The following is a 55,753-nucleotide window of genomic DNA, read 5'->3' on the forward strand; positions in this document are numbered from 1 at the left end:
CTCCAGGCCATCAGGCCGACGGCGGCCGCCCAGACCGGTTCGGCACCCAGGGCATAGGGCACGATCACGAGGGGGAAGGCGTAGGCCGCGTTGCTGATCGAATCGAGGCAGGGACGCGCCTTGAAGCGCAGGGGTGGCGCCGAGTAGAAGACGAACACCAGGGCGTAGGCCGCGATCCAGGCGAGCGCCGCAGGAGGCAGCGTGACGGCGAACCACGCGAGGAACGGCAGGTTGGTCGCGAGGACCGCGATCCAGATGGCGCGGACCTCCGACGCCCTGATGAGCGCCCCCTCGAGGGAGCCCTTGCGCGGGTTGAGCGCGTCGGTGTCCTGGTCGAAGATGTCGTTGACGCCGTAGATGAGGAGATTGAACGGCAGCGTGAGCCAGACCAGGAGCGCCAGGGCCTCCCACTGCCAGAACGACCCGGTGAGCCACAGCCCCACGACTCCGGTGCCCAGCGTGTTGACCCAGAGGACCGGCCGGGAGATGTGGACCATGCGCAGCGCCGCTGGCGCAAAACCTGCCTGGGGCACTGCTGGTGTCCTCCTCGGACCTGCGGGTGAACGCTCGGCGGGACTCGGTCCGCCGTGCGCCGGTCCGTCCCAGCCTACGTGCTCCCCGGCAGACCCGACGCCGGACCGGCAGGGGGTCCGGGCCTGGTGTGACGCGTTCGGGTGGCCGAGCCGGGGTGTGTCTAGAATCATAGGCGGGCCCGACGGCGTGCTCCTGACGGACCACCCACCCCCTCTCCGAAGGAAACCCACCCCCCATGAAGATCGGAATCCTCACCAGCGGCGGCGACTGCCCCGGGCTCAACGCCGTCATCCGTGGCGCCGTGCTCAAGGGCATCAAGACGTACGACCAAGAGTTCGTAGGATTCCGGGACGGGTGGCGCGGCGTCGTCGAGGGCGACGTCGTCGACCTTCCCCGCCACGCCGTGCGGGGCATCTCCAAGCAGGGCGGCACCATCCTCGGCACCTCGCGCACCAACCCCTTCGAGGGCAAGGGCGGCGCGGAGGCCATCAAGGCCAATCTCGACCGGTTGGGCATCGACGCGGTGATCGCGATCGGCGGCGAGGGCACGCTGGCCGCCGCGAAGCGGCTGACGGACCTCGGCCTCAAGATCGTGGGCGTTCCCAAGACGGTCGACAACGACCTCGACGCCACCGACTACACCTTCGGCTTCGACACGGCCGTGCAGATCGCCACCGAGGCGATCGACCGCCTGCGCACCACCGGCGAATCCCACAGCCGCTGCATGATCGCCGAGGTCATGGGGCGCCATGTCGGGTGGATCGCCCTGCACGCCGGCATGGCCTCCGGCGCCCACGCCATCCTCATCCCCGAACAGCAGACGAGTATCGAGCAGATCGCCGAATGGGTCTCCGACGCCAACGCCCGAGGCCGCGCGCCCCTCGTGGTCGTCGCGGAGGGCTTCGTGCCCTCGCACATGGAGCAGGCCCACTCCGAACGCGGACTGGACACCTTCGGCCGCCCCCGCCTCGGCGGAATCGCCGACCAGCTCGCACCCGAGCTGGAGTCGCGCACGGGCATCGAGACCCGCGCCACCATCCTCGGACACATCCAGCGCGGCGGTGTGCCGACGTCCTTCGACCGCGTCCTCGCCACGCGCCTCGGTATGGCGGCAGTGGATTCCGTCAAGGATGAGCTGTGGGGCACGATGGTCTCGCTCAACGGCACGGAGATCGCCCACGTGGGCTTCGAGGCCGCACTCGGCAATCTGAAGCGGGTTCCGCAGCACCGCTACGACGAAGCCGCCATCCTCTTCGGGTGATCGTGGAACTCGATCCCGGCACCGTCTCGATCATCCGGCTCGCCTGGTCACGGCTTCTCGGACTGGAGGACGGCGCCCTCGAGGACGACGGCGGCGATCGCCTCTACAGCGTGGACGACGACACCGGCGTCCTGACCTTCGTGACCCTGTTCGGCCGCGAGATCCTGAAGGGCCCGCGGTGGGCGGTCGACGCGGGCAGGACGCTGACGGGTCCCGACCTCCGGAGCCACTCGACCCTGCTCTCCCTGAGCCGCGACCACGGCGGCCGGGGACTCGGCGAGGCACGGCTGTACTTCTGCGACGCGCTGCCCCGCTTCGACGGCCCTCCGGCGGTGGTGTCGGGCGAGCGGGATCTCGTCCTCGATCTCGAACGCCGGTGCCCGCCCGACGATGTCGCGGAAGCCGGCCTCAGCGAGTCGGAGCACCCTTTCGTGCTGGTGGAGGGCGACGACGAGCCGGCAGCGGGCCGGCCGGTGCCGTTGGCCGGGGCGGGTTACGACATCTGGGAGGGGATCCTCGCGCACCTCGCCGTCATCACCCCGCCCGACGAACGGCGGAAGGGCTACGCCCAGCGCATCGCAGCCGTGGCGGTGGAGGAGTCCATGGCTGCCGGCCTGGTGCCCCAGTGGCGCGCCCGGACGGACAACACGGCATCGCAGCGCACCGCGCTGCGGGCGGGATTCGCCTACGCCGGGACCCAGACGTCGGTCATCCTCGACGCGAAGTGATCCTCCCGGCAGGCCGGAACGGCGGGCACCCTGCTGCCGGGTGCCCGCAGGCGGTCACCCGGCGAACAGGGCCATGAGCTCGGTCCGGCCGAACAGCTCCGCTGCGGCCCGGGCGGACGGGGCACCGGCGTCGGGGTCCGCTCCCGCGTCGAGGAGCAGCCGCGCGACCTCCGTGTGACCCTTGAAGACGGCGCCTGCCAGCGGGGTCTGCCCGCGGTCGTTCGCCTGGCCGGCGTCGGCCCCGCGCGCCAGCAGGTCACGGACGATCGCGGGATGCCCGCTGTAGGCGGCCAGCATGAGCAGGCTGTCGCCCGCCGTGTTGGTCAGCGTATAGGGCACCCCGGCGTCGAGGTAGCGGGTGAGCGTCGGGCCGTCGCCCTGCCGCGCGGCGTCGAACAGGGCATGCGCCAGGGCGATGGCCGCCGCCGCTCCGTCGTCGCCCGCCGCCCCCTGCCGCCCGGCGTCGCCCGGCCCGCCCTGGACACCGGTCACCGCGGTGCCCTCAGGAAGCCCGTGGCGCGTCCGACCACCTGGCCGGCGTCAGGCGCGACGATGACCTCCTGCGCCGCGGCGTAGAGCTCGTCCCCGTCCTGCACCAGGAGGTCCGCGGAGGCGTCGACGGACCGCTTGAGGACGGCGAGGGCGATGGGGCCCATCTCGTAGTGGTGACCGACGGAGGTGACCCGGCCCACGGTCCTGCCCTCGCTGAGCACCGGGCTGCCCGCCACGGGAAGCGTGTGCTGGCTGCCGTCGAGGTGCAGGAAGGTCAGGCGCCGCGGAGGATGCCCGAGGTTGTGCACGCGCGCGACGGTCTCCTGACCCTTGTAGCAGCCCTTGGCGAGATGCACGGCGGTACGCATGAGGTCGAGTTCGTGCGGGATGGTCTTCTCGTCGGTCTCGAACCCGGGCCGGGGCCGCCAGGCGGCGATCCGCAGGGCTTCCGCGGCCGACGAACCGGCCAGGGCGAGGCCCGTCCGGGCCACGGTCGTGTCCAGTGCTCCGCGGGGTACGAGGTACTCGAACCAGGGGCGCTCGCGGCCGGGGTGCGCGCCGGCCTCGACCGTGGAGTACGCGTACCCACCTGCGCCGACGGCGGGCCAGGGATCCTCCCAGACGAGGACGTCATGTCCCAGCTCGGGCAGCGCCCGGGTGGCTCCGAGCACGGCCCACTCCCCCGTGGCGTCCGCCACCTCCACCCGCAGCATGAACTTCATGCGCTCGAGCCAGGCGGCGAGCGGTGCGGCCTCACCACCCTCGGTGACCAGCCAGGCCGTGGTGCCGTCGTCGACGATGTGGATCGAGTACTCGATGCGCCCCTGGACGGTGAGCAGCAGGGTCTCCGAGCTCTGCCCGGGCCGCAGCCCGAGCAGCAGCTGGGAGGACAGGGTGTTGAGCCAGCTCAACCGGTCCGGTCCGGCGACCGTGACGACACCGCGGTGCGAGAGGTCGACGACGGCCTTCCCCTCGGCGAGGACACGCTGCTCACGGAAGGGATCCCCGTAGTGGGACGCGACGAGGGAGTCCGCTCCCCCGCCTTCGACGGCGCCGGGACGGGCAAGGAGTGGGCTGGGTTCGATCATGACCATGTAACGCCTCCCGGGCGTGACTATTCCTGCGGTGGTGCGGGCGGCAGCCGGACGGGCGGCAGGGTCACGACGACTTCTTGAGGATCGCCGACGCGTGCGCCTCCAGCGCGTTGCCGTCCGCCGCGACGTCCCAGCGCCAGTAGAGATCACCCTCCACCAGACCGAACAAGCGCGTGGCCGCGGTGTACTCCTTCGAGTGCTGTCCGCGCATCACGAGGTCCGTGCTCAACTGGATCTGCGGACCCTTGATGCTTCCGTAGTACAGCTCGGCGATGCCGCCGGGGTGCACGATGGTCGCCGTGATGTCGAACCCGCCGGCGTCGTTGCGGAACTGCTCCACCTCATCGGCGCTCTTCAGGGCGGGGACGATGTCTGCGGGGTTCAGGCCCGGGCCGACGTCGGAGTCGTCGAGCTTGCGCTCCAGCGACCAGAAACCCGTCTCCACCGAGAGCGGGCGCAACTGCGCACCCTGCTCGTCGATGAGCCAGGACTCGGCGCTGTACTGCAGGAAGGGAAGGCCGTGCTGGGAGAAGACGACACGCTGCGAGAAGCGCTCCGATTCAGCGGTTCCCTCACCGAGCATCCCGGTGCCCTCCCAGGTTCCGAGAAGCCACGACAGCGGGACGAGCTCGGGCGTGAGGTCGGTAGGCAGATCGATCGACATGGGGCTCCGGGCCGATCGGCTACTTCTGGCCCTTGTAGAGGCGCGTGATCACGAGGGCTGCGAAACCGGCCATGCCGAGACCGGCGAGGACCAGCAGCGAGATGAAGAAGATTTCAAGAGCGAGGATGGACATGCCACCATCCTAGCGCGGGGCGCCGACGTGCCGGGACGTGCTCGCCGCAGCGGGGACGGCTTCCCGGGAGGACCGCCGGCACGCCCTGTCGGACGACGATCAGGCCAGGAGCAGCTTCTCGAGGAAGTACACGACGGCGCCGAGGGCCAGTACCGGGGCCACGCCCGCGGCGATCGCCGCGGTGGTGTCGAGGGGGGACTCGCGGGCCACCAGGAGACGGCGGGTGCCGGCGAGGACCGCGCCGCACGCCACCCCGACCACGGCGGCGGGAAGAGCCGGGACGTCGGTGAACAGGAGTGCACCCAGCGGACCGGCGAGACCTGCGAGCACGACGGCGGCGGGAGCCACGAGGCGGTCGGGCAGGGGCAGGAGGCACACGGCGATCGCGATGACGACGCTCACCCCCGTGACGAGGAGGACACCCGAATCGGCGGCGTTCACCCCCAGCCGGTCGGCAGCCACCCAGCCCGATCCCATGGCCACGGCGATCACCCCCGAACTCGCCCCGAGCGTCGATTCCAGGCGGTAACTCTGTCCCGTACCGCGGATCAGCTGGATCATGAAGACGGCCCCGACACCGAGGGCCACCGAGGCGGGGAACCAGGTCAGGAAGGACGGCCCGGGATTGACGGACGTGAGGACGACGGCCAGCAGGGCGCTCGACCCGATCGCCGCGGCCTGGCTCTTCCGGGCGGGTACCCGGAGGATCGCGGGCCAGCCGATCGCCGCGACGATGCACAGCAGCCCGGTGACGATCGCCACCGACGGCAACGAGACATAGGAGGCTCCGACGATCGCCGCCGTCGCCCCCGACGCGGCCCCTGCCGCTACGGCCACACTCGTCCTCTTCATCCCAGCAATACTGCCCTACGTCCTCGGGCGGCGGGAAAAACGGCGGCGGGACGCCCGGCCTTGGGGGAGCGTCGCGTGCGCCGCATCACAGGCCGGGGAGGCCTGCGGCTATACTTGCCCACATCTCTACCCGCCTCGCCCACCCGTCCAGGGGGCGGTGGCGCCGCTGCCCGATGATGCGCATTCCCGACCCGTGGAGGACACATGCCGCACATCCTGATGCTCACGAACACCACCGGTTCGTCCGTCGACATCCTGCCGGCCCTCGAACTGCTGAACCACAAGGTGCACATCCTCGCGGCCGAGCCCACGGCCCTCCTCGAGACGGAACCGTGCGACGTCGTCCTCGTGGACGCGCGGAAGGACCTCGTGGGCGCCCGGTCGCTGACCCAGCTGCTGAAGGCGACGGGCCTGAGTGCGCCCCTGGTCCTCGTCCTGACGGAAGGCGGCATGGCCGCCGTCGCGGCCAACTGGCTCGCCGACGACGTCGTCCTCGACTCCGCGGGGCCAGCGGAGGTTGAGGCCCGGCTGCGCCTGGTCATCGCGAGGTCCGCCGCTGCCGGCGAGGAGACCAGCACCGAGATCCACGCCTCCGGGGTGGTCATCGACGAGGCCAGCTACACGGCACGGGTCGGCGGCGAGCCGCTCAACCTGACCTACAAGGAGTTCGAGCTCCTGAAGTACCTGGCGCAGCACCCCGGCCGCGTCTTCACCCGCGACCAGCTCCTGCACGAGGTCTGGGGCTACGACTACTACGGAGGCACGCGCACCGTTGACGTGCACGTGCGGCGCCTCCGGGCGAAGCTGGGCTCGGACCACGAGCAGCTCATCGGCACCGTGCGCAACGTCGGGTACCGGTTCACACTCACCCGTCTCCCCGAGGACCGCAGCTCGGTCAACCAGGACGCCTGACCGGGTCCGTCCGGACACCTTTCCCGGCGGGAACGACGAAACCCCCTTTTACCACGGGTGGAAGGGGGTTTCGCTGTCCCGGTGACGGGACCATGGTGGAGGACATACGGGTCGAACGTATCGCGGGCACCCCACTGGTGCATCCCCCTCGAGCAGGTCACGACATTACCCCACGCCCGGGCGACCGGCAAACCGGCACCGACCGGGGCAGGGCTAGGCTGGGCGCATGACCGCCGTCGAGCACACACCCACCTGGTCCGTCGACAGGATCGCCGGCGCGCCGGCGGCCGCGACCCTCGAGGAGATCCGCCGCCTGGCCGCGGCAGCCTCCGAGGCCGACGGCAACCCTCCCCTCTCGGAGCAGACCCTCGTCACGCTGCGGGCCGAGGACGCCGGCGAGCGACTGCTCGTCATCACCGCGCGCTCCGCGGGCCAGCCGGACAGCGATCTGGCCGGTGTCGCGGTGATCACCCGCGGGTCGGGTGACGGCTCCGTCCTGGAACTCGTCGTCGGGCCGGACTGCCGGGGGGAGGGCGCCGGGACGGCGTTGATCGAGGCCGTCCTCGCCGAAGGGATCACCGATCTCCGGGGCTGGTCCCACGGCAACCATTCGGCGGCCGCCGATCTCGCCGCGCGCTTCGGGTACGCACCCGTGCGGGAACTCTGGCGCATGCGGCTCACGCGCGCCGCCGTCGAGCAGTCGGTCCCCGCCCTGCGCCTGCCCGACGGCGTCGTGCTGCGTCCCTTCGTCCGCGGTCGGGACGAGGAGGCCTGGCTCGCCGTCAACGCCGCCGCCTTCGCGCACCACCCGGAACAGGGCGCGACGACGCGCGCGGACCTCGAGGCACGCCTGGACGAGGACTGGTTCGACGCCGAGGGCTTCCTGCTCGCCGTGCGGTCCGCGGACGACACCCTGCTCGGCTTCCACTGGACGAAGGTTCACCCGGGCACCGGCGGGCATCCGGCCATGGGCGAGGTCTACGTCGTCGGAGTGGCGCCCGAGGCGCAGGGCACGGGCCTCGGCAAGGCGCTGACCATCGCGGGGATCGACCACCTGCACGGCAAGGGCCTGCAGGCGATCATGCTCTACGTCGACGCGGACAACACCGCCGCCGTCGCGCTGTACCGCACCCTCGGTTTCACCCGGTGGGACGTGGACGTCATGTACGCGCCAACCGCGGCGCAGGCCACCTTGTAAGGTTATTTTCGAGGCGTACCCCTGCCCGATCAGGGCGGGGTACGCGATGATGCCCGCCCACCTGCAGGAGACGCCATGGATTCGAAGACCACACCCCGGGGTGCCTCGCTCTACGGCTCGTCCGAGACGGCTCCGGCCCGGGCGACGCAGGACCGCATCGACATCCCCGAGTTCGCTCCGAGCCTCCTGCCCTCCGGCGACATCCGGCCGGACCGCTTCCTCGACCGTGAGATCAGCTGGCTCGACTTCAACGCCCGCGTGCTCGAACTCGCGGAGGACCCCGAGCTCTTCCTGCTGGAGCGGGTCAACTTCCTCTCCATCTTCGCGTCCAACCTCGACGAGTTCTTCATGGTCCGTGTCGCCGGGCTGAAGCGCCGCATCGCGACCGGTCTCGCCGTCCCCTCGGCCGCGGGACTCAGCCCCATCGAGCAGCTCGAGAAGATCATGCAGGACGGCTACCAGCTGCAGCAGCGCCACGCGGCCGTGTTCGCCGAGCACATCCGGCCGGCCCTCGCCGAGGAGCAGATCCACCTCACCACCTGGCAGGAACTCGACGAAACCGCGCGGGCGGAACTGCACAAGATCTTCGCGGAGAAGGTCTTCCCGATCCTCACGCCCCTCGCCGTCGATCCCGCGCACCCGTTCCCCTACATCTCCGGACTCTCCCTCAACCTCGCCGTCGTGGTCCGCAACCCGGTCAGCGAGAAGGAGCTCTTCGCCCGCGTCAAGGTGCCGGACCAGCTGCCGCGCCTCATGTCCGTGGACGGTCCGCGTGCCGGGAACGTCGCCGGGCGGATCGCGCGCTTCATCCCGCTCGAGGAGGTCATCGCCGTCCACCTCGACCAGCTGTTCCCCGGCATGGAGGTGCTCGAGCACCACCTGTTCCGCGTGACCCGCAACGAGGACCTCGAGGTCGAGGAGGACGACGCCGAGAACCTGCTGCAGGCCCTCGAGAAGGAGCTGCTCCGCCGCCGCTTCGGTCCGCCGGTGCGCCTCGAGGTGACCACGGACATCAATCCGAGCATCCGCGCCCTGCTGTCGCGCGAGCTCGGCGTCGAGGAGGACGAGGTGTACAACCTCCCCGCCCCCCTGGACCTCCGGGGACTCAGCGTCATCGCCGGGATCGACCGCGGCGACCTGCACTACCCGAAGCACGTCCCGCACACGAGCCGCCACCTCAACGAGAGCGAGACCTCCAAGGCCGCGAACGTCTTCGCCGCCATGCGCCGCCGGGACATCCTCCTGCACCACCCCTACGACTCCTTCTCGACGTCGGTGCAGGCGTTCCTGGAGCAGGCCGCGGCCGACCCCAAGGTGCAGGCCATCAAGCAGACGCTGTACCGCACCTCGGGTGACTCCCCGATCGTCGACGCCCTGATCGACGCGGCGGAGGCCGGCAAGCAGGTCCTCGCGCTCGTCGAGATCAAGGCGCGCTTCGACGAGCAGGCGAACATCTCCTGGGCCCGGAAGCTCGAGCAGGCGGGCGTGCACGTGGTGTACGGGATCGTGGGCCTGAAGACGCACTGCAAGCTCTCCCTCGTGGTGCGGCAGGAGATCGACGGGCTGCGCCGGTACTGCCACATCGGCACGGGCAACTACCACCCCCGCACGGCGCGGTACTACGAGGACCTCGGGCTCCTCACGGCGAACGAGCAGGTGGGCCAGGACCTCTCGAGGCTGTTCAACCAGCTCTCCGGGTACGCCCCGAAGTCCACGTTCAAGCGCCTGCTCGTCGCTCCGCGCTCGGTCCGCTCGGGCCTGATCGACCGCATCGAGCGGGAGATCGCCAACAAGCAGGCCGGTCTCGCCGCGCGGGTGGTCATCAAGGTCAACTCGATGGTGGACGAAGCCATCATCGACTCGCTCTACCGGGCCTCGCAGGCCGGTGTGCAGGTCGACGTGATCGTCCGCGGCATCTGCTCCGTCCGCCCCGGCGTCCCGGGACTCAGCGAGAACGTGACGGTGCGCTCCGTGCTCGGCCGGTTCCTCGAGCACTCCCGCGTCTTCGCGTTCGCCAACGGCGGGGAGCCCGCCGTCTTCATCGGCTCGGCGGACATGATGCACCGCAACCTCGACCGTCGCGTCGAGGCGCTCGTCCAGTTGAGCGCACCGGAGGACATCTCCTACCTGATGACCCTCATGGACCGCTACATGAACCCGGCCGTCTCCAGCTGGCACCTCGACGAGACGGGTTGCTGGACCCGCCACCACAAGGACGACGGCGGCACACCGCTCGAGGACATCCAGTCGTGGCTGCTCGCCTCCCGGGCGCGCCAGCGAGCGGTGTCGCGCCGCTGATGGCGACGTCGACGAAGGACGCGACCGCCCAGACCGCACCGGGCAGTGGCGCCACGGTCATCGCTGCGGGCACGCTGTGCTGGCGCGTGGAGAAGGGATCCCTGGAGGTCCTGATCATCCACAGGCCGCGCTACGGCGACTGGTCGTGGCCCAAGGGGAAGCTCGATCCGGGTGAGACGACGCCCGAGTGCGCCGTGCGCGAGACATTCGAGGAGGTGGGGGTGAGCGTCAAGCTCGGCATCCCGCTCGCGACCATCACCTATCCGGTCACATCGGGCGGGAAGACGGTGCACTACTGGGCAGCGAGGACCGAGCGGCTCACGCCCGTGCCCGACGGCAAGGAGGTGGACGGCTTCGAGTGGGTCGCCCCGGAGCGGGCCCGGACGATGCTCAGCAACCCGTCCGACGTCGAGCCGCTCGACGCGCTGGTCGCCGCGCACCGCGCGAAGGACCTGCAGACCTGGCCGCTGATCGTCGTGCGTCACGCGAAGGCGAAACCACGCTCGTCGTGGAGCCGTGCCGAGGGCGAGCGTCCCCTCGCCGCCACCGGCCGGCGCCAGGCGATCGCGGTCGGCAGGCTGCTGCAGGCCTGGAATCCCGAGCGCGTGGTCAGCAGCCCCTGGGTCCGGTGCGTCCAGACCGTCTCCCCCTACGTCACCCAGCGCAGCGCGAAGCTGAAGCTCGTGGATGCCCTGACCGAGCACGACGCCGCCCGCAGGCCCGGGCGCGCGCGGTCCGCCGTCGAGCGGGTGTTCGACAAGCGCCGCTCCGTGGCGATCTGCACCCATCGGCCCGTACTGCCCCTGGTCTTCTCGGTGCTCGGCACCCACATGACCGGTACCCTCCGGGCCCTCCTACCGGTCGAGGACCCCTACCTGGCGCCCGGCGAGGCCGTGATCTGCCAGGTCAGCAGCGCCAATCTGGGGCGGATCGTCTCGGTGGAGCAGTTCAGGGCGTACGACGACTGAACCTCGACACTCGTGCCGGGCGCACCCGTGCGGATCAGCCACGACGATGATCGGTTCACGGAGGATCATCCGCCGGTCCCGCGCCGTTCATGCCTGGTTCATCAGCCTTCCCTAGGGTCGGAAGCTCATGCACAGCACGCTCCGACGGACGGGAACCGCAGGGATGGCCGATGTGAGAGGCGTTGTGCGGGGACTCGCACCGCACGAGATCGAGGAACTCCGGAGCATCGGGCCGGCAGGGCCGCTGACACCACGGCTCGTGCACGCGATCGACCGCGCAGCCGGCGGCCCCGGGGAGGGACGCGGCTACTACGTGTACGGCCGGCGCGCCGACGCCGACCGACCGCGCCCGTTCATCCTGCGCGACGACGTCTGCAGCGAACTCCTCGACGTCCGTCTCTAGGGGTCCGTCTCTAGGGGTCCCCTCATCAGGCGTCCCTCACCAGGCATCTGCCACTCGGGGTCCACCGGCACGGACCGGGCGTCGCACCCCTGCGCAGGGCCCCTCCGCCCAGCACCCGTCCGCAGGACCACCTCGGCGGAGCATCCATCGACGATCATGGGGTGATGACGTCCCCCTCGCTGCCCGGCACCGCCTCCCCGGCGCAGCCGTCCGGCGTCGTCGTGCGGCTCCTCCGGACCGGCCCCACCCCCGGCCTGCACCCGGCGCCCCATGCGTCGGGCGAACCGGGCCGGCGGGCCCCTGCCCGGCTCGACGGCTTCGACGAGGTCCACGGTCTCGATGCCCTCGAACGTGAGCGCGCCGGTCGTTTCGTCGATCCGGTTCGGGCAGCGCAGTTCGTGGCCGGACGTGCGGCCCTCCGGGAGCTCGCCGCGGAGCTGCTCGATGTCGGCCCCGGACGCCTCCGCTCGGACTTCTCCTGCCCGCGATGCTCGCCCGCCGGCGGGTCCGACCACGGGAGGCCCGGCTACACCGTGGACGGCGTACGGACGCCCCTGTCCCTCAGCCTCTCCCGCGCCGCGGGGTTCGTCCTGGTCGGCGGCCTCACCGCGACCGGCGACCGGGCGGACGAGCCGCAGAGCCTCGGCGTGGACCTCACCGCCGTGACCGAGGTGGACTTCGACGGCTTCGACGACGTGGCCCTGACGGTCCGCGAGCGCAGGGCCGTGCACGGGACGCCGCCGGACGGACGCGCGGCGACGCGGGCACGGCTCTGGGCGCGCAAGGAGGCCGTGGCCAAGGCTCTCGGGACCGGCTTCGGCGGCGGTACGGACCCGGGTGCCGGCGCCGGTCCCCCGACGGGTGCGCGTGCAGGCGCGGAGGCGCACAGCGGCCCGGGGCGCGGTACACGACCCCTCGAGCCGCACGAGCTCGACGTCCTCGACGATGCCCGGGTCAGGGACCTGCACCGCATCGACGGAGTGCTGCTGACCGGGCACGGCCTCGCGGCCGCCGTCGCCGTCGGGCCCTAGTCCCGGGCCGTGGCCCTCGGCCGACGCGCTGCAGGCCGCGCGCGTCGACCAGGGCGGTGGGCCCGGGCTGCCGTGGACCGTTGAAGGACGAGCCGCGCTACAGGGCGGGAAGCGCCGCGGCGTGCAGCCACGGACCGAGGAGCACCTCGGCATCGGTCCCGGGCAGGGTGCGGGTCACGAAGGCGAGGAAGTCCGGCGTGGTGACCGAACCGAAGCGGTACCCGGCCGTCCACGAACGGAGGAGGCCGAAGAAGGCGTCGTCGCCCACGGCGGTCCGGAGCGCATGCAGCGCGAGTGCACCGCGCTTGTACACGCGGTCGTCGAACATGTCCGCGGCGCCGGGGTCGCCGATCACGAGGTCCTGGGGTTCACGGGCGAGATGCTGGTGCGTCGAGCGCGCGTGCGCCTCCGCCGTCGTCGCCCCGCTCGCCTCGGACCAGAGCCATTCCGCGTAGCAGGCGAAACCCTCGTGCAGCCAGATGTCCTGCCAGCGGGCGGTGGTGACCGCGTTGCCGAACCACTGGTGCGCGAGCTCGTGCGCGATCAGCCGTTGCGCCTCCCAGCCCTCGTCGAGGTGGTTGCGCCCGATGATGGACAGCGTCTGCGCCTCGAGGGGGATCTCCAGGTCGTCGTCCGCCACCACCAGGAGGTACTGGGGGAACGGGTAGGGCCCGAAGCGCTCCTCGAAGGCGGTCATCATCTCGTGGTGCCGGCCGAGGGCGGCCTTCGCCGCGTGCGCGAGGGCCGCCGGCACGGCCGCGTACTGGGGAACGGGACGCCCCGTCCCGCGTCCGCCGCCTGCATGGCGGGGAAGGCCGACGGCGGGCTGCGCCGGGTCGTTCAGCGCCACGAGGTCGTACCGGCCGATCTGCACCGTCGCGAGGTAGGTGGGCATCGGTTCCGACTGCTCGTACACCCACGTGGTGCGGCTGGACTTCGCGATGCGCGCGACGAGGACGCCGTTGCACACCGCGCGGTAGCCGGCGTCGGTGGTCACGGTGAACCGGTAGGCCGCCTTGCCGGAGGGGTGGTCGTTGCAGGGGAACCACGACGGCGCACCGGTCGGCTGCCCGGCCACCAGGACGCCGTCCGTGAGCTCCTCCCAGCCGACGTCCCCCCAGGTACCGCTGATGGGTGCCGGGTTCCCCTCGTACCGGATGTCGAGCCGTAGCTCGGCGTCGTCGGGCACGGGGTCGCGGAAGGCGACGACCAGTTTGCCCGCCCGCTCCTTGAACGAGCGCACGCGCACCGTGTCGGAGGTGACCTTCGTGGTCCGCAGCCCGCTCAGGTCGAGCTCGAGCTGGTGCAGTTCGCGGTGGGCGGCCATGGTGAGGACCGCACGGCCGGAGAGGCGGTTGCTGGCGAGCTTGTAGTCCAGGGTGAGGTCGTAGTGCTTCACGCGGTAGGCGGTGCTGCCGTTGCCCGGCGTGTAGGGATCGGGCGCGGAGCCCTCGGAGCTACTGCCCACGCACGGGTCCGGGCCCGGTCCACGAGCTGACCGGGTTCCCCATCCAGGAGCTGCCGGCGGGAACGGTCTCTCCCCGCATGACGAGCGAGGCGGGCCCTACGGTGGCGCCGGAGCCGATGTCCGCCGCGGGCAGGATCACGCTGTGCGGGCCGAGGGTCGCGCCTGCAGCGAGCTCCACGGTGTCCATGCTCATGATCCTGTCATGGAAGAGGTGCGTCTGCACCACGCAGCCACGGTTGACGGTGGACCCGGCGCCCAGCGTCACGAGGTCCGCCTCGGGGAGCCAGTAGCTCTCGCACCAGACGCCCTGCCCGATCTTCGACCCCAGCGCACGCAGCCACCACACCAGGGCGGGTGTCCCGCTGGCGGCGCGGGCGAACCACGGGGCGCTCACGCTCTCGATGAAGGTGTCCACCACCTCGTTGCGCCAGATGAACGAGCTCCAGAGCGGGTGCTCCCCCGCCCGGATGCGTCCTACGAGCAGCCACTTCGCGAGGACGGCGCTTCCCGCGGCGACGGCTCCGAGGGCCATGAACACCAGGCCGCTGAGCAGCGCTGCGACCGCGTGCCCGGCCCACAGGGCGAGCGCGTCGATGATGACCAGGGAGGCGGCGGCGATCATGACCGTCAGGATGATCGGCACGATCCGGCAGAGCTCCCAGAACGCCCGGGCGGCCTTGAGCCGGGGAGGCGGCCGGAAGGTGCGGCTGCTGTCTCCCGTGACCGCGAGGCGGCGCAGGCGCGACGGCGGACTGCCCAGCCAGGAGCTCCCGGCCTTCGCCTTCGCGGGGGTTGCCGAGAGCACGGCGACGAGCGAGTTCTTCGGGACGCGCCGGCCGGCCGACGTCATGCCGGAGTTGCCGAGGAACGCGCGCCGGCCGATCTTCGCCGGAGCGATGCGCAGGTGGCCGCCACCGAGCTCGTAGGACGCCACCCTGGTGTCGTCCGCGAGGAACGCCCCTTCACCGATGGTCGTCATCGCCGGGATCAGGAGCACTGTGGATGCCTCGACGTTCCGTCCGACCCGCGCGCCGAGCAGTCGGAGCCACACCGGCGTGACGAGGCTCGCGTAGAGGGGGAAGAGGAGGTCGCGCGCCATGTCGAGCGTGCGTTCGGTGGCCCAGATCCGCCACCCGGTGCGGCTGCGTGCCGGGTAGTGGCCCTCCTGCAGTCCGAGGCCGAGCAGCCGCACGGTGACGACGACGAGGAGCGCGTTGACCAGCAGCCACAGGACGGCGGCGAGGACCACCGGACCGACGAGCGTGGGCCAGGCGGCGGCGAGCGACGGCGCACCCCGGAGGGCCGCCACCACGGGCAGGGACGCCACGACGGCCGCGACGAACGGGATCAGCGCCAGCGCACCGGATGCTGCGGCGAAGGCCAGGAACGCCATGCGCGCACGGAACGGCGAGCGGGGCGGCGGGGCGTCGGGCCGGTCCTGCCGGGCGCGGCCCTCCCGCACCGCCGGCGACCCGGAGAAGAGCTGTCCGGCCTTCACCGCGCCCTGCACCGCGGATCCGGGTGCCACCTCCGCCCGGGCGCCGACCCGTGCGCCCGGCATCAGGGTGCTGCGGGCACCGACGACGGCACCGGCGCCCACGTCGATGGCGCCGACGTGGACGCGGTCGCCGTCGATCCACCAGCCGGAGAGGTCCACCTCCGGCTCCACGGAGGCGCCTGCACCGAGCGTCAGGAACCCCGTGACGGGCGGGACGGAGTGGAGGTCGACGTCGGGCCCGATCCTCGCCCCGAGGGCCCTGGCGTACACGGGGACCCACGGGGCACTCGCCAGACCCACGGCGCCGACACTGTCCGAGATCTGCTCGGCGAGCCAGAGCCGCAGGTGCACCCTGCCGGACCGCGGATACACACCGGGCCGGACGCCCCGCAGCAGGACACGGGCGGCGGCGACGGAGAGGGCCATGCGGCCGAAGGGGCTCACGAAGACCAGCCAGGACGCGGCGACCCAGGGCCACGACACCGTGGGCGCCGCGGTGAGGACGCCGAGGCCGGCCAGGACGTTCGTCGCGATCATGGCGTACGTCAGCCAGCGCATGCCCGCGAGGAACTGCAGCGGGATCCCCAGGAGGGTCTGGAAGACCTGCGACCTCCGGCTGGTGCGCCGCACGGTCCGGACGGGGGCGGCCTGCTGCTCGGCCCCGTCGCCCGTGCTCGCCGCGAGCGCGGCGAGCGCGCCCAGGCGCGGGTGCGCGTAGACGTCCGCGACGGTGACGACCGGGTAGCGGGCGCGGATCATGGAGACGAGCCGGGCCGCGGCGAGGGAGCCGCCACCGTGGAGGAAGAAGTCGGCGTCCCCGTCGACCGGGACTGTGCCGAGCACGGCGGCCCACTGGTCAGCGATCCACTGGACCTGCGGGTCGAGGGCCTCGAGCGCCGCCGCGCCCCCGGCCTCCTCCCTGCCGGGAAGCGGCCAGGGCAGCGCGTCCCGGTCCACCTTGCCGCTGGTCTTGGTGGGCAGCGCGTCGGTCACGGTCAGGAGCGGCACGAGGGCCGCGGGGAGCTGCTCGGCCAGCAGGGCGCGGAGCGCCGCGAGGTCGGGGGCGGCGGAGGCAGCGACGAGGTACCCGACGAGCAGCTGGTTGCCGGACGGCGTCGTCCGCACGGCGGCGGCCGCCCCGGCGATGTCCGGGAGGGCCTGCAGCGCGGCGTCGACCTCCCCGAGCTCGACGCGCCGCCCGCCGAGCTTCACCTGGTCGTCCGCGCGGCCGACGAACACCAGCCCCGCCGCCTCCAGCTTCACGAGATCCCCGGAGCGGTAGGCGCGGTCCCAGCCGAGGGTCGGCAGCGGCGCGTACTTCTCGGCGTCCTTCGCGGGATCGAGGTAGCGGGCCAGGCCCACTCCCCCGATGATCAGTTCGCCGACGGCGCCCTCGGGCACGGGCACGCCCGATCCGTCGACGACGGCGAGGTCCCAGCCGTCCAGCGGCAGGCCGATGCGGACGGGTCCACCACCGCCGAGGCGCGCCGCGCAGGCGACGACGGTCGCCTCGGTGGGCCCGTACGTGTTCCACACCTCGCGGTCGTGCACGGCGAGGCGCTGCGCGAGGTCCGGCGGGCAGGCCTCGCCGCCGAAGATGAGCAGCCGGACGTTCTCGAGCGCATCCGCGGGCCACAGGGCTGCGAGGGTCGGCACCGTGGACACGACCGTGATGCCGCGGGCGATCAGCCACGGACCGAGGTCGACGCCGGTCCGCACGAGGGCGCGCGGCGCCGGGACGAGGCACGCACCGTGGCGCCAGGCCAGCCACATCTCCTCGCACGAGGCGTCGAACGCGACGGACAGGCCCGCCAGCACGCGGTCGGCGGGGCCGATCGGCTCGCGCTGCAGGAACAGGCGGGCCTCGGCGTCGACGAAGGCCGCGGCCGAGCGGTGCGTGACGGCGACCCCCTTGGGCGTGCCGGTGGAGCCGGAGGTGAAGATGATCCAGGCGTCGTCGTCGGGCGTCGGTCCTCCGTCGATCCCCCGGGGGCGTCCCGCGGGGGTGAGCGCCAGGCCCGGCCCGACGACGACGGCGGCCCGCGACTCGGCGAAGACGACGAGCGCGCGCTCGTCGGGATCGTCGGCGTCCACGGGGACGTAGGCCGCGCCCGCCGCGAGGACGCCGAGGATCGCGATGTACAGCTCGCTGGTACCCGAGGGCAGGCGGACGCCGACGGAGTCCCCACGGCCGACCCCCGCCCGCCGGAGGGTGCCGGCGAACGCCTGCGCGGCAGCAACCAGCTCCGCGTAGCTGAGGGCCGAGGTGCCGTCGTCGAGCGCGGAGGCGCTGGGGTGTGCCGCGGCGGTCGCGTGGAGGATGTCCAGCAGCGTCCGGGGCTCCGGCGCGCGTCCGGCGGCGGCGAACTGCGCCTGCCGGACAGCGGGGTCGACGGCGGGGTCGACTGCGGGATCGACGGCGGGGTCGACTGCGGGAGCGTCGGTGGGGGCTGCGTCGGGCGGGGGGATGGTCACGGCTGGAGTCTTCCGGTGCAAGGTGAACGGCAGATGACCGGCGCTCTCCCCCGGCCCCGGAAGTCTACCGGCGCCTCATCCGCTCTAGACTTGCCGGGTGAGCTCCCCCATCCCCACCCCGTACGAGGACCTGCTGCGCGACGTCATGGCGAACGGCGCGGCGAAGAGCGACCGGACGGGCACCGGGACCCGCAGTGTCTTCGGCCGCCAGCTGCGTTTCGACCTCGCCGAGTCCTTCCCGCTGATCACCACCAAGCGCGTGCACTTCAAGTCGGTGGCGCTCGAACTGCTGTGGTTCCTCCGCGGCGACTCGAACGTGCGCTGGCTCCAGGAACGCGGCGTCTCCATCTGGAACGAGTGGGCGGACGACGACGGCGAGCTCGGCCCGGTGTACGGCGTCCAGTGGCGCTCGTGGCCCACGCCCGACGGCGGGCACATCGACCAGATCGCGCAGGTCGTCGAGGCCCTGCGGACCAACCCCGATTCCCGCCGCCACCTCGTCTCGGCCTGGAACGTCTCCGAGATCAAGGACATGGCCCTGCCGCCCTGCCACGTGTTCTTCCAGTTCTACGTGACACCCGGCCAGGACGGCGCTCCCGGGAAGCTCTCCTGCCAGCTGTACCAGCGCTCCGCGGACACCTTCCTCGGCGTGCCCTTCAACATCGCGTCCTACGCCCTGCTGACCCTGATGGTCGCCCAGCAGACGGGCCTCGAGCCCGGCGAGTTCATCTGGACGGGCGGGGACGTGCACGTCTACGACAACCACGTGGAGCAGGTCGCGGAGCAGCTGTCCCGCGACCCGTACCCGTACCCGCGCGTCGAGCTCACCCGGAAGCCGGCCGGCATCTTCGACTACCAGCTGGAGGACTTCGCCGTGCTCGGCTACCGGCACCACCCCACCATCAAGGCGCCGGTCGCGGTATGAGCCAGGACAGCCCGCCCCGGGCCCTGACGGTCTCCGACGCGGTCCGGGCCAGGCCCGTGATCGGTATGATCTGGGCCCAGACGGAGAACGGGGTGATCGGGAAGGACGGCGGCATCCCCTGGCACGTCCCCGAGGACCTCGCGCACTTCCGTGCGACCACCACGGGGCACCCTGTGATCATGGGCCGCCGCACCTGGGAATCGTTCCCCGAGCGCTTCCGGCCCCTGCCGGACCGCACCAACTTCGTCATCTCGACCTCCGTCACCGATCTGCCCGGCGCCGTCGTCGTCCCGTCGCTGGACGCCGCGCTGGCAGCGGCTGCGGACGCTCCGGGGGCGGACGAGGTCTGGATCATCGGCGGCGGGCGCGTGTACGCCGACGGGATGGCCCACGCCCACGCCGCCCTGGTCACGGTGGTCGAGGATGCCGCGGAGGGTGACACCCTGGCGCCGGCCCTCGGTCCGGACTGGTCGCTCACCGCGTTGACGCCCGAGACGGGCTGGCTGGAGTCCTCCAAGGGTCCGCGGTACCGGATCAGTCTCTGGACGAGGCAGGACCGAGCCGGGCCGGTCACAAAGCGGGCCGGACTCCCCCTCCCGCCTAAACTGGGCGTATGACTTCAGCACCCGAGAGCGCCGCCCTGCCGTCCGTCGGATTCGTCGGCTGGCGCGGCATGGTCGGCTCGGTCCTCATGCAGCGGCTCCAGGACGAGGGCGACTTCGCCCGCATCAACCCCGTGTTCTTCTCGACGTCGGCCGCGGGCGGCGCGGCGCCGTCCTTCGCCGACGGCGCGGACCCCCTGCAGGACGCCTACGACGTCGAGACCCTCGCCACGCTCCCCATCATCGTGACGGCGCAGGGTGGCGACTACACCTCCGAGGTGTACCCGAAGCTGCGCGACGCGGGCTGGTCCGGGCTGTGGCTGGACGCCGCCTCCACCCTGCGCATGGATCAGGACAGCGTGATCGTCCTCGACCCGGTCAACCGGTCCGCGATCGACGCGGGCCTCGCGGGCGGCGTCCGCGACTTCATCGGCGGCAACTGCACCGTGTCCTGCATGCTGATGGGCCTCGGCGGGCTCTTCCGCAACGGTCTCGTGGAGTGGGGCACGTCCATGACCTACCAGGCGGCCTCGGGCGGCGGCGCCCGGCACATGCGCGAACTCCTCACGCAGTTCGGCGACCTCCACGGCGCCGTGGCGATGAACCTCGACGATCCCGCATCGGCCATCCTGGACATCGACCGGGCCATCCTCGCGAAGCAGCGCCACCCGAGCCTGGAGGCCTCCCAGTTCGGTGTGCCGCTGGCCGGCTCAGTCATCCCGTGGATCGACAGCGACCTCGGCAACGGCGTGTCCCGCGAGGAATGGAAAGCGGGCGCGGAGACCAACAAGATCCTCGGCACCGACGCGCGCATCCCCTTCGACGGACTGTGCGTCAGGGTCGGCGCCATGCGCTCGCACTCGCAGGCCCTGACCCTGAAGCTGACCGAGGACCTGCCCGTCGGTGAGATCGAGGCGATCATCGCGGCGGACAACGACTGGGTCCGCGTCATCCCGAACACGAAGACGGATACGCTGGCGTCCCTGACGCCGGTCGCCGCCACCGGGTCCCTGACCGTCCCGGTGGGGCGTATCCGCAAGCTCGAGATGGGCCCGGACTACATCAGTGCGTTCACCGTCGGTGACCAGCTGCTGTGGGGTGCGGCCGAGCCCTTGCGCCGCATGCTGATGATCGCGACCGGCAACCTCTAGCCCGCACGGCCCGTCGCAGGGTCCGACGACGGCGAGGACACCGCCCGTCCCCCGGCGGGCGGGACCGGCGGCCTGGTGTACCGGCGGGGGGCAGTCGTGGCGGGTGTCTGAAAAAGTCGGTGGGCGGCGGCACCATGGGCGCATGGACCCGATGAACGCAGACACCATCCTCCGGCGCTTCTTCGCCGTGAGCGGCCACACCCGGCATCCTGAGAGCCTGCTGCGCTACGAGCGGGTTCAGTCCCACCTCCGTGGATACCTCGAGGAGGTGGCCGCCGCGGGGCTCGAGGGACCCGCGCGCGAGCTGCTCGAGCTGGAACGCCAGTTCGACGCCGAGGCTCCCTACGCACGGCTCCTCGGAGCGCGGGAGCTGCTCCACGCGCTCCCGGACTTCCTCGCCGTCCCGCAGCTGCTCCCCGACTTCCACGACCGGCTGGCCCAGATCAGCGTCGCCTCCCGGCTGGCCCAGTGGCTGTGCTCGCGCCGGCTCGTGCAGCGGGAGGACAGCTGGGACGACGTCGTCCTCACCCGGGCCGCCGCTGAGCAGGCCCGGCGCTCTCCCGCCCTGTGACCCATCTTCGCCTCAGAGCGAGCAGTTGATGAGCAGCGGCTCGGGCTCGAGGCGGATGCCGAATCGCGCCTCGACGCCGTCCCGTACGAGCCGCGCCACGGACAACAGGTCCGAGGTGGTGGCCCCGCCCCGGTTCGTGACCGCCAGCGTGTGCTTCGTCGAGAGGGAGGCCCGGCCCTCAGCGGCGGCGTATCCGTCGTCGTCCCCGAGGCCGAAGCCCTTCGAGAAGCCCGCCCGCTCGATCAGCCACGCCGCGCTGAGCTTCACCTGGCCCTCGAGACCGGCGGGATAGCGCGGCGCATCGGGCGGAAGCGCTGCGGCGACGTCCTCGGACACGATCGGGTTGGTGAAGAAGGAACCGGTGCTCCAGGTGTCGGGATCGGGTGCGTCGAGCACCATCCCCTTGCCGGCACGAAGGCGCAGGACCGCCCGGCGGACATCGTTCGCGTAGGTCCGTTCCCCCACCCCGATACCCAGGGCGGCCGCCAGTTCCGCGTACCGCACGGGCTTGCTCATCCGGCCGAGACCGAGCTGGAACTCCACCGAGAGGACCACGTAGCGGGGAGACCCGCCGACGGTGCTGCGCTTCAGGAGCGAGTCCCGGTAGCCGAACCCGAGCTCGAAGTTCGTGAAGCTCTTGATGCTGTCCGTCTCGCGGTCGAAGGTGCGGACCGTCGCGATGGTCTGCGCCACGTCCGAGCCGTATGCGCCCACGTTCTGCACCGGCGTCGCCCCGGTGGACCCCGGGATCCCGGACAGGGCTTCCAGCCCGGAGAACGCGTGGAGCACGGTGTACCGGACGAGGTCGTCCCAGTCGTGGCCGGCCTGCACCTTGACCATGACCCCGCCGCAGGTGGCGTCGTCGTCGTCCACGGTGAACCCCGAGGACGTGATGCGCACGACGGTCCCGTCGAAGCCGTCGTCGCCGATCAGCAGGTTCGATCCCCCGCTCACGATCAGCAGCGGCTCGCCCGCTGCGTCCGCCGCCCGGACGGCCGCCACGATCTCCTGCCCGGTAGCCGCCTCCACGAGGGTCCGCGCGGCACCGCCCACGCGCGCGGTGGTGAGGTCGGCCAGGCGCGGGCCGGTCACGGGGGCGCTCATGGCAGCCTCACCACGGCCTGCGCCTTCACGAGGACCTTCTGACCGCCGTAGGTGACGGTCAGGTCGATGCGCGCGGTCGACCGCTCGGCGTCGAGCGCGCCGACCGTGCCGGTCACCTCGACGACGGCGCCCGGCTCGCCGGGACGGGCCGTGGTGTCCTCGACGACCACGGGCTTGGTGAAGCGCGTCTGGTAGTCCACGACGGCGGCGGGGTCCCCGCACCAGTCGGTCACCAGCTGGACGGAGGCCCCCATGGTGAACATGCCGTGGGCGATGACGCCGGGGAGGCCCACTCCCTCCGCGAAGGACTGGTTCCAGTGGATCGGGTTGAGGTCCCCGGACGCACCGGCATAGCGGACGAGGTCCTGCCGCGTCACGTCGATGGTGCGGGTGCCGATCTGCTGACCGACCTCGAGGGTGGCGAATCGTGCGCTCATGGCTACTGGTCCTCTCCGCGGACGAGGAGCGACGACGTCGTCGTCGCCGTGTGGATGCCGTCGACCGTCGAGATCTCGGCGCGCGTGGTGATCATCGCGCCCCCGCCCATCGCGCGGACCTGGTCCACGTGCAGTTCGGCGACCAGTTCGTCACCGGCGACGATGGGACGGTGGTGGACGAAGCGCTGGTCCGCGTGCACCACGCGCGTGAAGTCGATGCCCGCGCTCGGGTCCGCGATCAGCTGCGCATCCGCCCGTTGCGCGACGACGATCGCGAAGGTCGGCGGCGCGACGAGGTCGGCGTGTCCGAGTGCCACCGCTGCGTCGACGTCGAAATGCGCGACGTGCGTCGCCTTGACGGCCCGGGCGAAGTCGCGGATGGCCTCGCGTCCCACGGAGTAGATCTCACCCGCAGGGTAGCTGCGTCCCTGCAGGTCTGGGTCGATGGTCAATGGATCCTCCGATGGAAGGGGACAGGATGGACGGCCGCGCAGGGTGGAACCGGCGGACGGAGCCGGGGTTGGTCAGCTGCGGTCCCGCAGGCGGCGGCGTACGTCCCGGGACCGCACCACCATGCCGGCGAGGTGGCAGACCATACCGGCGACGATGATCGGGATCGCCGTGACGACGAGGACGCTCTGGTCGGTCGCCGCGCCGAGGACCGCGATGAGGATGCCGATACCCGTGGTCACGAGTGCGGAGACCACCAGCTTCCGGTACAGGTCCGAGCCGGTCTCCCAGGGCGTGTTCAGCATGATGCGATTCTACCGCCGTCCGCGTCGCTGCCGACGGGCGGGACCTCAGAAGAGCGATTCCTGCACTGCAGGGACGGGCGTGCTGAAGTCCCCGAAGCGGAGACGCCTGCCCTTCAGCTGCGCGAGATCGACGACGAACAGCACCTCGGTGCCGTCGATCGCGACCAGCGCCGAGGGACCGAGGACCTGACGCACGGTGAAGCCGTGCCGGCCGTGCGTCAGGGGCTCGGGGTAGGGCTGGAGGGCGGGGTGCCCGAGGAGGGCGCCCCAGGAGGGCGGCGGCTCGAACTCCTCGTGCACCACCTCGTAGCCGTCGATCCCCAGACCGCCGTCGAGCAGGCCGCGCGCCGCCAGGGCGAACCCGTCGTTGAGGTGCTCGAGCCGGGCCATCGGCAGTGGCGTGCACAGGGAAGCGGCCTTGGCTCCGGACCTCACCGCCTGCTGCAGGCCGACGGTCCGCGTGACCTCGTCCTCGAGGACCCGCACCACGCGGCCGTCCGCTGCGTGCGCGACGAACTGGGCCACCACGGCGCCCTGCTCCACGAGGCGCGCGTGCTTGCGCAGGTGCGATGCCGTCCCCACCTTAGTGGCGCCGTCGGCGAAGGTCGCGACGTACAGCCAGTGCGGCTGCTCGAGATAGCGCTTGAGCCCGGCGGGGGCGATCCCCGAGCGGTGGATGTCATGCATGAACCGCAGATCGTCCTGCACGAAGCACCGGCCGCACTGGTGGCCCCTGTCCGCCGGCGCCTGGTCGACGCAGCGCACCCAGGTGCGGTCGTCGCGGCCGTGCACGCGGTGGAACCCGAGGCAGTAGCGGTCCTCCCCGGCGACCTCGAAGGCCACCCGGGTGCCGGCATCAAGCGGGAGATCCCCGTCCGGCACGCCCGGGACGTCCTCCGCCCCGCCCTGCCCGGGCACGACATGCAGCGACAGGGCGGGGACCGAGGGCCCCCAGGTCGGGCCGCCGCAGAGGAGGATCGGAGTCATCGTCCAAGCCTAGGCGTCACCGACGACGTCGACGGGCCGCGCGGCGCGGTCAGGCCAGGACCCGGCTGAGGTCGTAGGCTGCGGGGATCTCGAGCTGGTCGAAAGTGCAGGAGCCGGCGTCGCGATCGGGCCGCCAGCGCTCGAACTGCACCGTGTGCCGGAAGCGGGAGCCCTCCATCTGGTCGTACCGCACCTCGACCACGCGGCGCGGGTGCAGCCGCACATAGGAGACGTCCTTGCCCGAGGCGAACCTGCTGCGCTCGGTGGCACCCCGCTGCACCTCGCCGTCTCCGTCCAGCATGACGTCCTGCTCGAGCTCGTCGACGAGTTCGAGCCGCCGCTTGGTGGAGAACGCGGAGATGCCGCCGACGTTCTGCAGTACGCCGTCCTCGTCGTACAGCCCGAGCAGCAGGGATCCGACGCCCTGGCCGGACGTGTGGACGCGGTACCCGAGGACCACGGTGTCCGCGCTGCGGTGGTGCTTGACCTTGAGCATGCGGCGCTTGTTCGGCTCGTAGGCGGACGCGAGGGGCTTGGCCACCACGCCGTCGAGCCCCGCGCCCTCGAATTCGACGAGCCAGCGGCGGGCGAGCTCGACGTCGCGCGTGACCTGGGAGAGATGGACCGCTCCGCCGAAGGACTGGCCGATGCCCTCCAGTGCCTCGCGCCGGTCGCGGAAGGGCAGGCCGGTGAGGTCCGTCTCATCGATGGCGAGGAGATCGAAGACGACGAACGAGGACGGCGTCTGGGCCGCCAGCAGTCTGATGCGGCTCTCCGCGGGATGGATGCGCTGGGAGAGGGCTTCCCAGTCGAGGCGCTCCGCCCCCGGTTCGCCGCGGCGCACCACGATCTCACCGTCGACCACGCACCGCTCCGGCAGGTGCTCGAGCAGGGCGTCGACGAGTTCGGGGAAGTAGCGCGTGAGCATCTTCGACCCGCGGCTGCCGATCTCGCACGTCCCGTCCTGGATGCGGATGATCGCGCGGAAGCCGTCCCACTTCGGTTCGTAGACGAGCCCGCCCGGCACGCTGTCCTGGTCCGGCACGGCGTCGACGGCTTTGGCCAGCATCGGTTGGAGGGGGAACGGCAGCTCTGTCATGCCCTGATCCTGTCGCATCGGAGGCGGATCCGGCCAGCCGCCTCGCCTCGCACACCGTGCGCCGGTGGAGGTCCGGTCACTGCGAACGGCGACCCGGATGGACCCGGGCCGCCGTTCGCAAGGCATCTCGCCGTCGACTCAGACGGTCTGGCCCTCGTGCGGACCTTCCTCGATCTCCTCGAGGAGCTTGTCGTTGAAGGCGTCGAGGTCGCCGGGGTTACGGCTGGTGACCAGTCCCTGGTCCACGACCACCTCCTCGTCGCTCCAGTTGGCGCCGGCGTTCTTCAGGTCGGTGGCCAGGGTGTGGAAGGACGTCAGGTCACGGCCATCGACCACGCCCGCCTCGATGAGCAGCCAGGGCCCGTGGCAGATGGAGGCGACGGGCTTGTGCTGCTCGAAGAAGGCGCGGGCGAAACGCTGGGCGTCCGTGTCGACGCGCAGGAAGTCGGCGTTGACGACGCCGCCGGGGAGCACCAGTGCGTCGTAGTCCTCCGCTTTCGCGTCGGAGACCGCGAGGTCGACGTCGAAGGTGTCACCCTTGTCCATGCCGTTGAAACCCTGCAGCGGCCCCGCTGCGGGCGAGACGAGCGTGGGTACGCCGCCCGCTTCCTTGACCGCGTCCCAGGGGCTGGTGAGCTCGATCTGCTCCACCCCGTCGGTCAGCAGGAAGGCGACCTTCTTGCCTGAGATGTCGTGTGTGGACATGCTGTTCTCCCTTGCGTAGAGCGTGGCTGGCGTACGTCCACCCAGCCTAGGAACCAACGAAGTGATAAGCAAGCTGAGTATCTGTGTTCAGAGCCCTTCCGAGACGGCGGCCGCGGCTGCGAGCCAGGCACGCTGCGTCGCCGGTCGCAGCGCGGAGAAGCGGATGCGCCCCTTGAGGAGTGCGATGTCGAACGGGATGGTCACCGCGCGTCGGGCCAGGTCGCCGAACCCGTCGGCGATCGCCCGGGCCTGGGCCTGCGTCCCGTTCTTGTCCGACTGGCTGACCACGACGACGGCCCGCTCCGACAGCTCGCCGTAGCGACCGCCCCGCGCCCGCAGCGCCTCGAGCAGCAGCGCGCCCGCCTCGGCGTGTTCCTCCAGCGTCGTGGTGGCGATGACGAGCTGGTCCGTGTGGTGGATCATGCGGAGCCAGCGTTCGGCCGTCTCGTCGTTGCCCGAGTCGATGACGTTCAGCCTGAAGTACTTGGACGCGACCTCGTGCAGGGCGTCGAAGTCCTGGGAGGTCACCTTCTGCTGCGTGGCGAGGACGTCCGGCTTGGACCGGAGGACGTCGAACTTGTCCGCCGTCTGGTGGTGGACGTAGCGCGCCAGGAGGGCCGATTGCGCGGAGGGCGCGAGGAGGGCGTCCGTCTGCGGCAGGAGGTCGAGGACGGTCGCCTCGTGCGGGCCCTGCTCCGTCCGCCACCCCAGCGTGCCGCGGGTCTCGTTGTTGTCCCAGGCCAGGACGGGCGCCCCGCCGTTGCGGGCGAACACCGCGGCGAGCATCACCGTGGTGGGTGTCTTGTTCGCTCCACCCTTGCCGTTCGCCACGGCGATCGTCCGGGGGCCGGGCCAGTGCCTGCTGACCGCCGCGACATCCTCGCGCATCGAGAGTTCGGCAGGGGACGGTGGCATGCGCATGCCGAGCCGTGAGAGGACGCCGCGGAGGCCCGTCTCGGCGGGAACGACGGCGGTGTCGGCAGAGAGGAAGGACTTGCGGCCATCCCTCGGACGCAGCCCCGTCGCCGCGGTGGACGCCGCCATGGCGGCGAACTGCCCGGAGGTCCCGCCCGCGGCCGGGGCGGCTGCCGTCGGTGACGCTGATGCGGGAGCGGCTGCCGTCGGTGACGCTGATGCGGGAGCGGCGGGCGTGGCAGGCGTGGCGGGCGCTGATACGGCGGCGGCTGCCGCCGGGCCACCGGAGGGGCTGGACACGATTGCGGACGGGGCACCGGGCACCGGGGCGGGCGGGCCGGGGGACGCCGGGGGCACCGGGAGTACCTGCGGTACCGGGAACTCCGCCGGGGAGACCGAGGAGTTCTCGGCGTCCGGTCCCGTGGCAGGACGACCGGGCGCAGTCGGCTGGGGGCCGGTGGGGGTCGGATCCGGGACCATCCCGCCATCCCTCGCAGCACCTGGTGCCGGCTCCCCGATCGGACCGGGAGAGGACACCGAGATACGGACCGGCCCGGAGGCAGGCGCCTCGAAGACCGGGACCCCCGCGGGTCCGCGCACGGAGGACGGCGCGTTGGCGCCCGGCGGCGGACCGTCCGGCGTGGGACCGTCCGGCGTGCCTGGTGCGGGGGACGTGAAGGATGCGGGGGTGGTCGGGGTCGGTGCCCGACGGACCGTCAGGTCGACGTCGTCGTCGGGGTGCGGGGCGCTGCCCGTCGGGGCGTCGGCGCCGACCGTGTCCTCGGGAGCGAAACGGTCGACGAAGCGGGGCGGGCCTGCGTCCGAGGCGGCCCGGCGTCGTCGTGTGCCTCCCACCCCCTCCGGGGCGTCGTCCGGCATCCAGGCAGACTGGTCTTGCGTCATTGGTGTTCCGTTCCCCCGCCGGCCCTGCGACGGGCCGCTGTCAGTCGTTCCGACTGCGCTCATCCTATAAGGACGCCGATGAAGTGGTCCCGGCCCTGTCGGCGCGCTGTGGACGCGCCCTGACATGCATCCGCTCCCCCTGCTTCCCGAACAGGCTGATGAATTCCACGGTGCGTCCGTCGGCGCTGGCGAACCAGTGCGGCGTGTGCGTGTCGAACTCCGCCGCCTCCCCGGGCCCGAGCACGAAGTCGTTCTCCCCGAGTACGAGCCGCAGGGACCCGTTGAGGATGTAGAGCCACTCGTAGCCCTCGTGGACCTGGGGGTCCGGGTCCGCGCCGCGCGCGTCCCCGGCGAGCACCATCTTGAACGCCTGGACCCCTCCTGGTCGTCTGGTCAGCGGGATCGCCGTGATCCCCCGGTGCTCGATCGGACGGAGGTGGATGCGCGGGTCCCCCGTGGGGGGTGCGCCCACGAGGTCGTCGAGGGGCACCCCGTAGAGCTTCGCGATGGGCAGGAGCAGCTCGAGATTGGGGCGGCGCCGCCCCGCCTCGAGCCGCGAGAGGGTACTGACGGAGACGCCCGACGCCGCGGACACCTCGGTCAGGGTCAGGTTCCGCTGGGCCCTCAGGGCGCGGAGCCGGGGTCCGACGGCCCCGAGGACCGCGTCGAGTTCAGTCGTCATGCTGCTAGTTTGCCATAGCGGCAAGATACTTTGCCCTTCTGGTCGTGACTGCGGATGCTTGGTGGACCAGTACTTCCGAAGGAGAACGCGCATGCCACGCACCATCGACACCCCCAGCGCCCGGTACGACGTCGTCGTGATCGGCGGCGGCGCAGCGGGATTGAGCGCCGCCGTCACGCTGGGCCGGGCGCTGCGCCGCGTCCTCGTCATCGACGCCGGTGCCCCCCGCAACGCCCCCGCCGACGGCGTCCATGGGTACCTCTCGCGGGAGGGCATGAACCCTCTCGCCCTCCTCGCCGCCGGCCGCGCCGAGGCGGAGGCCTACGGGACGGCCGTCGTGACCGCCGAGGCAGTCGGTGCACGCCGCGTGGCCGAGGGCTTCGAGGTGGAGCTCGACGACGGCCGGACCGTGACGGGGCGTCGGGTCCTCCTGGCCACGGGCCTGCAGGACGGCCTCCCGGACATCCCGGGTCTCCGGGAGCAGTGGGGCTCGGGCGTCGTGCACTGCCCCTACTGCCACGGCTACGAGATCCGTGGGCAGAACATCGGCATCCTCGCGACCGGCGCCCTGTCCGCGCACCAGGCCCTCCTGTTCAGGCAGTGGTCGGAGAACATCACCCTCTTCCTGAACGACACGCTGATCCCCTCCGACGAGGAGTGGGAGAAACTGGCGGCGCGGTCCGTGCGCGTCGTCGACGGCGCCGTCGCCTCCGTGGACTCGATCGACGGCGGACTGACGGGGGTGACCCTGGCGGACGGGACGGGCTTCGACCTCCAGGCCCTCGCCGTCGGGAGCAGGATGAACGCCCGGGGCGGACTCGCCGAGGAGCTGGGCCTCGAGCTCCGGGACCACCCCACGGGCATGGGCACCTTCCTCGAACCCGGCCCCATGGGCACCACGGCGGTGCCGGGCGTCTACGTGGCGGGGAACGTCTCGAACGTCTCGGCCCAGGTGATCGTCGCGGCCGCGGAGGGCATGACGGCCGGGGCGATGATCAACGCCCACCTGATCGAGGAGGAGACGGCCTGGGCGGTCGAGGGCCGGAGCGGGCCCTTCTCCGCGGCGGTGGAGGCCGAGGTCTCGGCCGGTGTCCTTGGCGACCGGCGCCACGGGTTGGATGATGGGGCGGTCATCAGCGCCGCTGCGGGAGCGACGACGCAGTCACTGGACGAAGGAGTACGCCGTGCTGGTTGAGTACACGCAGGAGTTCTGGGACGCGAGGTACCGGCAGCGGGACCGCATCTGGAGCGGGAAGCCGAACCGGCATCTCGTGGCCGAGGTGGATGGCCTGCGGCCGGGCTCCGCGCTCGACGTCGGCTGCGGGGAGGGCGCGGACGCCGCCTGGCTCGCCGATCAGGGCTGGGACGTCCTCGGGATCGACGTGTCCGAGGTCGCCCTGGACCGGGCCCGGGCGCACTCGGCGGCACTCGACCCGTCCCTCGCGGATCGCCTGCACTGGCAGCAGGTGGACCTCCTGGCCTCACCGGACCTGCCCCGCGACCTCGACCTCGTGTCGATCCAGTTCATGCACCTGCCCGAGCCGCACCGCTCACGGGTCTTCGGGGAACTCGCGAGCCGCGTGGCCGTCGGGGGGACCCTGCTGATCGTGGCGCACGATCCCTCCGACCTGCACTCCGGGGTAGGACGGCCGCACCAGGCCGACCTCTACTTCACGGCCCAGGAGATCGCGGCCCTGCTCGACGACTCCTGGGATGTCCGCGTGTGCGAGTCCCGTCCGCGCGTCGAGCGCTCGCCCGACGGTCACGAGCACGCGATCAGCGATGCCGTCCTCCTGGCGGTGCGCACGGGCTGATCGGCGCGGGCGCCCGGGCCGGATGCGGCAGGGGCCCCTGAAGGGCAGGGGCGGAGACTACGCTGGCGCCATGTCCGCCCCAGCTCTCGCCCTGCCGCCGGATCCGATCGTCGTCGACCTGGTGTCCGACGGGCCGTCCTGGTGGGAGGTCGTCGGTGCGCTCGCGCCCTTCGCCGTCCTCCTCGCGGCGGTGCTGGCGACGCTGACGGCATTCGCGACCCTGCGCCAGCGCGCCGCGGCGGACCGCGCCACCCTCGACCAGAGACGGCGCGCGGACGACCGTGCGGAGTGGTGGCGGCGGACGCAGTGGGCGAGCGACGCCGCGACGTCGCTCGACCCGGTACGGCAGGAAGCGGGTATCGAGGCGCTGCTGCAGCTGTCCTACAGCGAGCTGGCCACCGAGGAGGACCGCCTGATCCTGGACGCGATCTGGGGGGGCAACCCCACGGCCGATCCCGAGGGTGCGGGCGCTGGACTGCCCGACGGCGGTACCGGAGAATCGGGCAGGACGAGTGGAAGGAGAGGTCGCATGACCGACAGGGCACCAGTACGGACACCTCCGCCCGCCCCGGGTACCGACCGACGGCCGGCCGACACATCGCGGGTCACCGCCGCCAAGGCCCGGCTGCGGGTCGCCCTCGACCAGCAACTCGGTCGCCCGACCCCGCAGTCCGTCAAGGACGCCGCCCGGGGCAGGCGCTAGTCATCACCCGACGGCATGGAGCCCGGCAGGAGGACCTGCCGGGCTTCGCCGTTCCCCCCGCGCCGGGACGGATCGCTGCGGACGCGGTCAGCACCTCCGGAACAGATAGCCGACATCGCCGGGCCTCGAGAGTTCCCGGTCCCGCACCACCGTCGACGACGGCCGGTCCCCATCGGCGCAGGCGTCCGTCGTCGGTCCCGGATACTCGACGGCGAGCACCGCGTCACCGTACTGCGCCGCGTACTCCCCGCACTCACCGAACTCCACGCACTGCTCGGCGATGGCGAAGTCGAAACCGGCGCCCGCCAGCTCCGCCGTGTCCTCGGCCGCGTTCTTCTGGCCCACCAGCAGCCCCAGCCGCTGCGCCGCCGCCACGAGCGCCGTCGCCAGTGCCCTGTTGTCGTCGAGGACGAGCAGCCCGTCCGACCGGACGTAGGAATCGAGATTGTCCAGTTCGACGGCGTCGAAGCCACGGTCCGCGCATTCCTTGAGGACGGCTCCGGTCCGGGCGGCGATGGCGGTCCGCTTCGCCTCCGTCCCCGTGTCCAGCAGGTACTCGTCCGGCCAGTCGGGGTCGGCGAGCGGCTCGCCGTCGATCGTCAGGACGAGGCCGTCGGCCAGCCACCCGGAGGACGCGCCGGGCTGCGTCTGGAAGGCATTGACATAGCAGATCGAGTACACGCCGTCGGCCGGTCCGTCGGACAGCTCCCGGACGACGACGCCGGTGCCCTCCGCGGGCGGATAGGATCCGCCGAGCTGGTAGTCCCAGGGCACCCCCGCAGGGAAGGGCCGCACGTCGGCCGCCGCCGAGCAGCCGCCGATCAGCGCCGTCGCGGCGACCAGCACCGCCGTCACCCGCCAGGCCTGCCGTCGATCATCCACCGTGCCACCGTAGCGCTGCCGGGCGGCGCGAGCCATGCGGGGGGAGCCACCTGTCCCGCCGACGCGTGCAGACGGGGTCGGAGTGCTGCGGTAGTGTCTGTCTCGCCTCTAGAAGAAGGGGCACATCGGGTTGAGCGCGTGAATGAGGCAGTTCGTGAGTGATAGCAGCAGGTTGGACCCGGAGAAGGACTTCCCCGAGGATCTCTCGTCCGTCGATCGGGATGACCTCGACATCCTGAACAGCAGGAACCACCGTGACCGGGATCTCCAGTACATCCGCGACGGTGACGTGGATGCGGAGACGGAGGGCCGGCACCATGATCTTCGCGAGGAGCTCGATCGCCGCCAGGTGGATCGCGACGCAGCCCTCAGGGGCGACGCGCCGGCATCCGAGGACGCGGAGAGCGCCGCGGGCTGACGCCACAGCGGAGGGAACGCAGAAGGCCCCGGAGCCGAAGCTCCGGGGCCTTCCCTGTCCTGCGAGGTAGCGGTGCCGGGACTCGATCCCGGGACCTCACGATTATGAGTCGTGCGCTCTAACCAGCTGAGCTACACCGCCCTAAACGAGGCTGCCCGCACCGATCGTCTGATCGTCACGGGCCCCTCATTTGCGAGCCCCCCACCGGAATCGATCCGGTGACCTCGTTCTTACCAAGAACGCGCTCTACCACTGAGCTAGGGGGGCAACAGCAAGAAACTTTACCAGTTCCCGACCGTTGGTGCGAAATCGTGGACCGCCCTCAGGAGCGGTACCGCGGTTCCGCGTCGGACCCGTGCCCAGGCACGGGTCCGACGGGGTTCTACGAGCTGATTCCTACCACTGGTCGGACTGGGCGCTGGAGCGTCCGGCCCCGGCTCCCGCGCCCTTCGAGCGTGGCTTGCGGTTGGCATCGCCCGAGAAGCGGGTGTCGCCGTCGCGCTTGGGGAAGTCCTTCTTGAAGGGCTTCTTGAACTCGCCGGCGCCACGGCTGCCCGAGGGCTTGCGGCCCTTGTCCAGCTCGAGGTGGATCAGCTCGCCACCGATCCGTGTGCGGGAGAGAGCCCGCAGTTGATCGGTCGAGAGGTCCGCCGGGAGTTCCACGAGGCTGTGGTCGGCCCGGATGTCGATGCCGCCGATCTGCGAGGACGAGATCCCGCCCTCGTTGGCGATCGCACCGACGATGGAGCCCGGCATCACGCGCTGGCGACGGCCCACCGCGATTCGGTAGGTGGCGTTGCCCTCGGTGAGGGTCCGCGTGGGTCCGCGCGATCCGAAGGCGTCCTTGCGGCCCTCGGCCCGCTCGCGCTGACCGGCGGGTGCCACGGGGATGTCCTGGACGAGGATCGGCTGGCCGTTCTGCGCCATGACGGCGAGGGCGGCAGCGATCTCGGTCGCGGGCACGTCGTGCTCGCGCTCGTAGGTGGCGATGAGGTCGCGGAACAGGGCCACGTCCTTGCCGGCGAGCGTCTGCGTGATCTTGTCCGCGAACTTGCTGAGGCGCAGCTCGTTGATCTTGGCCGTGGAGGGCAGCTGCATCTGCTCGACCGGCTGGCGCGTGGCCTTCTCGATCGACCGCAGCAGGTACTTCTCACGCGGGGTGATGAAGAGGATGGCGTCACCCGAGCGCCCTGCACGGCCGGTGCGGCCGATGCGGTGGACGTAGGACTCGGTGTCGTTCGGGATGTCGTAGTTCACGACGAGCGAGATGCGCTCCACATCGAGGCCACGGGCGGCGACGTCCGTGGCGACGAGGATGTCGATCTTTCCGTCACGCAGGGCCTCGACCGTGCGCTCACGCTGCTGCTGCGGGATGTCCCCGTTGATGGCTGCTGCCGAGAAGCCCCGTGAACGCAACTTGTCCGCCAGGTCTTCGGTAGCCGCCTTGGTGCGGACGAAGGCGATGATGCCGTCGTAGTCCTCCACCTCGAGGATGCGGGTCATCGCATCGAGCTTGTGCGGGCCCATGACCTGCAGGTAGCGCTGACGCGTGTTGGTGCCCGTGGTCGTCTTACCCTTGACCGAGATCTCGGCCGGATCATTCAGGTACTTCTTGGCGATGCGGCGGATGGCCGGGGGCATGGTCGCCGAGAACAGGGCGACCTGCTTCTCCTCGGGCGTGGAGGAGAGGATCTTCTCGACGTCCTCGGCGAAGCCCATGCGGAGCATCTCGTCGGCCTCGTCGAGCACCACGTACTCGAGGTTGGACAGGTCGAGCGACCCCTTCTCGATGTGGTCGATGACACGCCCGGGCGTTCCGACGACGACCTGCGCGCCACGGCGGAGGCCGTTGAGCTGCGGGCCGTACGGGGATCCGCCGTACACGGGAAGGACGGTGAAACCGTCCATGTGCTTGGCGTAGGACGTGAAGGCGTCGGCCACCTGGAGCGCGAGCTCGCGGGTCGGTGCGAGCACCAGGACCTGCGTGTTCTTGCTGGGACCGCCGTTGACGTCGGCGAGCTCCGCCATCTTCGAGAGCGCCGGGACGGCGAACGCGGCGGTCTTGCCGGTACCGGTCTGCGCCAGGCCCACGACGTCGCGGCCTTCGAGGAGTGCGGGGATGGTGGCCGCCTGGATGGGCGACGGCTTCTCGTAGCCGAGGTCGGTCAGGGCGGCGAGGATGCGGCCGTCGAGGTTGAGCTCGGTGAAGCGGATGCTCACGTCGTCGTCGTCCGGTGCGCCGGCGGGAGCCGCTGCGGTCGCCTCGGTGACGGGAGTGGTGTCGATGATCTGCTCGGACAGGTTTTCAGGCACGGGAAGAATCCTCCAGGTAGGTGCCGGTCGGCCCTACGGGGTGGAGCCCGGAGTGCCGAATGAACATAGAAATCCGGCACTGTTTCAATCCCGCGGCAGGACTTCTCGCCACACGTGGTTCGCTGCTCTCACAGCAGTGATGTGTGACTTTTCTTCTAGCCGGCGCTCCCTGATGAATCTGCTCGCGAGTCTGTGCTCCGAGCCCCAACACAACCTATCCGGCCCGATGAGGGGCGGAAATAAAGGGAATACCGGTGTGGGGGATGTTCCCAGTCTACGGCATGCTGGCCCCCGCATGCGCCGGGAGGGCGACATGGGGCGCGTGACCTTCGGCACGTCAGGCGAACGACGCCACTCTCAGGGCCTGCAGCGCTGCCTTCCGCACCTGGGGGGTGAGCTTCAGTCCTGTCGAGTCGGCGGCGCCGAGGAGGGACTGCGCCTGCCCCTCCGACAGGCCGGCGTAGACCTGCGCCGCGGTGATGCCGTGGTCGGGGATCTCCGTGACCCGGATGGTGTCCCCGGCCGAGATGCTCCCCTTCGTCACGACGCTGAGATAGGTGCCCACGCGGTTGGCCTCGGCGAAACGCCTGACCCACGACCGCTCGCCCAGGTAGCGCGCGAAGTTCACGCACGGCGTCCGGGGCATGGTCACTTCCAGCACCACCTGATCACCGACACTCCAGCGTTCACCGATCACCGCGTGCGAGGCATCGACGCCGGAGACCCGGAGGTTCTCGCCGAACAGCCCGGGCGTGACCTCGCGCCCGAGTTCTGCCGACCAGAAGTCGGCATCGTCCTGCGCATAGGCGTAGACGGCCTTCGTGGGACCGCCGTGGTGCTTCCTGCTGGCCTGGATGTCCCCCGTGAGACCGAGCGGGTGCACGGTGACGGGACCCTCGACCGGCCGCTTGTCGATGGCGGTCACACCGGTGGAGTCCTTCGTGGGCATGAGCTCGTGCACACGACAGACGGCGAGGAGCGTTCCGGTGGTCATGGGGACCATCCTAGGGGTCGGCTCGCGCGGGCACGGTCAGGGTTCGAAGCGGTACCCCATGCCGCTCTCCGTCACGAAGTGGCGCGGCGCCGCCGGGTCCCGTTCGAGCTTCTTGCGCAGCTGCGCCATGTACACCCGGAGGTACTGCACGTCCTTCGCGTAGGCGGGCCCCCAGACGTCGAGGAGAAGCTGCTGCTGGGTGACGAGCTTCCCGGGATGCGCGATCAGCCGGTCCACGATCTTCCACTCCGTGGGTGTGAGCCGGACGTCCTTGCCGCCCCTGATCACCCTCCGGGCCCCTGCGTCGAGGGTGAAGTCCGGCGTGGTGATGACCGGCGCTTCGGCCTCGACCAATGCACGCCGCGCGGCCGCCCGCAGCCGGGCCAGGAGCTCGTCCAGTCCGAAGGGCTTCGTCACGTAGTCGTCGGCTCCGGCGTCGAGTGCGTCCACCTTGTCCTCGGAACCGTGCCGGGCGGAGAGCACGATGATGTGGACCTGCGACCAGCCGCGGATGCGGCGGATGACCTCGACGCCGTCGATGTCCGGCAGGCCGAGGTCCAGCACGATGATGTCCGGGTGGTGCTCCGCCGCGGCCCCGAGCGCCGTCTCGCCGTCCACGGCCGTCACGCACTGGTAGCCGTACGCGCGGAGGTTGATCTCCAGGGCGCGAAGGAGCTGCGGTTCGTCGTCGACCACCAGCACGCGCGTCACAGCTCCACCGCTCCGGTGGAGATGGGCAGCCTGATGACGAGGGTGAGGCCGCCGCCCGGTGTCTGTTCGGCGTCGAGCATCCCGCCCATGACCTCCGTGAATCCCTTGGCGACCGCGAGGCCCAGCCCCACGCCGGCGCCGGACGGGGCGTCGTCGAGCCGCTGGAACGGCCGGAACATGGCCTCCACGTCGTCGCGCGACACTCCGCGCCCGTGGTCGATCACGCGCAGTTCGCCGGCCGGGAAGCCGTTGACGAGGGCGCGGCCGGTACCACCCGCGGAAGCGGTGATCTCGACGGCGGAGCCCGGTGCGTACTTCACGGCGTTCTCGACGATGTTCGCGACGACACGCTCCAGCAGTCCCGGGTCCGCGTCGACGGCCGGCAGGTTCGGCGGGATGGCCACGTGCACGCGGTCCCCCGGCACGTTGGCGAGCGCGGGGCCGACGACGTCGGTCCACCTGAGCGGCCGCAGGTGCGGGTTGACGGCGTCGCCGCTGATGCGCGACATGTCGAGCAGGTTGTTCACGAGGGCGTCCAGGCGGTCCGAGTAGTCCTCGATGGTCGCGAGCAGCTCGTCCTCGTCCTCCTGCGAGAAGGTGACGTCCGAGCGCCGGAGGCTGCTGACGGCCAGTTTGATCCCGGCCAGCGGCGTGCGGAGATCGTGCGAGACGGATCTGAGGATGGCGGTGCGCATGACGTTGCCCTCGACCAGCCTCCGGTTGGTCCGCGTGCTGGCGAGGAGTTCCTGCCGCTGCAGCAGGGCGCGGAGCTGCCCCGCGAAGGCGCGCAGGAGCCCACGCTCCCGGGCGGAGAGGGCCGTGCCGAAGAGAGCCAGCGAGACGTCGTCGCCCACCTGCTCGACGGCGGTCGCCGCACCGATCGGCCAGGGATCGGCGGGGCCGGCGGGAGTCCGCCGAACCGCCCGGTCCTGCCGGTCCTGACGGCGGACCGGCTCACCCGCGGCGCTGCCGTCCGGCCCGGGCCGGACGGCCAGTGCCCTGCGCTCCATCCCGGTCCCTCCGTCGCGGCCCTGCTCCGCGGACCCCCCACGGCCCGCCCCACTGACCGCCGACCCGCCGTCCGCCGGGCCGCCGTCCGCTGCACCGGCGAACAGGACGACGGCGTCGGCATCGAACTGGGCCTGGACGTGGCGGAGGAAACCCTGCAGCGTGTCCTCCTCGGCGAGCGCTCCCCGCGCGAGGTCGCCGAGCAGCGCGGCTTCCTGCTGCGCCATCGCCGCTTCTCGCGAGCGACGTGCGGACAGTCCGACGACGAGGGACACCGTCACCGCCACCGCGATGAAGATCAGCACCGTGGCGACGTTCTCGGCCTCGGAGATCTCGAGGGAACCGAACGGCTCGGTCGAGGTGTAGATCAGGATGATGCTGCTCCAGAGGGCGGCCAGCAGCGCCGGCCACAGTCCCCCGATCAGCGCGACCGCGATGACGCCCGCGATCTGGAACAGGACATCGACGGCGAGCAGGGAGCCGCCCACCGAGAAGACGGCCAGCTCCAGCAGCGGCGGGAGGACGAGCGCGATCGCGCATCCGGCGGCGACGCGTCCGCGGCCCACGGGGGCCACGAGCGTCCGCCGGGTTGCGGGCACCATCAGCGGCGGCGGGTGCCGGGCGCGACGTTGTCGTACGCGCCGTCCTGGTGTGCGTCGTCCGTGGCGTCCTCGTGCGCGTGGTGACGCGCGGTGTGCTCGGGGAGGGAGTCGTCCGGCAGTGCGTCCTCAGACACGACGCCCTCCCCGCCGGCATCTCCCCCACTCGTGCCGGCTCCCGGCGCGAGCGGTCCCGCGGTGGACAGGGGTGCCGGGATGCGGGAGAGCAGTACCCAGAACACGGTCGTGGCCAGGGCGCAGACCACGCCTGCACTGGAGGCCACCAGCCAGCCGGTGGTCAGCTGCGAGTCGAGGTCCTCGGCGCCGAACAGCAGGCCGATGGTCTTGGGCGAGTAGATGAACACCACCAGGGTGGGGACGAAGAGCACGGCCGCCGTTGTCCGGTAGGCCTTCAGCTCCGCGGGGAGGCCGACGGCCTGGCCCGCGAGGACGGCGAGGACCACGACGATCCAGACCCAGTGGTGGGACCAGGAGATGGGTGAGATCAGCAGCATGAGCAGCGCCGTCATGGCCATCGGCAGGAAACGGTCCCCACGCTGCTGCGCCGCGCGGATGACGTACGTGGCCGCCGCGACGAGGAGCAGGGAGATGATGAGCCACGGGACGGTCGACGGGAACTCGGGGCCCATCACGTGCAGGATGGCCCCACGGACCGACAGGTTGTCCACATATCCTTCGCCGCCGATGCGTCCCGTATCGCGCAGCATCTGCAGCCAGTAGGTCGCCGACTCCGAGGGCAGGAGGAGGAAACCGAGAGCGATGGTCCCGAAGAAGCCGGCGGCCATGGTGAACAGCTGCTTCCACTCGCCGCGTGCCAGGAAGTAGAGGCCGAAGACGAGCGGGGTGAGCTTGATGCCCGCCGCGATCCCGGTGAGCAGGCCCGTGGGCAGGCGGCGGCACGGTCCGGACAGGAGATCGGCCGCGATCATCGCGAACAGCAGGATGTTGACCTGGGAGAAGGCCATCGTCTCGCGCCACGGCCCCAGCAGGCACACGAGCCCGGTCCCGGCGATCGCGAGGGGCAGGGCGGACGGATGGGCGACCACGGCGCGCACCGACCGGAAGCCGCCGAGATACCGGGTGATGAGGAACGAGGTCGCGGCGGCGATCAGGACCGACAGTCCCACGAAGAGCACGGCACCGGTCTCGGCACTCACGAGGGTCAACGCCGTGAAGGCGAGCGCCGCGAACGGCGGATAGGTGAAGAGGAGCGAGCCCTCCCCCTCCCCGAAGGACCGCATGTAGAGGGAGCCGTCGCCGTCGACCACGGACTGCCCGCCCATCCGGTACACGCGGTAGTCGAGGCCGATGAAGTCGGCCCAGGCGTACGCCCACGTCGCCAGCGCGGCTGCCACGACGAGGGCGGCGACGACGCCGAGCACCCGCCGGGTCACCGGGACAGTGCGCTGGCTCATGCTTGCCTTCCGAAGGACGGGGATGGAGCCGGGCACCGCGGATTCGGCGGGTAACGGCTCATCCAGTGTAGGCACGCCCCCTCGGGAAGCTGCTCCCGTGCGGATATGGTGGAAATCACCCCTCCCGCTGCGAAAGGTCCATCCACCGATGTCCTCCCCCCAGATCGTCGCCATCACGAACGCCCACGTCGTCCCGATCGACGGCGAGCCGTTCGACGGCACTGTCGTCGTCGAGGACGGGCGGATCTCCGCGCTCGGCGCTTCCGCGACCGTGCCCGACGGCGCCGTCGTCGTCGATGCCGCCGGTAAGTGGCTGCTGCCCGGTTTCGTCGACGCCCACGTGCACCTCGGGACGCACGAGGAGGGTGAGGGCGTCGCCGGTGACGACACGAACGAGATGACGGACCCGAACACCGCCGGTGTCCGCGCGATCGACGCCATCAACCCCTTCGATCCCGGATTCGACGACGCCCTCGCGGGCGGCGTGACCACGGTCAATGTGAACCCCGGCTCGGGCAACCCGATCGGCGGCCTCGCCGTCGCCCTCCACACGCACGGGCGCTACCTCGAGGAGATGGTGCTGCGCTCCCCCAGCGGCCTGAAGTCCGCCCTCGGGGAGAACCCGAAGCGGGTCTACGGCGCCAAGGGGAAGACGCCGTCCACGCGCCTCGGCACCGCCCTGGTGATCCGCGAGGCCTTCATGAAGGCCGAGAACTACATGGGTAAGGCCGACGAGAACGCCCGCGATCCGCACATGGAGGCCCTGGCCATGGTGCTCCGCCGCGAGATCCCGTGGCGTCAGCACGCTCACCGTGCCGACGACATCGCGACAGCGATCCGCATCGCCGACGAGTTCGGCTACGATCTCGTGCTGGACCACGGCACCGAGGCCCACCTGCTCGGGGACGTCCTCGCGGAGCGGGGCACCCCTGTCCTGATCGGCCCCCTCTTCACCACCAAGTCCAAGGTGGAGCTCCGCGGCCGCTCGATCGCGAACCCGGGCAAGCTGGCGAGGGCCGGCGTCGAGATCTCCATCATCACCGACCACCCGGTCATTCCGATCAACTTCCTGGTGCACCAGGCCACCCTGGCCATCAAGGAGGGGCTGGACCGGGAGACCGCGCTGCGGTCGATCACCATCAACCCCGCGAAGGTCCTCGGACTCGCCGACCGCCTCGGCTCGCTCGCCGTCGGGAAGGACGCGGACCTCGTCCTGTGGAGCGGCGATCCCCTCGACGTCATGCAGCGCGCACTGCAGGTCTGGATCGGCGGCACGGAGGTCTACTCCTACGACACCGAGACGCACAGCGCCACCGTTGCCCCGCGCGTCTAGGCCGTCGTCGGTGGCCGCTCCCCTGCCGCCGAGGCCCTTCACGCTGCGGGCGGCGATCATCCTGTGGCTCGTGATCTCGGTGCTCCTCGCCGTCGCGGCCGGCTCGTTCATCGCGTCCGCGGTGATGGAGGACTCGGACCGCGCAGGCTTCATCGGGCTCGGCACACTGTTCGGGGCGCTGGCCGTCCTCCAGCTGATCCTCCTGCTCCCGCTGCGGCGGGGCAGGAGGGGCGGGCGTGAGCTGCTCTCCACGATCGGCATCATCGTCGGGGTCCCCATCATCGTGCGGGGCACCCCGGGGCTGTCCCTGGTCGCGGTGGCCATGCTCGTCGCGGTGCTGCTCATGTGGCTGCCGCAGAGCAGCGACTACTTCCAGCTGACGCAGCCGAAGGCGAAGAAGCGGTTCAGGCTGCCCGGGTCCCGCTAGGGTCTGCCGGGCACTCGACACTCTCCGCGACGTCGTGCGCGCGCTTCAACCGACCCGGCGCGGGTCGGGCCGCGGCACGCCGCAGATCAGCGTCGCCGCGGGCCGAGGACGTGCACGACACCGCAGCCCGTCGCCGAGCCCGATTCCAAGCCCGCGGATCCCGAGAACACGAAGGGCCCCTCCGACCGGAGGGGCCCTTCACGTGCAGCAGCTGTCAGCGCAGTGCCGAGATGGCCTGCTCGAGGTCGCCGATGAGGTCCTCGAGGTCCTCGATGCCGACGGACAGCCGGACCAGGTTCTCGGGAACGGCGAGCTCGGTGCCCTTGACGGAGGCGTGCGTCATGTCCGACGGGTAGTTCATGAGCGACTCGATGCCACCCAGGGACTCCGCGAGGATGAAGACGCTCGTGTTCTCCGCAACCTTCTTCGCAGCCTCCGCTCCACCCCTGAACGTCACGGAGATCATGCCGCCGAAGTCCTTCATCTGCGCCGCGGCGAGGTCGTGGCCGGGGTGCTCGGGCAGGCCCGGGTAGTACACGCGCTCCACCTCGTCCTGCTCCTGCAGCCAGCGGGCGATCGCCAGGGCGTTCGAGGAATGCCGGTCCATGCGGACGCCCAAGGTCTTGAGTCCCCGCGTCGTCAGCCAGGCCTCCATCGGCGCCGACACGGCTCCGACGGCGAACTGCACGAAGCCGATCTTCTCCGCCAGCTCGTCGTCGTCGACGACGACGGCGCCGCCACTGGCATCGGAGTGACCGCCGATGTACTTGGTGGTCGAGTGCACGACGACGTCCGCGCCGAAGGTCAGCGGCTGCTGCAGGTAGGGCGACGCGAAGGTGTTGTCGACGACGAGCAGGGCCCCGGCGTCGTGGGCGAGCTGAGCGGTCGCCGCGATGTCGGTGATCTTCATCATCGGGTTCGACGGCGTCTCGACCCACACCATCCTGGTGTTGTTCGCGCTGATGGCGGCCTGCACGGCGTCGGTGTCCGCCATGTCGACGGCGGAGTTGGTGATGCCCCACTGGGACAGCACGCGGTCGATCAGGCGATAGGTGCCGCCGTAGGCGTCGTTCCCGAGGACGATGTGGTCGCCCGGACGGAGCGCAGCACGGATCAGCGCATCCTCGGCGGCGAGGCCGGATGAGAAGCTGAAGGCGTGCTTCCCGCCCTCGAGCGCGGCGATCTGCACCTGCAGCGCGTCGCGCGTGGGGTTGCCGCCGCGGCCGTACTCGTAGCCGTTGCGCAGTTGGCCGATGCCGTCCTGCGCGAACGTGGTGGTCTGGTACAGGGGCGGGATCACCGCTCCCGTGAGAGGGTCGGGGGTCTGGCCCGCGTGGACGGCTCGGGTGTTGAAACCCTGGGCGTCAGAGTGCGTCACGATGCTCCTGCGAATGGTGGTGGGGGATTACTTGCTCATATATGTCAGCAAGTCGTGGCGCGTAAGAATTCCCACCGGGGACCCGACGAACGTCACCATCAGCGTGTCGCTGTCCTGGAGCCGCTCACGCGCTGTCCCGACGGATTCGAGCGACCCGATGAGGGGCAGCTTCGCGTCCATGTGCTCGGAGATCTTGTCGGTGAGCTTGGCCTCGCCGTGGAAGATCTTGGCGGTCAAGGAGCGTTCGTCCACGGACCCGAGCACCTCGCCCATCTTGACCGGCGGTTCCTGGGACAGCACGGGGATGCTGGACACCCCGTACTCGTCCATGATCGAGATGACATCGCGCACCGTCTCGGTGGGGTGCGTGTGCACGAGATCCGGCAGCGAGCCCGACTTCGAGCGGAGCACCTCGCCCACGCTGGCGTCGTCGCCACTGTCCATGAAGCCGTAGGCCTTCATCCAGTCGTCGTTGAAGATCTTGCCGAGGTAGCCGCGGCCGCCGTCGGGCAGGAGCACGACGACGACGTCGTCGGCCGTGAGGGTGCGCGCGACGCGCAGCGCCGCGACGACGGCCATGCCGCACGAGCCGCCGACGAGCAGGCCCTCCTCGCGGGCGAGGCGACGGGTCATCTCGAAGCTCTCCGCGTCCGTCACGGCGAGGATCTCGTCGGGGACGGTCGGATCGTAGGAGCCCGGCCACATGTCCTCGCCGACGCCCTCGACGAAGTAGGGACGGCCCGTGCCGCCGGAGTAGATGGAGCCATCGGGATCCGCACCGATGATGCGGACGGGGCCCGACGCGCGGTCGGCGGAGACCTCCTTGAGGTACCGTCCGGTGCCGGTGATGGTGCCGCCCGTGCCGACGCCGGTCACGAAGTGCGTGAGCCTGCCCTCGGTGTCGTCCCAGATCTCGGGGCCGGTGGTCTCGTAGTGGCTCAGGGGCCCGTTCTGGTTGGAGAACTGGTCGGGCTTGTAGGCGCCCGGGATCTCGCGGACCAGGCGGTCGGAGACGCCGTAGTAGGACTGGGGGCTGTCCGGCGCGACGGCGGTCGGCGTGACGACGACCTCGGCGCCGTAGGCCTTCAGGACGTTGCGCTTGTCCTCCCCCACCTTGTCCGGCACCACGAACACGCACTTGTAGCCGCGCTGCTGCGCGACGAGGGCGAGGCCGACGCCGGTGTTGCCGGAGGTCGGTTCGACGATGGTGCCACCGGGCTTGATCTTGCCCTCGGCCTCGGCTGCGTCGATGATCTTCGCCGCGATGCGGTCCTTCACCGATCCGCCCGGGTTGAGGTACTCGACCTTTGCGAGGACGGTGGCTGCGATGCCGTCGGTGACGGAGTTGAGCCTGACCAGCGGGGTGTTGCCGATCAGCTCGACGATGGAATTGGCGTACTTCATGACCACAACGCTACCGGCTGCGGGAACGATCCTCCGCGCCCCGGTTACGCCGCGGGACGATTCCGTGATGCGCGCCCGGCCCGCGCCGGAGCCCCGGTCGTGGCGGCAGGGGCCGCAGGGGCGGCCGATACCTCCGGTCACGCAGGGCTCGCGGCCGACGCCGCGTGGCATACTTTCCGGCGGAACGGAGCCCGCCCTTGAACCTACGCAGTGCCTCCCGCGCGATCCTGCCCGGCCTCGCCGTCCTGTGTATCGTCACCGGCCTGCTGCCGGGGGCCGAGCTCTCGGAGCTGTGGGCCCGGATCTGGCCGATCCTGCTGTTCGTGGCCGCCATGACGGTGGTGACGGACCTGCTGTTCTCCGCCGGCGTCTTCGAGCGGGTCATCGCCGCCGCTGCGGGTCTCGCGCGTGGCCGGACGCTCGCGCTGTGGCTCGTGACCGTCCTCCTCGCCGTCGTGTGCACGGTGTTCTTCTCCCTGGACACGACGGCGGTGCTGCTCACGCCGCTCGTCGTCCTCCTCGCCCGGCGCGCCGGGCTTCCGCCGCTCCCCTTCGCCGTGACGATCGTGTGGCTCGCCAACACGGCGTCCCTGCTCCTGCCCGTCTCCAACCTGACGAACCTCCTGGTGCAGGAGCGTCTCGGGCTGAGTCCGGTGGCCTTCGCCGGCCTCGTGTGGGGCCCGGCGATCGTCGGTGTCGTGGTTCCCTGCGCAGTCCTCCTCCTGATCTTCCGGCGCGATCTCGTCGGGCGCTTCAGCCCGGCGCCGGCCCGCGCCACGGAGGATCCGGTGCTGTTGCGTGCGGGGTACGCCGTCCTCGTGCTCCTCCTGCCGGCGCTCGTCAGCGGCGTGCCGGTGGCCCTGAGCGCGACCGTCGCCGCCGCCGTCCTGACCGTCCTGTTCGCCGTGCGCCGGCGGGGCACGCTCACCTTCCGGTTGATCCCGGTGAATCCACTCCTCCTCGCGCTCAGCCTCTTCGTCCTGGTCACCACCGCGCACGCGCAGGGGCTCGACGCCTTCCTCGCACCGGCCGCCGGTGACGGCGAGGGCTTCGTGGACCTGCTGCAACTCGCCGCGGTGGGCGCCGGTGGTGCCAACGCGGTCAACAACCTGCCCGCCTACCTGGCGCTCGAGCCGTCCGGGACGACGCCGCTCCGCCTGGCCGCGCTCCTGATCGGCGTCAACCTCGGGCCACTCGTCACGCCCTGGGGCTCCCTCGCGACGCTGCTGTGGGCCGAGCGGCTCCGGTCGCTGGGCGTCACCGTCCGATGGGTGCCCTTCGCCGTCGCCGGGCTGCTGGTGACCGCACTGCTGCTGCCCGCCGCCGTCGCCGTCCTGGCCTGGCTGGGCCCCTGACGCCCACCCGGGCCGGTCTCCCGCGGACCCCGAGGTGTCCGGACCCGCGTCAAGGCCCCGCGGACTGGCCGGACCCGCTTCCTCCCGTGCGCCTAGGCTGGAACGGTAAGCACCCTGCCGACGAGGAGCACGAACCATGACGAAGACCTATCGCATCGCCGTCATCGCCGGGGACGGCATCGGCAAGGAGGTCATGCCGGAGGGCCTGCGGTCGCTCCGGGCGGCAGCGGACCGCTACGGCTTCGGGGTGGACGCCGTGGACTTCGACTACGCGAGCGCCGAGTACTACCAGGCGCACGGGCAGATGCTGCCCGACGGCTGGTTCGAGGAACTGCGCACCTTCGATGCCATCTTCTTCGGCGCGGTGGGCTGGCCCGACGTCGTCCCGGACCATGTCTCGCTGTGGGGCAGCCTGCTGCAGTTCCGCCGCCACTTCGACCAGTACGTGAACCTCCGCCCGGTGCGTCTGCTCCCCGGCATCACGAGCCCGCTCGCCGGCCGGAAGCCGGGCGACGTCGATTTCTGGGTGGTCCGGGAGAACACCGAGGGTGAGTACTCGAGCGTCGGCGGGCGGATGTTCGAGGGGACGGAGCGCGAGACCGTCATCCAGGACACCGTCATGACGCGCACCGGGGTGGACCGGATCCTCCGCTACGCCTTCGAGCTCGCACAGAAGCGGGAGAAGAAGCACCTCACCTCGGCCACCAAGAGCAATGGCATCTCCATCACCATGCCGTACTGGGACGAGCGCGTGGAGGCGATGGCCGCGCACTACGACGGCGTCCGCGTGGACAAGTTCCACATCGACATCCTGTGTGCGAACTTCGTCCTGCACCCCGACTGGTTCGACGTCGTGGTGGCCAGCAACCTCTTCGGCGACATCCTCTCCGACCTCGGCCCCGCCTGCACCGGCACCATCGGCGTGGCACCGAGCGGGAACATCAATCCGGACCGCACCTTCCCGAGCCTCTTCGAGCCGGTCCACGGATCGGCGCCGGACATCGCGGGCCAGGGGATCGCGAACCCGGTGGGCCAGATCTGGAGCGCCTCCATGATGCTGGACCACCTGGGCGAGCCCGAGGCGGCGGCCGGCATCCTGGCCGCGATCGAATCGACCCTCGCGACCGGTGGGGACGCGCTCACGCGGGACCTCGGCGGCCAGGGCACGACGGCGTCGCTCGGCGGGAGCATCGCCCGTACCGTCGCGGGGTAGGTGTCGCGCCGTGGCGGCCTCGGCCGGAGGCCGCGCCCGTGGCACCATGGACGCATGAGTATCGCCCCCGCCGTCGTCCCCTCCGGCGCGGAGGCGGCCGAGTGGATCCCCGAGGGGCCCTACGACCTCACGCGGACGATCGGCACGCTGCAGTGCGGCGCCCACGATCCGAGCTTCATCAGCCAGGGCCCCGACCACTGGCTGGCCTTCCGCACGGTGGACGGTCCCGTGACGCTCGCCCTCCGGCAGCGCGGGTCGCTCAACCAGAGCCGTGTGCAGGCGAGGGCCTGGGGCTCCGGCGCTTCCGCGGCCCTCGCCACGCTGCCCCGGCTCCTCGGCGCCGACGACGACTGGAGCGGTTTCGACACCGCCGAGTTCCGCGCCACGCTGCCAGAACTGGCCCGCAAGGGCCGCTACCTCAATCCGGGCCTGCGCCTTCCGGCGTCCGGCCGGATGCTCGATACCGTGGCCCGCGTGATCCTGGAGCAGAAAGTGACCGGGATCGAGGCCAAGAGGGCATGGCGCTACCTGCTGGCACGGTACGGGGACGCGGCGCCCGGCACCGGTGAGGTGGCACCGGCAGGGCTGCGCCTCCCGCCGACCCCCGAGCAGTGGCGCCGGGTGCCCTCCTGGGACTGGCACCGCGCCGGCGTCGACTCCAAGCGGTCGGCGACCATCCTCAAGGCGGCGCTCGTGGCGAGCGGACTCGAACGACTCGCCTCACGGCCGGGCGGTGATGCTGTCCGCGCCGGGCTGCGCTCCGTTCCCGGGATCGGCGTCTGGACGATCGCGGAAGTGGTGCAGCGCACGCACGGCTGCCCCGACTCGATCTCCGTGGGTGACTACCACCTCGCCGCCTACGTGGGCGCGGCGCTCACGGGCCGCAGGACGGACGACGCCGGGATGATCGAGCTGCTCGAGCCCTGGAAGGGGCAGCGGCAGCGTGTGGTGCGCTCGCTCTACTCGAGCGGGTTCCGGAAGCCCACGTTCGGCCCGCGCCTCTCCCCCGAGGACCACCGCAGCCGGTAGGTCGCGATCGGAGGGCGGCGTCCCGTGCCTCGGATACGCCGACGGCACGCCGCCGCCACCCCTGTTCCCGCACCTGTTCCCGCCCCGGTGCCGCACCGATGGGTGGGGTGCCCGGGCCACCACTAGGCTGGGAGGCATGACCCAACCTGTAGACGTCACCGCCGTGTTCACCCCGCTGGACGGAGAGTTCTTCCGCGTCAAGCTCGCCCTCGACATCGCGATCGAGCAGGTGGTGCAGGAGCCGGGCTGCATCCGCTACGAGATCACCGATGCTCAGGAGGAGCGGATCGTCCTCACCGAGCAGTGGGAATCCACCGAGGTGCTCGACACGCACCTGAAGGGTGCCGCGGTCCAGGACCTCGGTGAGTCGCTGAGCGCCCTGCTCGCGAAGCCCGCGGAGGTCGTCCGCTCGGACCAGCCCGCCTGAGGCGCGACGGCCTGACGGCCACCCGCCGTCCCTGGACAGCGAAAGCCCCGCACTCCTCGAGTGCGGGGCTTCTGTGTGGAGATGGAGCGGGCGGAGCCTGTGCGGGTACCGCTACTCGCCGGCAGCGGCGCCGGGCTGCTGCTGCTGCTGCTGGGCGATCTGCTCGTGGACGGCCTTCATGTCCAGGCCCTTCACGGCGTCGACCAGTTCGCCGAACTGCGTGGCGTTCAGCGCGCCGGGCTGCGAGAAGACGAGAACCTTGTCGCGGAAGGCCATCAGCGTGGGGATCGATGTGATGCCCGCTGCGGCGGCGAGGGACTGCTCGGCCTCGGTGTCCACCTTCGCGAAGGTGACGTCCTCGTGCTGCTGCGACACGGCGTCGTACACGGGGGCGAACTGCTTGCACGGCCCGCACCATTCGGCCCAGAAGTCGACGAACACGATGTCGTTGCCCTCGATGGTTTCCGGGAAGCTTGCCTCGGTGATATTGATTGTCGACATCCTTAAAGGCTAGCGAGGACCCGGCGCCGTGTCAGGCCTGTTCGCTACCGATGAAGATTCCACCCCCACCACCACTGCTCTGCCACGGAGGCCCGCATGACCGCCGATCCCTACCGCCTGAGCCGTTTCGTCGAAGCCCAGGACGCGCACGGCACCTACGACCAGGCGCTCGCGGAACTGCGGCAGGGCCATAAGACGGGTCACTGGATGTGGTTCGTCTTCCCGCAGGTCGCCGGCCTGGGAAGCAGCCCGACGTCGGTCCGCTACGCCGTCTCCTCGCTCGACGAAGCGGTCGCCTACCTGGCGCACCCGGTTCTCGGGCCGCGGCTCATGGAGTGTGTCCACGCGCTGCTCGAGCTGGACGGGAACGATCCGCAGGCGATCCTCGGCGGTATCGACGCCCGCAAGCTGCAGTCCTCCATGACCCTCTTCGACGAGGCTGCACCGCAGGAGCCGTGGTTCAGGGCGGTCATCGACCGGTTCTACTCGGGTGAGGCGGACGGCACGACGACGTCGATCCTCGCAGGATGACGCCGTCGTGCCGGAGGCGGAGTGACTATTCTGCCGCGTGGGTGAGCGAGGCCCGACCGGCCAGCACCACGCCCGCCGCGACGAGCACCATGGCCGCGGCGACGCCGTAGGTGGCCTGCGGGCTGTAGAGCTCCGCCAGCTTCGTCGCAGCGAACGGCGCCAGCGCCCCACCCAGCCAGCGGACGAAGTTGTAACCGGCCGAGGCGACCGGACGGGGCGCGTCCGAGACGCCCATCGCCAGCTCCGTGTACAGGGTGTTGTTGATGCCGAGCAGGGCTCCCGAGACGATCACGAGGACGACGACGGCGGTCACCGAGCGCTCCGCGGCGAGCGTGAGTCCCGCGAGGACCAGCGCCAGGGACCCGAGGGTCAGCAGCAGGACGCGCGTGGTGCCGAGCCGCCGCTGAAGGACGGGGGCCACCAGGACGGAGAAGACCGCGACCATGAGTCCCCAGCCGAAGAAGACCGCGCCGATGCCGTAGGCGTCCATCCCGAGGACGAACGGCGTGAAGGCGAGGATCGTGAAGAAGCCGTAGTTGTAGAACAGGGCGCTCGAGGCCGTGGTGCGCAGCCCGCGGTGCCGGAGGGCCCGCAGCGGATCACGCAGGGAGGTCCGTGTCGCGGGTTTCGGCGTCGCCGGCAGGAGGACGGCCAGGGCGATGAAAGCCGCGGCCATCAGCCCCGCGGTCCCGAAGAACGGTGCGCGCCACTGCCAGCCGCCCAGCAGTGCCCCGAGCAGCGGACCGAGCGAGATGCCGAGGCCCAGTGCGGCCTCGTAGAGGATGATCGCCGTCGCTGTGCCCCCGCTGGCGACCCCGACGATCACGGCGAGCGCCGTCGCCACGAACAGCGCATTGCCGAGACCCCAGCCGGCGCGGAACCCGACGAGTGTGGCCACGTCACCGGAGAGGCCTGCGAGGGACGCGAAGACCACGATCAGCCCGAGACCGAGGAGCAGGGTCCGCTTGCCTCCGATGCGGGAGGAGATGACGCCGGTGACGAGCATCGCGACGGCGGTGACGAGGAAGTAGCTCGTGAACAGGAGCGACACCTGGCTGGGCGAGGCATCGAGGTTCTCGGCGATGGCAGGCAGGATGGGGTCCACGAGACCGATGCCCATGAAGGCGAAGACGGCCGCGAGGGCCGTGGCCCAGACGGCCCTGGGCTGGCGGAAGAAGGACTGCTTCTCCTCGGCGAGGACGGATGCGTTGTCTGGTGCCTCTGCGGAGGCATGGGTGGTCACTGGGGTACTCCTCGATGCGTTGTCAGGTGGTTCGGGCGCCTGAACAGTGCCCGCAAAGGCGCCGTTCGCGCGATGCGGCCGCCGGCTCAGGCGGTACGGCGGGGTGGTTGTGCCGGCCGGACCGGCGGAGTCGCCGCCCCTGGCCGTCCGGCTCAGGCGGTACGGCTCAGTTTGCCGATGACCGGCAGCGCCGCTGCGAGCGTGGCGCGGTCGTCGTCGTCCAGATGTGCCAGGAGTGCGGCGACGCGTTCGTTGCGACGCCGGCCGGCATCCTCCCAGGCGGAGCGGCCCGTCTCCGTGAGCTGCACGAGCACAGCACGGGAGTCCGTGGGATCGGGCGTGCGGCTCACGAGCCCGGCCTGCTCGAGCTTGATGATCTGCTCGGTGGCGGACGGGACCCGGATGCCGAGGTTCGCCGCGATGCGGCTCACGCGGAGCGGCTCCTCGGCGGCCATGCTCAGCGTGCTCATCTGCATGGTCGTGAGCTCGCCGTCCCCGTCCATCGAGCGGCTCAGGTACACCGCGTGGCGGAGCGTGGTACGGAAGGACTGCGCAAGGACCAGCAGCTCGGAGTCAATCAGGGGGACGCTCATAGTTAGGTAGCCTAACAGTTTATACGGTGCCGCACAAGGTGCACGGCCGTCCACGACGGGCTAGCGTGGGAGCCGACGACGCCGAGGGGGACGCCATGCAGGACGCCGCACTGCCGGCCAGCGCCCGCGCTGGCGCGACCCTACTGGCGCAGGCGGACGCCGCCGCGGACCGGCTCGGGTCCCTGCCGTCGACCGGAACCGGCATCGTGACCATCGTGGTTGCCGCTTTCGGTGCGGCAGGATTGACCCTGATGCTCTCGGATGTCCATCCGTCGACAGCGCTGCCGCTCACGCTCGTCGTGCTGCTGGCCCTGATTCTTTTGACCGTGGGCGCCCGCCGCGCACGAAGCACCCTGCCGCGAGGCTGGGACCGCCGGCTCGGGGCAGGTGCCCTCATCCCCTACCTCGCCGTCTTCGTGGTGGACAGCGCCCGGGTCCTGTTCGGTGTCCGGCCCGGTGTTCCGGTCTGGGGCGCGGTGGTGATTGCCGCAGTCCTCATGGCGCCCCTCGCCGCGAGCGGGGTGTGGCTGGTTCGCAGACGCCCGGCGCTGCCGCCATCGGCGGACGGCGCGACGTCGAATCCCTTCGTGGTCTTGGCTGCTCTCGCATCCGTCGACGGCGTGGGTCTCCGAGCCCTGCGGGAGGCAACCGGCATGCCGGCGGCGGACCTCGACCGGATCCTCGACGACTTCGACCGGCGCGAGCTCGTGAACCTCGGGTGGGGTGGTACCCGTCCGGGCCTCAACACCCCGGTCTCCCTCACGAAGGCGGGCGCCACGGCCTATGCCGACCTGCGGGCGCGACTGGGGCCCGCCGCGGAGCACATCGCGTCACAGGGTTCCGCAACGCCCGAGGGGCCTGCAGAACCAGCAGCACCAGCAAATCCGGCACAACCAGCGGTACCAGCAGTGCCCACACGTTCCGCACGTGGCGCCTGCGAAGTGCATCCGCCGGATGCAGCCGGTCCACCCGGTAGGCGAGGCTCGGTCCTGCCGTGATCCCTCCGCCCTTCGCTGTCCCGGACCCGATCGGCTTCCTCCTGGGCTCATGGACCACGCGGCGGCATCTCCTGGACCGAAGCACGAACGCCGTAGGGACCTTCACGGGGACCACGACGTTCACCCCCGACGCCGACGGCCTGCACTGGGCAGAGCTGGGCACGGTCCGGTGGCCGTCCTTCGAGGGGCCGGCATCGCGCTCCTACCGGGTCATGCCCGGTGTCGGGACGGCGGTGGAGGTGCTCTTCGAGGACGGGCGGCTGCTCTGCCGTCTCGATCTCTCCGCAGGATCCGCCCGCGACCACCACGACTGCCCGCCGGACACCTATCTGGTCGACTTCACCGTGGGGAGCAGTAACAGGATCGACTACCGCTGGGACGTGACCGGACCGGCCAAGGACCTCCTGCTCAGCACGACCCTGACGCGGGGGGAGGCTACGCGCGGCCCGGAAGGACGGACGCGGACCGTATCCGGACCGATCTGCCCGTCCGCATGATCAGGTCCTCGCCCGCCGCGTCCGCCGCGCACGCTCGCGCGGGCGCCGCTTCAGCGCAGGCAGTTCGAACAGCAGGTTGACGGACGCGTGCTTTCGCGTGGAATACATCCAGGCGAGCCCGAGCGGGACCCCCACACCGGCCAGGAGAAGGAGCGGCAGCATGAACCAGGCCTCCGCGACCCCGAGGGCATCGGCGAGCGCCAGCGTGATCATGATGGGACCCAGGTGGGCGACATAGAACACGATCGAGTAGCGCCCCGCGAACTCGAGGGCCGACGTCGCCCTGTTCCTGCGGAGCCGCGGGAACATCCAGCACACCACGGCCAACCCACCGACGACGCCCCACACGTACTCCGCGCGGTAGAGGACCTCGTGGCCGGAGACGTTGAGCAGACCGACCGCGACAGCAGATCCTGTCGCCACGGCCAGAACCCACGAGCGGTTGATCGCGCGCTCGACACGGCCCGGATGCTGCGCACACCAGGCACCGAAGAAGAAGAACGCCGACAGGAAGGCCATGGTCTCGGGGCGGCTGCCGTCCGGGAGCAGGAGGGACACACCGAGCCCGACGGCGGCGACGGCGAGCGGCGGTACGCGGCGCAGCGGGTAGGCGAGCGCGTAGAACACGAGGATGAACCACAGGTACCAGAGGTAGGTCGGCGAGAGGTAGAAGATCTGCAGCACGGACACCGGGTGGATGTCCCCGCTCGCGGCGAGGATGATGACCGACCACAGCAGATAGGGCCAGGCCACCATGGAGACCTTGCCGGCGAAGTACCGCCCGCCCGGCTTCGCGACCGACTGCGGGAGCAGGACGCCCGAGAGGAACATCAGCACGGGCATGCGAAACGGCTCGAGGAAGAGATTGACCTCGTCGACCCCGGCGGTCGGCCCCACGGCGACGCGGATCGCCTCGCCCGCGTGCAGCAGGACGACGAGCAGGATGGCGACGCCCCGCAGGCTGTCCAGCCAGCCGACGCGTGTGTGTGCGGTGTCCCCGATCGTGGCCTCCCCTGCCGTTACGTCTCCACCCTAAGTGGGCTTACCGACTCTTCGTGGAGAACGCCCGCGGGGATGGCCGGGTCGACGGGAGATCGGAGAAGTGCTTGGACCGGCGCGGCCCGGCATCCCCGCTCGAGGTCACAGCGGCGCGGGACTATAGCGCGCCGTCGGGCGCCGGTGCGGACCGACTTCGGTGACCGGGCCGAGCCTAGAATCGATGAGGGGGCACCTGAGACCTCGGAGGATGACGTGGCAACCCTGTATGCGCCCGGCACGACGGCGTCCCGGTCCGGTGCCATCGATGCGCTCCGGGTCCTCGCGGTCGTCGGGATCGTCGCCGGACACGTGTGGTCCGGGCCGCTCGTCGACGCCGGCCTGTACACGTGGCACGTGCCCGCCTTCTTCCTGCTCTCGGGGTACCTCTGGAAGCCTCGCGAGCCGGGCAGTCGTCGGACGGTCTCCGCGGAAGCCAGGAAGCGGTTTGCGACCATCATGGTTCCCTACATCGCCTGGCTCGGGCTGACCCTCGTCGTGCATCTCGTCATGCTCGATCACCGGGGCCAACTGACGGGCGACGGGGTGGCCCTGCCCCTCGTGGGCGGCTCGGAGAATGCGGGGCCCTTCGGCGCCTACTGGTTCATGCCTGCCCTGTTCCTCTCGGCGATCGCCTACCGCGCGCTCGAAGCCGTTCCCCTCGCGCTCCGGATCGGGATCATCATCGGGATCACCGCGGTCATCCACCGCTTCGGCGACGTCCTCGCTCCGCTACCCCTGTCGGTCGGGGTCGCCGGTGCAGCCCTCGTCTTCATGCTCGCAGGCCAGGGACTGCAACACGTCCGCGACCACGTCCGGCATCCGGTCCGCACGGGTGGTGCGTGCCTGCTGGCCGGTGCGGCCCCGATCCTCGCGGGGGCCTCGGCGCATCTGGACATCAAGTACGGCGAACTCGGCACCCCGGTCCTCAGCATCGTGGTCGCGGTGCTGATCAGTGGCGGGCTCCTCCTGATCCTCGAAGGCGTGTTCACGCGGCTGCCCGAAGTGGTCCATGCGGGAGCGACCCGCCTTGCCGTCGGGTGCCTGATGGTCGTCCTGACCCACACGTACGTCCTCTGGCTACTGGACATCCCCGACGCGGAACGCTCCGCCTGGGTCCTCGTCACGGCACTCGTTGCGCCGTGGACCGTCGCCCTGGCGCTCAACCGGTCGGCCCTGTCCCGCCCGCTGCTCGGGACGCCCCGCCTCCGGTAGGCCCCCGGCCTGATCCGGGCGGGGCCGGCGCCGCTGGACACCGTACTCGTCACCGATCGTTCATGTGCCCCTTGGATTCTTCTCATCTGGTTCTCATCTTCGCCGCGTAGACAGGTGATGTGGTCTCACCAGCGTCGAAGTCGAAGGTCAGGTACGGGAAATGGTGATCGTGTCGAAGAGTGTGGGCATCGTCCGGCGTTGCATCGAGCGCGTCCAGGAGAATCTCGCCGTACTCGCCGGCCCCGACGAGTTGAGCTACTGATCCGTTCCTGACGATCGCTGGAAGCCCTCCCCCGGTGGGCTCGTCGGCGCGTCCGGGCGGCACTGCCGACGGCGCAGCCGGGCACGTGGATCGAAGCCCCGCGTAGAACCGGCAGGCACACGCGGCGACGGTGGAGGTGGTCACCCGTCCACCCGGAACGGTGCGGGAACGTCATGTCTCGGGCGGTGAGTGCAGGCAGAGCCATGGTCACTTCACCACGGAAGGCCGGTACCTCCACTGTTTCCTGTGGTCCGAAGCCGAAGGGTAGATCATCGCGGAGGAAAAGAATCCCGGCTACTACGTCGTCATCATCCGTTCATCCGCCACGGTCGCAGTTGTCACCCAGTTCCCATGTTCGTCGGGTAGACAGGTGTAGTGGTCTCACTGGCAGTACGACAAGGAAGTTGGTTTCAGCCATGGTGATTGTGAAGAAGAGCATGAGCATCGTCCGCCGGTGCATCGAGCGGGTTCAGGGCAACCTTGCGGTCCTTGCAGGCCCAGACGAACTGAACTGCTAGCCGACGGTCGATTTCAGGTGGGGCCCGCCCGGTGAGCGGCGGGCCCCACCTGGTTTTCCGCGCGATGGAGA

54 protein-coding genes and 2 tRNA genes (1 of these 56 only partly in view) are annotated in these 55,753 nt (G+C 71.0%); 26 read left to right on the top strand and 30 right to left on the bottom strand.

The window, feature by feature from the left end:
* Positions 1-533, bottom strand: partial view of a UbiA family prenyltransferase gene (locus tag NVV32_RS13180; RefSeq protein ID WP_422390450.1) — the 5' portion only. 334 nt of this gene lie to the left of the window's left edge; only the first 533 of its 867 coding nucleotides appear in the window; its start codon is at positions 531-533; the stop codon falls past the left edge of the window.
* A gap of 236 nt (positions 534-769) precedes the next feature.
* On the opposite strand from NVV32_RS13180, the gene NVV32_RS13185 reads away from it, so the two are divergent.
* Together NVV32_RS13185 and NVV32_RS13190 are read left to right on the top strand one after the other, a co-directional pair.
* Positions 770-1,795: a 6-phosphofructokinase gene (locus tag NVV32_RS13185; RefSeq protein ID WP_055767992.1), complete on the top strand. Its 1,026-nt coding sequence runs from the start codon at positions 770-772 to the stop codon at positions 1,793-1,795.
* Positions 1,792-2,523, top strand: coding sequence for a GNAT family N-acetyltransferase (locus NVV32_RS13190; RefSeq protein ID WP_422390451.1), 732 nt, complete (start codon positions 1,792-1,794; stop codon positions 2,521-2,523). The genes NVV32_RS13185 and NVV32_RS13190 overlap by 4 nt, the downstream gene beginning before the upstream one ends.
* Before the next feature lie 54 nt (positions 2,524-2,577).
* Here the strand turns inward: NVV32_RS13190 and NVV32_RS13195 are convergent, their stop codons facing one another.
* From NVV32_RS13195 to NVV32_RS13210, 4 genes are all read right to left on the bottom strand, one after another.
* Positions 2,578-3,015, bottom strand: coding sequence for an ankyrin repeat domain-containing protein (locus NVV32_RS13195; RefSeq protein ID WP_422390452.1), 438 nt, complete (start codon positions 3,013-3,015; stop codon positions 2,578-2,580).
* A complete protein-coding gene (locus tag NVV32_RS13200) occupies positions 3,012-4,103 on the bottom strand; it encodes a YgfZ/GcvT domain-containing protein (protein ID WP_422390453.1) in 1,092 nt (363 codons plus the stop codon). The genes NVV32_RS13195 and NVV32_RS13200 overlap by 4 nt, the downstream gene beginning before the upstream one ends.
* Before the next feature lie 70 nt (positions 4,104-4,173).
* Complete coding sequence (locus tag NVV32_RS13205) at positions 4,174-4,773, bottom strand: FABP family protein (protein ID WP_055767982.1); 600 nt, start codon at positions 4,771-4,773, stop codon at positions 4,174-4,176.
* A gap of 232 nt (positions 4,774-5,005) precedes the next feature.
* A complete protein-coding gene (locus NVV32_RS13210) occupies positions 5,006-5,758 on the bottom strand; it encodes a hypothetical protein (RefSeq protein WP_422390454.1) in 753 nt (250 codons plus the stop codon).
* 204 nt (positions 5,759-5,962) lie between these two features.
* On the opposite strand from NVV32_RS13210, the gene NVV32_RS13215 reads away from it, so the two are divergent.
* The 6 genes from NVV32_RS13215 (at position 5,963) to NVV32_RS13240 (ending at position 12,568) form a co-directional block, all read left to right on the top strand.
* Positions 5,963-6,670, top strand: a complete 708-nt coding sequence (locus tag NVV32_RS13215; protein ID WP_055767977.1) for a winged helix-turn-helix transcriptional regulator — start codon at positions 5,963-5,965, stop codon at positions 6,668-6,670.
* Between the two features lie 226 nt (positions 6,671-6,896).
* Entirely contained in the window at positions 6,897-7,868 is a 972-nt protein-coding gene (gene mshD, locus NVV32_RS13220; protein WP_055767974.1) for a mycothiol synthase, read from the top strand.
* 75 nt (positions 7,869-7,943) lie between these two features.
* On the top strand, positions 7,944-10,166 hold the full coding sequence (locus tag NVV32_RS13225; RefSeq protein WP_422390455.1) for an RNA degradosome polyphosphate kinase: 2,223 nt from the start codon (positions 7,944-7,946) through the stop codon (positions 10,164-10,166).
* The gene (locus NVV32_RS13230) at positions 10,166-11,134 is read left to right on the top strand and encodes an NUDIX hydrolase (RefSeq protein WP_422392051.1); all 969 of its coding nucleotides are present in this window, start codon (positions 10,166-10,168) and stop codon (positions 11,132-11,134) included. Before NVV32_RS13225 ends, NVV32_RS13230 begins: the two co-directional genes overlap by 1 nt.
* A 163-nt stretch (positions 11,135-11,297) precedes the next feature.
* Positions 11,298-11,537: a hypothetical protein gene (locus NVV32_RS13235; RefSeq protein WP_157365751.1), complete on the top strand. Its 240-nt coding sequence runs from the start codon at positions 11,298-11,300 to the stop codon at positions 11,535-11,537.
* 164 nt (positions 11,538-11,701) lie between these two features.
* On the top strand, positions 11,702-12,568 hold the full coding sequence (locus tag NVV32_RS13240; protein WP_422390456.1) for a 4'-phosphopantetheinyl transferase family protein: 867 nt from the start codon (positions 11,702-11,704) through the stop codon (positions 12,566-12,568).
* 97 nt (positions 12,569-12,665) lie between these two features.
* Here the strand turns inward: NVV32_RS13240 and NVV32_RS13245 are convergent, their stop codons facing one another.
* Positions 12,666-14,036 (bottom strand): M1 family metallopeptidase, encoded by a 1,371-nt coding sequence (locus NVV32_RS13245; RefSeq protein WP_422390457.1) that lies wholly within the window; start codon positions 14,034-14,036, stop codon positions 12,666-12,668.
* Positions 14,026-18,009, bottom strand: coding sequence for a Pls/PosA family non-ribosomal peptide synthetase (locus NVV32_RS13250; RefSeq protein WP_422390458.1), 3,984 nt, complete (start codon positions 18,007-18,009; stop codon positions 14,026-14,028). The genes NVV32_RS13245 and NVV32_RS13250 overlap by 11 nt, the downstream gene beginning before the upstream one ends.
* A 145-nt stretch (positions 18,010-18,154) precedes the next feature.
* Here NVV32_RS13250 and NVV32_RS13255 point away from each other — a divergent pair, with 145 nt between their 5' ends.
* The 4 genes from NVV32_RS13255 (at position 18,155) to NVV32_RS13270 (ending at position 21,258) form a co-directional block, all read left to right on the top strand.
* The gene (locus NVV32_RS13255) at positions 18,155-18,934 is read left to right on the top strand and encodes a thymidylate synthase (protein WP_422392052.1); all 780 of its coding nucleotides are present in this window, start codon (positions 18,155-18,157) and stop codon (positions 18,932-18,934) included.
* On the top strand, positions 18,931-19,551 hold the full coding sequence (locus NVV32_RS13260) for a dihydrofolate reductase (RefSeq protein ID WP_422390459.1): 621 nt from the start codon (positions 18,931-18,933) through the stop codon (positions 19,549-19,551). The genes NVV32_RS13255 and NVV32_RS13260 overlap by 4 nt, the downstream gene beginning before the upstream one ends.
* Positions 19,548-20,687 (top strand): aspartate-semialdehyde dehydrogenase, encoded by a 1,140-nt coding sequence (asd, locus tag NVV32_RS13265; RefSeq protein ID WP_422390460.1) that lies wholly within the window; start codon positions 19,548-19,550, stop codon positions 20,685-20,687. Before NVV32_RS13260 ends, asd begins: the two co-directional genes overlap by 4 nt.
* Before the next feature lie 142 nt (positions 20,688-20,829).
* Entirely contained in the window at positions 20,830-21,258 is a 429-nt protein-coding gene (locus NVV32_RS13270) for a hypothetical protein (protein WP_157365750.1), read from the top strand.
* Positions 21,259-21,270: 12 nt separating this feature from the next.
* Here the strand turns inward: NVV32_RS13270 and NVV32_RS13275 are convergent, their stop codons facing one another.
* The 9 genes from NVV32_RS13275 to NVV32_RS13315 form a co-directional block, all read right to left on the bottom strand.
* A complete protein-coding gene (locus NVV32_RS13275; RefSeq protein WP_422390461.1) occupies positions 21,271-22,362 on the bottom strand; it encodes a UDP-N-acetylmuramate dehydrogenase in 1,092 nt (363 codons plus the stop codon).
* Positions 22,359-22,799, bottom strand: a complete 441-nt coding sequence (locus NVV32_RS13280) for a MaoC family dehydratase (RefSeq protein WP_055767951.1) — start codon at positions 22,797-22,799, stop codon at positions 22,359-22,361. Before NVV32_RS13280 ends, NVV32_RS13275 begins: the two co-directional genes overlap by 4 nt.
* A gap of 2 nt (positions 22,800-22,801) precedes the next feature.
* Positions 22,802-23,251, bottom strand: a complete 450-nt coding sequence (locus tag NVV32_RS13285; protein WP_422390462.1) for an FAS1-like dehydratase domain-containing protein — start codon at positions 23,249-23,251, stop codon at positions 22,802-22,804.
* Between the two features lie 72 nt (positions 23,252-23,323).
* Positions 23,324-23,554: a hypothetical protein gene (locus NVV32_RS13290; protein ID WP_055767946.1), complete on the bottom strand. Its 231-nt coding sequence runs from the start codon at positions 23,552-23,554 to the stop codon at positions 23,324-23,326.
* A gap of 45 nt (positions 23,555-23,599) precedes the next feature.
* Entirely contained in the window at positions 23,600-24,541 is a 942-nt protein-coding gene (locus tag NVV32_RS13295; protein ID WP_422390463.1) for a DUF2797 domain-containing protein, read from the bottom strand.
* Positions 24,542-24,590: 49 nt separating this feature from the next.
* The gene (locus NVV32_RS13300) at positions 24,591-25,640 is read right to left on the bottom strand and encodes an ATP-dependent DNA ligase (RefSeq protein ID WP_422390464.1); all 1,050 of its coding nucleotides are present in this window, start codon (positions 25,638-25,640) and stop codon (positions 24,591-24,593) included.
* A gap of 138 nt (positions 25,641-25,778) precedes the next feature.
* A complete protein-coding gene (locus tag NVV32_RS13305; RefSeq protein ID WP_055767941.1) occupies positions 25,779-26,345 on the bottom strand; it encodes a type 1 glutamine amidotransferase domain-containing protein in 567 nt (188 codons plus the stop codon).
* An 87-nt stretch (positions 26,346-26,432) separates the two neighbouring features.
* On the bottom strand, positions 26,433-28,163 hold the full coding sequence (locus NVV32_RS13310) for an AAA family ATPase (protein ID WP_422390465.1): 1,731 nt from the start codon (positions 28,161-28,163) through the stop codon (positions 26,433-26,435).
* Between the two features lie 64 nt (positions 28,164-28,227).
* On the bottom strand, positions 28,228-28,845 hold the full coding sequence (locus NVV32_RS13315) for a helix-turn-helix domain-containing protein (protein ID WP_422390466.1): 618 nt from the start codon (positions 28,843-28,845) through the stop codon (positions 28,228-28,230).
* 91 nt (positions 28,846-28,936) lie between these two features.
* Between NVV32_RS13315 and NVV32_RS13320 the strand changes: the two genes are divergently transcribed.
* The 3 genes from NVV32_RS13320 to NVV32_RS13330 all read left to right on the top strand — a co-directional run bounded on the left by NVV32_RS13320 (position 28,937) and on the right by NVV32_RS13330 (position 31,362).
* Complete coding sequence (locus NVV32_RS13320; protein WP_422390467.1) at positions 28,937-30,040, top strand: NAD(P)/FAD-dependent oxidoreductase; 1,104 nt, start codon at positions 28,937-28,939, stop codon at positions 30,038-30,040.
* Positions 30,030-30,659: a class I SAM-dependent methyltransferase gene (locus tag NVV32_RS13325; RefSeq protein WP_422390468.1), complete on the top strand. Its 630-nt coding sequence runs from the start codon at positions 30,030-30,032 to the stop codon at positions 30,657-30,659. The genes NVV32_RS13320 and NVV32_RS13325 overlap by 11 nt, the downstream gene beginning before the upstream one ends.
* Positions 30,660-30,729: 70 nt before the next feature.
* Entirely contained in the window at positions 30,730-31,362 is a 633-nt protein-coding gene (locus tag NVV32_RS13330; protein ID WP_422390469.1) for a hypothetical protein, read from the top strand.
* Between the two features lie 87 nt (positions 31,363-31,449).
* Here NVV32_RS13330 and NVV32_RS13335 read toward each other — a convergent pair whose 3' ends face one another.
* Positions 31,450-32,280, bottom strand: a complete 831-nt coding sequence (locus tag NVV32_RS13335; protein ID WP_422390470.1) for an endo alpha-1,4 polygalactosaminidase — start codon at positions 32,278-32,280, stop codon at positions 31,450-31,452.
* A gap of 118 nt (positions 32,281-32,398) precedes the next feature.
* Between NVV32_RS13335 and NVV32_RS13340 the strand changes: the two genes are divergently transcribed.
* A complete protein-coding gene (locus NVV32_RS13340) occupies positions 32,399-32,662 on the top strand; it encodes a hypothetical protein (RefSeq protein WP_152812481.1) in 264 nt (87 codons plus the stop codon).
* Between the two features lie 67 nt (positions 32,663-32,729).
* Here the strand turns inward: NVV32_RS13340 and NVV32_RS13345 are convergent.
* The 7 genes from NVV32_RS13345 to NVV32_RS13375 all read right to left on the bottom strand — a co-directional run bounded on the left by NVV32_RS13345 (position 32,730) and on the right by NVV32_RS13375 (position 39,723).
* A tRNA-Met gene (locus NVV32_RS13345) sits at positions 32,730-32,803 on the bottom strand.
* A 54-nt stretch (positions 32,804-32,857) separates the two neighbouring features.
* Positions 32,858-32,929, bottom strand: a tRNA-Thr gene (locus NVV32_RS13350).
* Between the two features lie 129 nt (positions 32,930-33,058).
* Positions 33,059-34,975 carry a DEAD/DEAH box helicase gene (locus NVV32_RS13355; RefSeq protein ID WP_422390471.1) on the bottom strand — a complete coding sequence of 639 codons (1,917 nt, stop codon included), beginning with the start codon at positions 34,973-34,975 and terminating at the stop codon, positions 33,059-33,061.
* 337 nt (positions 34,976-35,312) lie between these two features.
* Positions 35,313-35,969, bottom strand: coding sequence for an MOSC domain-containing protein (locus NVV32_RS13360; protein ID WP_422390472.1), 657 nt, complete (start codon positions 35,967-35,969; stop codon positions 35,313-35,315).
* Between the two features lie 36 nt (positions 35,970-36,005).
* Positions 36,006-36,680, bottom strand: a complete 675-nt coding sequence (locus tag NVV32_RS13365) for a response regulator (protein WP_422390473.1) — start codon at positions 36,678-36,680, stop codon at positions 36,006-36,008.
* Positions 36,677-38,290, bottom strand: a complete 1,614-nt coding sequence (locus NVV32_RS13370) for an ATP-binding protein (protein WP_422390474.1) — start codon at positions 38,288-38,290, stop codon at positions 36,677-36,679. Before NVV32_RS13370 ends, NVV32_RS13365 begins: the two co-directional genes overlap by 4 nt.
* Entirely contained in the window at positions 38,290-39,723 is a 1,434-nt protein-coding gene (locus NVV32_RS13375) for a glycosyltransferase 87 family protein (protein ID WP_422390475.1), read from the bottom strand. Before NVV32_RS13375 ends, NVV32_RS13370 begins: the two co-directional genes overlap by 1 nt.
* 148 nt (positions 39,724-39,871) lie before the next feature.
* Here NVV32_RS13375 and NVV32_RS13380 point away from each other — a divergent pair, with 148 nt between their 5' ends.
* The gene (locus NVV32_RS13380) at positions 39,872-41,056 is read left to right on the top strand and encodes an amidohydrolase (protein WP_422390476.1); all 1,185 of its coding nucleotides are present in this window, start codon (positions 39,872-39,874) and stop codon (positions 41,054-41,056) included.
* A gap of 10 nt (positions 41,057-41,066) precedes the next feature.
* Complete coding sequence (locus NVV32_RS13385) at positions 41,067-41,483, top strand: hypothetical protein (protein WP_055767909.1); 417 nt, start codon at positions 41,067-41,069, stop codon at positions 41,481-41,483.
* A gap of 214 nt (positions 41,484-41,697) precedes the next feature.
* Here NVV32_RS13385 and NVV32_RS13390 read toward each other — a convergent pair whose 3' ends face one another.
* Complete coding sequence (locus NVV32_RS13390) at positions 41,698-42,861, bottom strand: cystathionine gamma-synthase (RefSeq protein WP_422390477.1); 1,164 nt, start codon at positions 42,859-42,861, stop codon at positions 41,698-41,700.
* Positions 42,862-42,888: 27 nt separating this feature from the next.
* Complete coding sequence (locus NVV32_RS13395; RefSeq protein WP_422390478.1) at positions 42,889-44,265, bottom strand: cystathionine beta-synthase; 1,377 nt, start codon at positions 44,263-44,265, stop codon at positions 42,889-42,891.
* A gap of 197 nt (positions 44,266-44,462) precedes the next feature.
* Between NVV32_RS13395 and NVV32_RS13400 the strand changes: the two genes are divergently transcribed.
* From NVV32_RS13400 to NVV32_RS13415, 4 genes are all read left to right on the top strand, one after another.
* Positions 44,463-45,620, top strand: coding sequence for an SLC13 family permease (locus NVV32_RS13400; protein WP_055767902.1), 1,158 nt, complete (start codon positions 44,463-44,465; stop codon positions 45,618-45,620).
* 136 nt (positions 45,621-45,756) lie between these two features.
* Positions 45,757-46,833 carry a tartrate dehydrogenase gene (locus NVV32_RS13405; protein WP_055767899.1) on the top strand — a complete coding sequence of 359 codons (1,077 nt, stop codon included), beginning with the start codon at positions 45,757-45,759 and terminating at the stop codon, positions 46,831-46,833.
* 54 nt (positions 46,834-46,887) lie between these two features.
* Positions 46,888-47,862, top strand: a complete 975-nt coding sequence (locus tag NVV32_RS13410; protein ID WP_422390479.1) for a DNA-3-methyladenine glycosylase family protein — start codon at positions 46,888-46,890, stop codon at positions 47,860-47,862.
* Between the two features lie 136 nt (positions 47,863-47,998).
* Positions 47,999-48,289 (top strand): putative quinol monooxygenase, encoded by a 291-nt coding sequence (locus tag NVV32_RS13415; protein ID WP_055767892.1) that lies wholly within the window; start codon positions 47,999-48,001, stop codon positions 48,287-48,289.
* A gap of 111 nt (positions 48,290-48,400) precedes the next feature.
* Here NVV32_RS13415 and trxA read toward each other — a convergent pair whose 3' ends face one another.
* Positions 48,401-48,790, bottom strand: a complete 390-nt coding sequence (gene trxA / locus NVV32_RS13420) for a thioredoxin (protein ID WP_422390480.1) — start codon at positions 48,788-48,790, stop codon at positions 48,401-48,403.
* Positions 48,791-48,886: 96 nt separating this feature from the next.
* Between trxA and NVV32_RS13425 the strand changes: the two genes are divergently transcribed.
* On the top strand, positions 48,887-49,321 hold the full coding sequence (locus NVV32_RS13425; protein WP_422390481.1) for a DUF1810 domain-containing protein: 435 nt from the start codon (positions 48,887-48,889) through the stop codon (positions 49,319-49,321).
* A gap of 25 nt (positions 49,322-49,346) precedes the next feature.
* Here the strand turns inward: NVV32_RS13425 and NVV32_RS13430 are convergent, their stop codons facing one another.
* Both NVV32_RS13430 and NVV32_RS13435 read right to left on the bottom strand, forming a co-directional pair.
* Entirely contained in the window at positions 49,347-50,564 is a 1,218-nt protein-coding gene (locus NVV32_RS13430; RefSeq protein WP_055767884.1) for an MFS transporter, read from the bottom strand.
* A gap of 152 nt (positions 50,565-50,716) precedes the next feature.
* Entirely contained in the window at positions 50,717-51,157 is a 441-nt protein-coding gene (locus NVV32_RS13435) for a MarR family winged helix-turn-helix transcriptional regulator (RefSeq protein WP_055767881.1), read from the bottom strand.
* Between the two features lie 65 nt (positions 51,158-51,222).
* On the opposite strand from NVV32_RS13435, the gene NVV32_RS13440 reads away from it, so the two are divergent.
* Positions 51,223-52,155, top strand: coding sequence for a hypothetical protein (locus NVV32_RS13440; protein ID WP_422390482.1), 933 nt, complete (start codon positions 51,223-51,225; stop codon positions 52,153-52,155).
* On the top strand, positions 52,152-52,652 hold the full coding sequence (locus NVV32_RS13445; RefSeq protein ID WP_422390483.1) for a DUF6314 family protein: 501 nt from the start codon (positions 52,152-52,154) through the stop codon (positions 52,650-52,652). Before NVV32_RS13440 ends, NVV32_RS13445 begins: the two co-directional genes overlap by 4 nt.
* Here NVV32_RS13445 and NVV32_RS13450 read toward each other — a convergent pair whose 3' ends face one another.
* Positions 52,653-53,654 (bottom strand): acyltransferase family protein, encoded by a 1,002-nt coding sequence (locus tag NVV32_RS13450; RefSeq protein WP_422392053.1) that lies wholly within the window; start codon positions 53,652-53,654, stop codon positions 52,653-52,655.
* Positions 53,655-53,903: 249 nt separating this feature from the next.
* Here NVV32_RS13450 and NVV32_RS13455 point away from each other — a divergent pair, with 249 nt between their 5' ends.
* Entirely contained in the window at positions 53,904-54,902 is a 999-nt protein-coding gene (locus tag NVV32_RS13455) for an acyltransferase family protein (RefSeq protein WP_422390484.1), read from the top strand.
* Positions 54,903-55,753 lie beyond the last annotated feature (851 nt).

This window comes from Arthrobacter sp. N1 (genome assembly GCF_048288285.1).
In the GTDB taxonomy this organism is placed as follows: domain Bacteria; phylum Actinomycetota; class Actinomycetes; order Actinomycetales; family Micrococcaceae; genus Arthrobacter_D.

Coding starts and splice junctions, on each gene's coding strand:
- NVV32_RS13185 (WP_055767992.1), top strand. CDS start 770: ATGAAGATCGGAATCCTCACCAGCGGCGGCGACTGCCCCGGGCTCAAC.
- NVV32_RS13200 (WP_422390453.1), bottom strand. CDS start 4,103: ATGATCGAACCCAGCCCACTCCTTGCCCGTCCCGGCGCCGTCGAAGGC.
- NVV32_RS13205 (WP_055767982.1), bottom strand. CDS start 4,773: ATGTCGATCGATCTGCCTACCGACCTCACGCCCGAGCTCGTCCCGCTG.
- NVV32_RS13210 (WP_422390454.1), bottom strand. CDS start 5,758: ATGAAGAGGACGAGTGTGGCCGTAGCGGCAGGGGCCGCGTCGGGGGCG.
- NVV32_RS13215 (WP_055767977.1), top strand. CDS start 5,963: ATGCCGCACATCCTGATGCTCACGAACACCACCGGTTCGTCCGTCGAC.
- mshD (WP_055767974.1), top strand. CDS start 6,897: ATGACCGCCGTCGAGCACACACCCACCTGGTCCGTCGACAGGATCGCC.
- NVV32_RS13225 (WP_422390455.1), top strand. CDS start 7,944: ATGGATTCGAAGACCACACCCCGGGGTGCCTCGCTCTACGGCTCGTCC.
- NVV32_RS13230 (WP_422392051.1), top strand. CDS start 10,166: ATGGCGACGTCGACGAAGGACGCGACCGCCCAGACCGCACCGGGCAGT.
- NVV32_RS13235 (WP_157365751.1), top strand. CDS start 11,298: ATGGCCGATGTGAGAGGCGTTGTGCGGGGACTCGCACCGCACGAGATC.
- NVV32_RS13240 (WP_422390456.1), top strand. CDS start 11,702: ATGACGTCCCCCTCGCTGCCCGGCACCGCCTCCCCGGCGCAGCCGTCC.
- NVV32_RS13255 (WP_422392052.1), top strand. CDS start 18,155: ATGGCGAACGGCGCGGCGAAGAGCGACCGGACGGGCACCGGGACCCGC.
- NVV32_RS13260 (WP_422390459.1), top strand. CDS start 18,931: ATGAGCCAGGACAGCCCGCCCCGGGCCCTGACGGTCTCCGACGCGGTC.
- asd (WP_422390460.1), top strand. CDS start 19,548: ATGACTTCAGCACCCGAGAGCGCCGCCCTGCCGTCCGTCGGATTCGTC.
- NVV32_RS13270 (WP_157365750.1), top strand. CDS start 20,830: ATGGACCCGATGAACGCAGACACCATCCTCCGGCGCTTCTTCGCCGTG.
- NVV32_RS13275 (WP_422390461.1), bottom strand. CDS start 22,362: ATGAGCGCCCCCGTGACCGGCCCGCGCCTGGCCGACCTCACCACCGCG.
- NVV32_RS13280 (WP_055767951.1), bottom strand. CDS start 22,799: ATGAGCGCACGATTCGCCACCCTCGAGGTCGGTCAGCAGATCGGCACC.
- NVV32_RS13290 (WP_055767946.1), bottom strand. CDS start 23,554: ATGCTGAACACGCCCTGGGAGACCGGCTCGGACCTGTACCGGAAGCTG.
- NVV32_RS13295 (WP_422390463.1), bottom strand. CDS start 24,541: ATGACTCCGATCCTCCTCTGCGGCGGCCCGACCTGGGGGCCCTCGGTC.
- NVV32_RS13300 (WP_422390464.1), bottom strand. CDS start 25,640: ATGACAGAGCTGCCGTTCCCCCTCCAACCGATGCTGGCCAAAGCCGTC.
- NVV32_RS13305 (WP_055767941.1), bottom strand. CDS start 26,345: ATGTCCACACACGACATCTCAGGCAAGAAGGTCGCCTTCCTGCTGACC.
- NVV32_RS13310 (WP_422390465.1), bottom strand. CDS start 28,163: ATGACGCAAGACCAGTCTGCCTGGATGCCGGACGACGCCCCGGAGGGG.
- NVV32_RS13315 (WP_422390466.1), bottom strand. CDS start 28,845: ATGACGACTGAACTCGACGCGGTCCTCGGGGCCGTCGGACCCCGGCTC.
- NVV32_RS13320 (WP_422390467.1), top strand. CDS start 28,937: ATGCCACGCACCATCGACACCCCCAGCGCCCGGTACGACGTCGTCGTG.
- NVV32_RS13330 (WP_422390469.1), top strand. CDS start 30,730: ATGTCCGCCCCAGCTCTCGCCCTGCCGCCGGATCCGATCGTCGTCGAC.
- NVV32_RS13335 (WP_422390470.1), bottom strand. CDS start 32,280: ATGGCTCGCGCCGCCCGGCAGCGCTACGGTGGCACGGTGGATGATCGA.
- NVV32_RS13360 (WP_422390472.1), bottom strand. CDS start 35,969: ATGACCACCGGAACGCTCCTCGCCGTCTGTCGTGTGCACGAGCTCATG.
- NVV32_RS13370 (WP_422390474.1), bottom strand. CDS start 38,290: ATGGTGCCCGCAACCCGGCGGACGCTCGTGGCCCCCGTGGGCCGCGGA.
- NVV32_RS13375 (WP_422390475.1), bottom strand. CDS start 39,723: ATGAGCCAGCGCACTGTCCCGGTGACCCGGCGGGTGCTCGGCGTCGTC.
- NVV32_RS13380 (WP_422390476.1), top strand. CDS start 39,872: ATGTCCTCCCCCCAGATCGTCGCCATCACGAACGCCCACGTCGTCCCG.
- NVV32_RS13395 (WP_422390478.1), bottom strand. CDS start 44,265: ATGAAGTACGCCAATTCCATCGTCGAGCTGATCGGCAACACCCCGCTG.
- NVV32_RS13405 (WP_055767899.1), top strand. CDS start 45,757: ATGACGAAGACCTATCGCATCGCCGTCATCGCCGGGGACGGCATCGGC.
- NVV32_RS13410 (WP_422390479.1), top strand. CDS start 46,888: ATGAGTATCGCCCCCGCCGTCGTCCCCTCCGGCGCGGAGGCGGCCGAG.
- NVV32_RS13415 (WP_055767892.1), top strand. CDS start 47,999: ATGACCCAACCTGTAGACGTCACCGCCGTGTTCACCCCGCTGGACGGA.
- trxA (WP_422390480.1), bottom strand. CDS start 48,790: ATGTCGACAATCAATATCACCGAGGCAAGCTTCCCGGAAACCATCGAG.
- NVV32_RS13425 (WP_422390481.1), top strand. CDS start 48,887: ATGACCGCCGATCCCTACCGCCTGAGCCGTTTCGTCGAAGCCCAGGAC.
- NVV32_RS13435 (WP_055767881.1), bottom strand. CDS start 51,157: ATGAGCGTCCCCCTGATTGACTCCGAGCTGCTGGTCCTTGCGCAGTCC.